This window comes from Actinokineospora spheciospongiae (genome assembly GCF_000564855.1).
Lineage (GTDB): Bacteria > Actinomycetota > Actinomycetes > Mycobacteriales > Pseudonocardiaceae > Actinokineospora > Actinokineospora spheciospongiae.
In genome coordinates this window covers 1-57,671 of sequence record NZ_AYXG01000109.1, presented here as the reverse complement: position 1 = coordinate 57,671, position 57,671 = coordinate 1, and the positions used below count along the sequence as shown (strand labels likewise).

Annotated in this window: 48 protein-coding genes (1 of these 48 running past the window's edge); 28 read left to right on the top strand and 20 right to left on the bottom strand. The window is 72.9% G+C overall.

From position 1 onward, the window contains the following. From UO65_RS15795 to UO65_RS15780, 4 genes are all read right to left on the bottom strand, one after another. Positions 1-627: the 5' portion of a MaoC/PaaZ C-terminal domain-containing protein gene (locus tag UO65_RS15795; protein ID WP_035283241.1), read on the bottom strand. It extends 231 nt beyond the left edge of the window; only the first 627 of its 858 coding nucleotides appear in the window; its start codon is at positions 625-627; the stop codon falls past the left edge of the window. A gap of 11 nt (positions 628-638) precedes the next feature. After that, on the bottom strand, positions 639-1,682 hold the full coding sequence (locus UO65_RS15790) for a ferredoxin--NADP reductase (protein WP_035283240.1): 1,044 nt from the start codon (positions 1,680-1,682) through the stop codon (positions 639-641). 138 nt (positions 1,683-1,820) lie between these two features. Then, positions 1,821-3,065 carry a hypothetical protein gene (locus tag UO65_RS36775; RefSeq protein WP_035283239.1) on the bottom strand — a complete coding sequence of 415 codons (1,245 nt, stop codon included), beginning with the start codon at positions 3,063-3,065 and terminating at the stop codon, positions 1,821-1,823. After that, a complete protein-coding gene (locus UO65_RS15780; RefSeq protein ID WP_152552108.1) occupies positions 3,062-4,228 on the bottom strand; it encodes an OmpA family protein in 1,167 nt (388 codons plus the stop codon). Before UO65_RS15780 ends, UO65_RS36775 begins: the two co-directional genes overlap by 4 nt. Positions 4,229-4,703: 475 nt before the next feature. Here UO65_RS15780 and UO65_RS15775 point away from each other — a divergent pair, with 475 nt between their 5' ends. The 5 genes from UO65_RS15775 to UO65_RS15760 all read left to right on the top strand — a co-directional run bounded on the left by UO65_RS15775 (position 4,704) and on the right by UO65_RS15760 (position 9,197). Next, on the top strand, positions 4,704-5,564 hold the full coding sequence (locus UO65_RS15775; RefSeq protein ID WP_035283237.1) for a helix-turn-helix domain-containing protein: 861 nt from the start codon (positions 4,704-4,706) through the stop codon (positions 5,562-5,564). An 8-nt stretch (positions 5,565-5,572) separates the two neighbouring features. Then, the gene (locus UO65_RS34020) at positions 5,573-5,773 is read left to right on the top strand and encodes a DUF397 domain-containing protein (protein ID WP_035283236.1); all 201 of its coding nucleotides are present in this window, start codon (positions 5,573-5,575) and stop codon (positions 5,771-5,773) included. Between the two features lie 184 nt (positions 5,774-5,957). Beyond that, positions 5,958-6,095 (top strand): hypothetical protein, encoded by a 138-nt coding sequence (locus tag UO65_RS34655; RefSeq protein ID WP_233427604.1) that lies wholly within the window; start codon positions 5,958-5,960, stop codon positions 6,093-6,095. 145 nt (positions 6,096-6,240) lie between these two features. Beyond that, on the top strand, positions 6,241-7,737 hold the full coding sequence (locus tag UO65_RS15765; protein WP_035283235.1) for a serine/threonine-protein kinase: 1,497 nt from the start codon (positions 6,241-6,243) through the stop codon (positions 7,735-7,737). A gap of 95 nt (positions 7,738-7,832) precedes the next feature. Further along, a complete protein-coding gene (locus UO65_RS15760; protein ID WP_035283234.1) occupies positions 7,833-9,197 on the top strand; it encodes a WS/DGAT/MGAT family O-acyltransferase in 1,365 nt (454 codons plus the stop codon). A 3-nt stretch (positions 9,198-9,200) separates the two neighbouring features. On the opposite strand, the gene UO65_RS35855 is transcribed toward UO65_RS15760, so the two are convergent. Then, positions 9,201-11,063 carry a hypothetical protein gene (locus UO65_RS35855; RefSeq protein ID WP_152552106.1) on the bottom strand — a complete coding sequence of 621 codons (1,863 nt, stop codon included), beginning with the start codon at positions 11,061-11,063 and terminating at the stop codon, positions 9,201-9,203. 118 nt (positions 11,064-11,181) lie between these two features. Next, positions 11,182-11,379, bottom strand: coding sequence for a DUF5302 domain-containing protein (locus UO65_RS15755; RefSeq protein ID WP_035283233.1), 198 nt, complete (start codon positions 11,377-11,379; stop codon positions 11,182-11,184). Positions 11,380-11,593: 214 nt separating this feature from the next. Here UO65_RS15755 and UO65_RS15750 point away from each other — a divergent pair, with 214 nt between their 5' ends. Further along, positions 11,594-12,106 carry a hypothetical protein gene (locus UO65_RS15750; protein WP_052021227.1) on the top strand — a complete coding sequence of 171 codons (513 nt, stop codon included), beginning with the start codon at positions 11,594-11,596 and terminating at the stop codon, positions 12,104-12,106. Between the two features lie 95 nt (positions 12,107-12,201). After that, complete coding sequence (locus UO65_RS15745; RefSeq protein ID WP_035283231.1) at positions 12,202-12,675, top strand: cupin domain-containing protein; 474 nt, start codon at positions 12,202-12,204, stop codon at positions 12,673-12,675. A 6-nt stretch (positions 12,676-12,681) separates the two neighbouring features. Here UO65_RS15745 and UO65_RS34650 read toward each other — a convergent pair whose 3' ends face one another. Continuing rightward, on the bottom strand, positions 12,682-13,089 hold the full coding sequence (locus tag UO65_RS34650) for a DUF3224 domain-containing protein (protein WP_035283229.1): 408 nt from the start codon (positions 13,087-13,089) through the stop codon (positions 12,682-12,684). Positions 13,090-13,230: 141 nt separating this feature from the next. Between UO65_RS34650 and UO65_RS15735 the strand changes: the two genes are divergently transcribed. Both UO65_RS15735 and UO65_RS15730 read left to right on the top strand, forming a co-directional pair. Beyond that, positions 13,231-14,073, top strand: a complete 843-nt coding sequence (locus UO65_RS15735) for a 4'-phosphopantetheinyl transferase family protein (RefSeq protein WP_052021226.1) — start codon at positions 13,231-13,233, stop codon at positions 14,071-14,073. Next, positions 14,066-16,078, top strand: coding sequence for an alpha/beta fold hydrolase (locus UO65_RS15730; RefSeq protein ID WP_035283227.1), 2,013 nt, complete (start codon positions 14,066-14,068; stop codon positions 16,076-16,078). The genes UO65_RS15735 and UO65_RS15730 overlap by 8 nt, the downstream gene beginning before the upstream one ends. 13 nt (positions 16,079-16,091) lie before the next feature. Here the strand turns inward: UO65_RS15730 and UO65_RS33385 are convergent, their stop codons facing one another. Then, on the bottom strand, positions 16,092-17,144 hold the full coding sequence (locus UO65_RS33385; RefSeq protein WP_052021232.1) for an alpha/beta fold hydrolase: 1,053 nt from the start codon (positions 17,142-17,144) through the stop codon (positions 16,092-16,094). An 80-nt stretch (positions 17,145-17,224) separates the two neighbouring features. On the opposite strand from UO65_RS33385, the gene UO65_RS15720 reads away from it, so the two are divergent. Then, on the top strand, positions 17,225-17,989 hold the full coding sequence (locus tag UO65_RS15720) for an SAM-dependent methyltransferase (protein ID WP_035283225.1): 765 nt from the start codon (positions 17,225-17,227) through the stop codon (positions 17,987-17,989). After that, positions 17,989-18,963 carry a GNAT family N-acetyltransferase gene (locus UO65_RS33380; protein WP_052021225.1) on the top strand — a complete coding sequence of 325 codons (975 nt, stop codon included), beginning with the start codon at positions 17,989-17,991 and terminating at the stop codon, positions 18,961-18,963. The genes UO65_RS15720 and UO65_RS33380 overlap by 1 nt, the downstream gene beginning before the upstream one ends. A gap of 324 nt (positions 18,964-19,287) precedes the next feature. Here UO65_RS33380 and UO65_RS15710 read toward each other — a convergent pair whose 3' ends face one another. Genes UO65_RS15710 through UO65_RS15700 form a run of 3 tightly spaced genes read right to left on the bottom strand, consistent with a single transcriptional unit; the run spans position 19,288 to position 24,046 of the window. Further along, positions 19,288-20,445: an acyl-CoA dehydrogenase family protein gene (locus UO65_RS15710; protein ID WP_035283224.1), complete on the bottom strand. Its 1,158-nt coding sequence runs from the start codon at positions 20,443-20,445 to the stop codon at positions 19,288-19,290. Beyond that, a complete protein-coding gene (locus UO65_RS15705; RefSeq protein ID WP_035283223.1) occupies positions 20,442-22,427 on the bottom strand; it encodes an acetyl-CoA carboxylase biotin carboxylase subunit in 1,986 nt (661 codons plus the stop codon). Before UO65_RS15705 ends, UO65_RS15710 begins: the two co-directional genes overlap by 4 nt. Positions 22,428-22,432: 5 nt before the next feature. Continuing rightward, positions 22,433-24,046 carry a carboxyl transferase domain-containing protein gene (locus UO65_RS15700; RefSeq protein ID WP_035283222.1) on the bottom strand — a complete coding sequence of 538 codons (1,614 nt, stop codon included), beginning with the start codon at positions 24,044-24,046 and terminating at the stop codon, positions 22,433-22,435. A 169-nt stretch (positions 24,047-24,215) separates the two neighbouring features. Here UO65_RS15700 and UO65_RS15695 point away from each other — a divergent pair, with 169 nt between their 5' ends. Together UO65_RS15695 and UO65_RS15690 are read left to right on the top strand one after the other, a co-directional pair. Continuing rightward, positions 24,216-25,271, top strand: coding sequence for a helix-turn-helix domain-containing protein (locus tag UO65_RS15695; protein WP_035283221.1), 1,056 nt, complete (start codon positions 24,216-24,218; stop codon positions 25,269-25,271). Then, positions 25,268-25,468, top strand: coding sequence for a hypothetical protein (locus UO65_RS15690; RefSeq protein WP_035283220.1), 201 nt, complete (start codon positions 25,268-25,270; stop codon positions 25,466-25,468). The genes UO65_RS15695 and UO65_RS15690 overlap by 4 nt, the downstream gene beginning before the upstream one ends. Before the next feature lie 51 nt (positions 25,469-25,519). Here UO65_RS15690 and UO65_RS15685 read toward each other — a convergent pair whose 3' ends face one another. Further along, positions 25,520-26,317 (bottom strand): SGNH/GDSL hydrolase family protein, encoded by a 798-nt coding sequence (locus tag UO65_RS15685; RefSeq protein WP_035283219.1) that lies wholly within the window; start codon positions 26,315-26,317, stop codon positions 25,520-25,522. A gap of 157 nt (positions 26,318-26,474) precedes the next feature. Between UO65_RS15685 and UO65_RS15680 the strand changes: the two genes are divergently transcribed. Beyond that, on the top strand, positions 26,475-27,098 hold the full coding sequence (locus tag UO65_RS15680; RefSeq protein ID WP_110079618.1) for an SACE_7040 family transcriptional regulator: 624 nt from the start codon (positions 26,475-26,477) through the stop codon (positions 27,096-27,098). A gap of 91 nt (positions 27,099-27,189) precedes the next feature. On the opposite strand, the gene UO65_RS15675 is transcribed toward UO65_RS15680, so the two are convergent. Beyond that, positions 27,190-27,591: a hypothetical protein gene (locus tag UO65_RS15675; RefSeq protein ID WP_146241186.1), complete on the bottom strand. Its 402-nt coding sequence runs from the start codon at positions 27,589-27,591 to the stop codon at positions 27,190-27,192. Between the two features lie 358 nt (positions 27,592-27,949). On the opposite strand from UO65_RS15675, the gene UO65_RS15670 reads away from it, so the two are divergent. Genes UO65_RS15670 through UO65_RS15660 form a run of 3 tightly spaced genes read left to right on the top strand, consistent with a single transcriptional unit; the run spans position 27,950 to position 31,409 of the window. Continuing rightward, positions 27,950-28,759, top strand: coding sequence for an SAM-dependent methyltransferase (locus tag UO65_RS15670; protein WP_035283215.1), 810 nt, complete (start codon positions 27,950-27,952; stop codon positions 28,757-28,759). A gap of 10 nt (positions 28,760-28,769) precedes the next feature. Then, positions 28,770-30,878, top strand: coding sequence for a diguanylate cyclase domain-containing protein (locus tag UO65_RS15665; protein ID WP_052021224.1), 2,109 nt, complete (start codon positions 28,770-28,772; stop codon positions 30,876-30,878). 30 nt (positions 30,879-30,908) lie between these two features. Then, on the top strand, positions 30,909-31,409 hold the full coding sequence (locus tag UO65_RS15660; protein WP_035283213.1) for a hypothetical protein: 501 nt from the start codon (positions 30,909-30,911) through the stop codon (positions 31,407-31,409). An 8-nt stretch (positions 31,410-31,417) separates the two neighbouring features. Here the strand turns inward: UO65_RS15660 and metX are convergent, their stop codons facing one another. Together metX and UO65_RS37415 are read right to left on the bottom strand one after the other, a co-directional pair. After that, entirely contained in the window at positions 31,418-32,500 is a 1,083-nt protein-coding gene (metX, locus tag UO65_RS37420) for a homoserine O-acetyltransferase MetX (RefSeq protein WP_035283211.1), read from the bottom strand. Then, positions 32,497-33,801: a bifunctional o-acetylhomoserine/o-acetylserine sulfhydrylase gene (locus UO65_RS37415; RefSeq protein WP_035283209.1), complete on the bottom strand. Its 1,305-nt coding sequence runs from the start codon at positions 33,799-33,801 to the stop codon at positions 32,497-32,499. Before UO65_RS37415 ends, metX begins: the two co-directional genes overlap by 4 nt. Positions 33,802-34,016: 215 nt before the next feature. On the opposite strand from UO65_RS37415, the gene UO65_RS15645 reads away from it, so the two are divergent. From UO65_RS15645 to UO65_RS15605, 10 genes are all read left to right on the top strand, one after another. Further along, positions 34,017-34,889, top strand: a complete 873-nt coding sequence (locus UO65_RS15645) for an SGNH/GDSL hydrolase family protein (RefSeq protein WP_035283207.1) — start codon at positions 34,017-34,019, stop codon at positions 34,887-34,889. 34 nt (positions 34,890-34,923) lie between these two features. Beyond that, a complete protein-coding gene (locus UO65_RS15640) occupies positions 34,924-36,399 on the top strand; it encodes a PucR family transcriptional regulator (protein ID WP_035283205.1) in 1,476 nt (491 codons plus the stop codon). A gap of 168 nt (positions 36,400-36,567) precedes the next feature. Continuing rightward, positions 36,568-37,686, top strand: coding sequence for an alanine dehydrogenase (ald, locus tag UO65_RS15635; protein ID WP_035283203.1), 1,119 nt, complete (start codon positions 36,568-36,570; stop codon positions 37,684-37,686). A gap of 598 nt (positions 37,687-38,284) precedes the next feature. Further along, positions 38,285-38,413, top strand: coding sequence for a hypothetical protein (locus tag UO65_RS38615; protein WP_255683120.1), 129 nt, complete (start codon positions 38,285-38,287; stop codon positions 38,411-38,413). Then, positions 38,410-38,895: a hypothetical protein gene (locus tag UO65_RS37410; protein WP_200873382.1), complete on the top strand. Its 486-nt coding sequence runs from the start codon at positions 38,410-38,412 to the stop codon at positions 38,893-38,895. The genes UO65_RS38615 and UO65_RS37410 overlap by 4 nt, the downstream gene beginning before the upstream one ends. 91 nt (positions 38,896-38,986) lie before the next feature. Beyond that, positions 38,987-40,276, top strand: coding sequence for an ABC transporter ATP-binding protein (locus UO65_RS15625; protein ID WP_084175645.1), 1,290 nt, complete (start codon positions 38,987-38,989; stop codon positions 40,274-40,276). Further along, positions 40,276-41,187 (top strand): ABC transporter permease subunit, encoded by a 912-nt coding sequence (locus tag UO65_RS15620; protein ID WP_035283201.1) that lies wholly within the window; start codon positions 40,276-40,278, stop codon positions 41,185-41,187. Before UO65_RS15625 ends, UO65_RS15620 begins: the two co-directional genes overlap by 1 nt. 114 nt (positions 41,188-41,301) lie before the next feature. Further along, positions 41,302-45,099, top strand: coding sequence for an ABC transporter ATP-binding protein (locus UO65_RS15615; RefSeq protein ID WP_411431362.1), 3,798 nt, complete (start codon positions 41,302-41,304; stop codon positions 45,097-45,099). A gap of 379 nt (positions 45,100-45,478) precedes the next feature. Then, positions 45,479-49,228 (top strand): multifunctional oxoglutarate decarboxylase/oxoglutarate dehydrogenase thiamine pyrophosphate-binding subunit/dihydrolipoyllysine-residue succinyltransferase subunit, encoded by a 3,750-nt coding sequence (locus UO65_RS15610; protein ID WP_035283200.1) that lies wholly within the window; start codon positions 45,479-45,481, stop codon positions 49,226-49,228. A 73-nt stretch (positions 49,229-49,301) separates the two neighbouring features. Next, positions 49,302-49,481, top strand: a complete 180-nt coding sequence (locus tag UO65_RS15605) for a DUF6104 family protein (RefSeq protein ID WP_035283198.1) — start codon at positions 49,302-49,304, stop codon at positions 49,479-49,481. A gap of 9 nt (positions 49,482-49,490) precedes the next feature. Here the strand turns inward: UO65_RS15605 and hutI are convergent, their stop codons facing one another. The 5 genes from hutI to hutH form a co-directional block, all read right to left on the bottom strand. Beyond that, positions 49,491-50,642, bottom strand: coding sequence for an imidazolonepropionase (gene hutI / locus UO65_RS15600; RefSeq protein ID WP_035283256.1), 1,152 nt, complete (start codon positions 50,640-50,642; stop codon positions 49,491-49,493). Further along, positions 50,639-52,144: a formimidoylglutamate deiminase gene (locus UO65_RS34640; RefSeq protein WP_035283197.1), complete on the bottom strand. Its 1,506-nt coding sequence runs from the start codon at positions 52,142-52,144 to the stop codon at positions 50,639-50,641. Before UO65_RS34640 ends, hutI begins: the two co-directional genes overlap by 4 nt. Beyond that, a complete protein-coding gene (locus UO65_RS15590) occupies positions 52,141-53,322 on the bottom strand; it encodes an allantoate amidohydrolase (RefSeq protein WP_035283196.1) in 1,182 nt (393 codons plus the stop codon). Before UO65_RS15590 ends, UO65_RS34640 begins: the two co-directional genes overlap by 4 nt. Before the next feature lie 142 nt (positions 53,323-53,464). Continuing rightward, complete coding sequence (gene hutU, locus UO65_RS15585) at positions 53,465-55,126, bottom strand: urocanate hydratase (RefSeq protein ID WP_035283194.1); 1,662 nt, start codon at positions 55,124-55,126, stop codon at positions 53,465-53,467. Next, positions 55,123-56,661, bottom strand: coding sequence for a histidine ammonia-lyase (gene hutH, locus UO65_RS15580; RefSeq protein ID WP_035283193.1), 1,539 nt, complete (start codon positions 56,659-56,661; stop codon positions 55,123-55,125). Before hutH ends, hutU begins: the two co-directional genes overlap by 4 nt. Positions 56,662-56,744: 83 nt before the next feature. On the opposite strand from hutH, the gene UO65_RS15575 reads away from it, so the two are divergent. Then, positions 56,745-57,524: an IclR family transcriptional regulator gene (locus UO65_RS15575; protein WP_035283192.1), complete on the top strand. Its 780-nt coding sequence runs from the start codon at positions 56,745-56,747 to the stop codon at positions 57,522-57,524. Positions 57,525-57,671 lie beyond the last annotated feature (147 nt).

Genomic DNA, 57,671 nt, shown 5'->3' with positions numbered 1-57,671 from the left:
CAGGATGGGGGCCGGGAAGCCCGCGGCCCTGGCGAAGGCGGGGTCGGCGTGCAGGGGGTTGCGGTCGCCGCACAGCCGGTAGAGCAGGGCCTGCTGCGGCAGGGTCACCGAGTCGACGGTGAGGTCCGGTGGGCCCGGTGGGGTCCACCGCTCGGCCTTCGGGCCGCGGTCGCCGCCGAAGCCGCCCAGGCCGCGCACGACCAGCGTCGATCTGCTCGTCCACAGTGGACCGGCCTGCGCGTGCGCCACCGAGTCGACCACCAGCACCGCGCTGGAACCCTTGTCCCAGAGCTGCGTCAGCGACCGCTCGACGCGCACCTCGCCCTCGGTCGGCAGCGGCAGCCGCACCGACACCGTCTGGCCGCCGTGCAGCACCCGGGACAGGTCGGCGCGCACCCCGGGCAGGGTCAGCGCGGGCGGGTCGAACATGCCCAGGCTGGGCACGAGGGCGCCGTAGGTGGGCAGCACGCGCAGGCCGTCCTCGTGGGCGTAGCGCAGCTCCCTCGGGTCGAACGGGTCGCTGCCCGCGCCCAGGGCCAGGTGGTAGCGCTGCACGTCGACCGGGGACCAGCGGTGGTCGACGTCGGGCAGCCGGGCACCGAGCGCCGCCCCGGGGTCGATCGGCATCGGTGCGGTCCTCACTCGTAGGCGATCTCGACCTTCTCGGTCAGCGGGTGCGACTGGCAGGCGAGCCGGTGGCCGTCGGCCTTCTCCTCCTCCGACAGCGGGTCGTCGGCGTCCATCCGCACGTCGCCGGAGACGAGCTTGTAGACGCAGCTCCCGCAGGAGGCGGCCTGGCAGGAGTAGGGGGCTTCGATCCCCGCGTCCAGCAGGACGTCGAGCAGGACGTCGCCCACCGGCCAGTCCACGGTGTGCGTGGCACCGTCGAGCTGCACGGTCACCACGGCGGTCTCCAGCGGCTTCGCCTCGGCCGCCGCCTTCGCCGCCGCCTTGGCCGCGGCCTGCTCCAGCCGCTCGAACGGGTTGGCCGCCAGGGACACGAACCGCTCCATGTGCCTGCGCTCGCGCGGCACCCCCAGCTCGGTCAGCGCCTCGGTCACCGCGGTCATGAACGGCTGCGGGCCGCAGGTGTAGACGTCGTGGTCGGCGTGCGGGCGGGCCAGGTCGACCAGGTCGGCCAGGGCCGGGATGCCGCGCTCGGACTCCAGCCAGTGCGCCACGGTGAGCCTGCCCGGGTGCGCCGCGGCCAGCTCGGCCAGCCGGTCGGCGAAGATCACCGACCGGGGGTCGCGGTTGGCGTAGACCAGGGCGACCTCGCGGTGGCCCTGGTCCAGCGCGGACTTGATGATCGACATGATCGGGGTGATGCCGGAGCCGCCCGCGAACAGCAGCAGGTCGTGGTCGTAGTGCTTGGGGCCGAACACGCCCGAGGGTGCCAGCACCTCGATCGTGTCACCGGGGGCGACGTTGTCGCAGACCCAGTTGGAGGCGTAGCCGTCGGCGGTGCGCTTGACGGTGACCTGCGGGCGGTCGCCGGTGTGCGGGGAACTCGACAGCGAGTAGCAGCGGGCCACCGAGCCGCACTCGTCGCTGGGCACCCGCAGCGTCAGGAACTGGCCGGGCCGGTAGTCGAGCTGCGCGTCGAAGACGATCGAGCGGGCGTCGGGCGTCTCGGCGATCACCTCCGCCACCGTCAGCAGGTGCGTCGTGAGTGCGGCCACCGCGGAACCTCCTCGTTGTCTCACCGCGCGCCGCGGGGGCGCACCGTCCGTGCTCGCACCGCATCATCCCGCTCACGCACGGTCGCGCGATACCCCTGGGCGGGGGTCGCACCGACGAAGGGTGCGACCCCGCCCGCGTCACCACTCGCGGCGGACCAGCGCCTCCTCCCGGCCGAAGCGCTCGTCGGCGGGGCCGCCGGTGCCCACCACCGCCTCCCGGATCGCCTGCGCCTGGACCAGCGCTCCCGCCGACTGCTCCAGCGCGGTGTCGAGCATCGGGCACGCTGGCGGTGCCTGCTTCCCCACCACCTGGTCGTTCCCCGCGCAGGAGCGGGCCAGCAGGACGGTGCGCCGCGCGCGCAGCAGGTGCCGTTCGACGCGCAGGTCGATCCGCGCCCGCTCGCGCCGCATCCTGGCGTCGATCGACCGCGCGTCGGCGATGGCCCGGTCGGCCCGGCGCAGGCCGCGGGCCCGCTCGACGTCCGCCCGGTGCACCACGGCGGTGAGCCCGGCCACCAGCCGGGTCGTCGGCGACCCGTCGAAGGCGTGCTGGAGCACCAGCACCCACGGCGCCGCGACCGCGCAGCCCGCGAGCACCAGCCCCACCACCGACGCCACCCCCACCTGGTCGACCGACTGCCCCTCGTACCTGATCCGCAGGAAGACCGACGCCGCCGCTCCCGCGCTGATCGACCCCAGCAGCAGGCACAGCAGCACCAGCACCGGGCCGCGCGGCGGGAACTCCTCCGCCGGGTCGTGCTCGGTGTCGGGGCGGGCGCTGGCCACCCGCCAGGCCCAGACCCGCTCCCCGACGGCGACCGCCAGCTTCGCCTGCACCCCGGCCCCGAACAGGGCGAACGCGCAGGCCGTCACAAGCTCCGGGACGCCGGGGTCGGTCCAGTCGAGGTTGAGCAGCAGGCCGAACACCACCAGCAGCGCCACCGCGTCGACCAGCAGCAGCAGGTGTGCCAGCACCGTCGCCGCCCGGCCGCGGGCGTGGTCGTGGACGGCCATGCCCCGCTCCCGGTCGGCGCGGATCGCGGCCCTGGCCGCGGCCAGCTCGCCGCGCGCCGCCCGGGCGGTGGTCGACCACCCCGACCAGGCCGTGGCCCGCTTCCCCCCGACGACCCGGTCCCGGTCCTCGGCCGCGACGACGTCCGCGCAGCGCAGCTCCGCCGCCAGCGCCGCCCGCTGCGCCCTGCCGCTCCACCGCAGGACCCGGCGCCCGCGCCGACCGAACACCCGGTTCGCCGCCGACTCGGCCAGCGACCCGTGCGCCGCCTCGGCCGGACCGCCCCCGCCACCCCGCCGGGCGAGGGAGGTCGCGGTCGAGGACCGCCACGGGTGCCGCAGCCACTCCGCGGTGCTCAGGTGCCGCCTCACGACCGCCCACCCCCCGCGGTCACCTCGACCACGACGGCGCGGTTGCGCTGCGCCGCCACGGGGTCCAGGGCGCCGTCGGGTCCCACGTCGACGGCAAGGGGCTCGTCGAACCCCACCCCGAGGACGGTCACCGCCGACCCCGGCACCCCCAGCGCCACCAGGGCGTCGCGGACCGCGGTGGCCCTGGCCAGGCTCAGCCGCCGGGCGGTGTCGGCGGGTCCGACGGAGGCGGTGTGCCCGGTCAGGGTGATGCCCGCCCCCGGCGGGAGGTTCCCGGCGAGCTGCCGCAGCACCGGCCCGGCCGATTCCAGCAGCACGGCGGAGTCGGGTCCGAACAGCACGTCGCTGGGCAGCGCGATCGGCCTGGCCTGCGGGACCGGCTCCGAGATGACCGGCGGTTCGGGGACCGGGACCGTGGGCACCGGTGTGGTCGAGACCGGCCGCCCGCCGGTCACCGGGTCGGGGTCCACCGCGCACTCCGCCGCGCCGCCCGCGCGGCAGAGCCCCGTCCAGAAGTCCACCAGCCGGTTGCGCAGTTGCGGCGGCAGCGGCCGCTGCGGTGCCTCGGTGTCCCCGATCCCGCTGAACACGACCCGCTTCCCGGTCAGGTCCGGGACGAGCCCGAGCGACCGGGCGCGTTCCACGGTCGCCCCCGCCCCGACCCGGTCCCAGCCGAGGACCGCGGTGGCCAGCGGCCCGGTGGTCTGCAGGCCGGAGCTGAGCAGCACCCCGGTGACCCGGCCCGGGGTGCGCCCGATGTGGTCGAGCAGGGCGAGCGGGTCCGACCGGGCGGCGCCGCTCCCGGTCCCGGCCAGGAGCGCGCCCACCCGCTCCACCTCCTGCCGGGTGAGCGCCGCGCGCCGCGCGCCGTCGTGCTCGACCTGCGCCCCGCGCCGCAGCCGCAACTGCCCTTCCTCGACCACCCTGGGCCGCTGGTCCCCGGCCACCACGACCCGCAGGCTCGCGTGGTCGCCCCGCAGCGCGGCGGTGATCTCCTGCCGCGCCCGCGCGGTCAGCGCGGGCGCGGGCTCGTTGGCCCCCGCCGTCATGGCGAGCACGAGGACGTCGTCGTCCCCCGCCGCCTCCCGGGCGCACCCCACGACGAGTGCGCCGAACAGCACCGTTGCTGTCAGAAGAGCTGTGACCTGCTGGTTCTCCCTCATCGAGCACCTCATTCCCTGGCCGGGGGCGGCTCCCGAGGCCGCCTCCCGTGTGGCGTACGCCACCGGTACTCAGATTGCGTGACAGAAGTGCCTAAAACAAGTTCCTCATGCAATTGCACAAGGTGGCACCACCCGTTCGGAGCAGCATCAGGACCCCGGGTGTCAGCCGAATGGCCCAACGATCGCACGAACCATCCGAAGGTGTGATCCCGCCGAAAAGCTCCCTGGTGAACACTGGATTTCAAGCCCGGCAACAAGTTGGGCGGCGCGGCGCGCGCCGCGCTCCCACTGGCGCCGACCCGGGACGCCGGTGTTAACCTCGACGGGCTCTCGCCATGCAATTGCACCACGCTGCGCGGCGACTCCGCCCGGGTCGGCCACTTCGCGACGCGTTGAGCCGTCCGGAGAGCCGCCACGACAGCCGAGGCAGCAAGATCGACACCGTCCGGGGTCACGCCGCCGAGTAGGAGGGGACATGCCCAGCCAGGGCCCGCTCATCCCCCGACGCCGCCTGGGCGCCGAACTCCGCAGGCTCCGCGAGGCCGCGGGCCTGCACCTCGAGCACGCCGCCGCCCACCTCGAGTGCAGCACCAGCAAGGTCTCGCGCCTGGAGACCGGCCAGGGCATCCCCAAGACGCGCGACATCCGCGACCTGCTCGGCCTCTACGGCCTCACCGACCAGCGGGCCCAGGACCGCCTGCTGCGCCTGGCCGGGGACGGCCGCCGCCAGGCCTGGTGGCAGGACCTCAACGACGCGCTGACGAGCAACCTCGACCAGTACATCTCACTGGAGTCCGAGGCCTCGCTGCAACGCGACTTCAGCATCTCCTACATCTACGGGCTCCTGCAGACCGAGCGGTACGCCCGCGCGCTGCTGCGGTCGATCGCCCCGCACGAGCGGGAGAGCATCGTCGAGGACCGCGTGGGCCTGCGCATGAAGCGGCAGCAGGAGTTCGGCGCCCGCACCGACCTGCCCCGGCTGGACATCATCCTGGACGAGGCGACCCTGCACCGCCGGGTCGGCGACGCGGGCGTCATGCGCGACCAGCTCGAATCCCTGTTGGCGGTGAACGAGACCACCGGCAGGCGGCTGCGGGTCTTCCCCTTCTCCGCCCAGCCCGACATGGGCGCCCAGTGCTCGTTCGTCATCTTCACCTTCGACAGCGACTACGACCGCAACGCCGTCCACATCGAACTGCCGGGAGGTGACCGCTGGTTGGAGGTGGAATCCGACATCGAGCGGTACACCTTGTTCTTCCAGGCCCTCGCCGGGAAAAGCCTCAGCGAGGATGACACCGACGCCCTGATAAAGAAAATCATGGCCAACAACCAGTAGGACAACCCGTGACAATCGATGCCGAATTCCGGCGGAGCAGCTTCTGCTCGAATGGCAACTGCGTCCAGGTCGCCATGCTCGCCGACGGCAGGGTCGCGCTGCGCGACTCGAAGAACCCCGCCGCCCCCGCCCACGTGCTCCCCGCGCGGGCGTGGACCCGGTTCAACGCCGCGATCAAGGGGGACGCGGTGGGCTGTCCGGCGGGCTGAGCCCGCTGTCCGCTTTTCGTCCCTGGTGATCACCTGTTATCGACCGCTAACCTGAAGGTGAAAGTCCTGTCACATCGCTGACTGCCGGACACGGGGATTCCTCCGCGATGTGGCTCCGGAGAGGGGTGGCGGAGTGGAACGGTTCAGGCGGAGCAGTCACTGCTCCAACGGCAGTTGTGTCGAGGTGAGCATCGCGGCGGACTCGGTGGCGGTTCGGGGAGTGGAACCGCGCACAGTCCTGCGGGTTCCCCTCGTCGGCGGCTGGCGGCGATTCCTGGGCGTGGTCAAGGCATCCGGGCCGCAGGACGACCGGGTCGCGTGAGACGGGGGTCTCATGCGGCCCGGCACCCGCCGGTTCGCGGGCGGACGAATGGCCGCCGCCGCGGTGCGGTTCGCTAGTCTCGGGTACTCAGGTCGGGGCCTGCAACCACACACGCGAGGAGTACCTGGTCATCGAACAGGGTCAGTTGGTCGCCGGTCGCTATCGGTTGCTCGAGACCATCGGCAGCGGCGCCATGGGAATCGTCTGGCGGGCCAAGGACGAACGGCTCGAGCGGGTCATCGCGATCAAGCAACTGGTGGTGCGGCCCGGCCTGTCGCAGACGCAGACCGACGAGGCGCGCAGGCGGGCGATGCGGGAGGCGCGGATCGCCGCGCGGCTGCACCACCGCAACGCCATCGCCATGCTCGACGTGGCCGAGCACGACGGCGACCCGTGCCTGATCATGGAGTTCCTGCCGTCGCGCAGCCTGTCCGCGGTCATCGCCGAGCGCGGCACGCTGCCGCCGGAGCAGGTCGCCGCGATCGGGTCGCAGGTGGCGGCGGCGCTGGCCGCGGCGCACGCGGCCGGGATCGTGCACCGCGACGTCAAGCCGGGCAACATCCTGCTCGACGACGCGGGCACGGTGAAGATCACCGACTTCGGCATCTCCCGGGCCATCGACGACGGCACGGTCACCGAGACCGGGATGCTCGCGGGCACCCCCGCCTACCTGGCCCCGGAGATCGCCCGCGGCCAGGACCCCAGCCGCGCCTCGGACGTGTTCTCCCTGGGTGCCACGCTCTACCACGCCATCGAGGGCACCCCGCCGTTCGGCCTGAACCCGAACGCGCTGGCCCTGCTGCACGCGGTGTCCTCCGGCAACATCCAGCACCCGCGCAACGCGGGCCCGCTCACCGACACGCTGATGGCGCTGCTCAGCGTGGACCCGGCGAACCGGCCGACGATGGAGCAGGCGGTGAGCGCGCTGACCGTGCCCACCGCGCCGCTGCCCGCGCAGCCGCTGCCGCAGCCGGTGCCGTTCACCGAGCAGCGCACCGTGCCCGCCCGGCCCGCCGCCGCGCCGCCGGTGCCGCCGCGGACCAGCTTCCTGCCCCCGCCCCGGCGGGAGCAGCCCGCCGCCGCCCCGGCCCCGCGCCCGCAGCCGGGTCCCAAGCGCGGTGTCCTGCTCGGCGCGGTGCTCGTGGTGGTCGCGCTGGCCGCCGCGGTGGTGACCGTGATCGCCGCCAACTCGGGCAAAACGGACGCCACCCCGCCCGGGACGGTGACCAGCTTCGTGACCGTGCCGGGGCAGGCGCCCCCGCAGCAGCAGCAACCGCCGAGCACCACCACGACGACCCCCGCGCCCGCGGCGGGCGACGGCAAGGTGTCCGACTTCAGCTCCGCGGGCAAGCTGGTGATCGCCTTCTACGGCGACGGCTCCGCCGCCGAGCACTGGGCCATGCTGGGCCCGAACGCCCGCGCCGTGTTCGGCGACGAGGCGGCGTTCGCCCGGTACTGGGAGGGTTTCCGGTCGGTCAGCTCGCGCAACGCCAACGGCGTCACGGCGAACGCGAACGGGTCGGTCAACGTGCCGGTCGACGTGACCACCACGACGGCCGCGGGGGCCGAGGAATCCCGCAAGCGGCAGGTCGTGGTGATCTCCAGCGGGGGCAGGCTGCTGATCGACTCCGACCCGCGCTGACCGGCCGGTCCACCCCGGACTGTGATTGCGGCAACCCCGATCGGGTGGCAGCGTGGGGGGTCCGGGTCCACTGCCCGGGGTCGAGGAGGACCGCCATGCCCGTGATGCCGGTGACGGATTCGGTGTTCCTGCTCGGCGAGACGCGGGAGCACCCACTGCACGTGGGCGGCCTGCAGGTGTTCCGGCTCCCGGACGGCGCGGGCCCCGACCACGTCGGCGAGCTGCACCGGGAACTGCTCACCCACACCGACATCAGCCCGCTGTTCCGGCGCAGGCCCCGCGGCCCGATGGGCACCCCCGGCCAGTGGGTGTGGTCCGACGACCACCACCTCGACCTGGAGTACCACGTCCGGCTGTCGGCGCTGCCCACCCCGGGCCGGGTGCGCGAGCTGCTGGAACTGGTGTCCCGGCTGCACGGCTCCCTGCTCGACCGCCACCGCCCGCTGTGGGAGTGCCACCTGATCGAGGGCTTGGAGGACAACCGGTACGCGGTCTACACCAAGGCCCACCACGCCCTCCTCGACGGCGTCTCCGCCCTGCGCCTGCTGGAACGCTCGCTGTCCACCGACCCGGCGGACACCGGCGTCCGCCCACCGTGGTCCCCGCGCCGGAGTGCGGTCGAGCCGCCGAAGCGGACCGCCCCGGCCCCGTTCGCGCGCCTCGCCTCGGCCGCGAGCGCCGTCCGCGACGTCGTCGGCCTCGGCCCGGCGGTGGTGAAGTACGTCAACCAGGCGTTCCGCGAGCAGTCGGCGACCTTGCCGCACGAGACGCCCAAGACGGTGTTCAACGTGCCGATCACCGGCGCCCGCCGCTTCGCCGCCCAGGGCTGGCCCCTCGCCCGCATCCGCGCGGTCGGCGCCGCCGCGGGCGCCACGGTGAACGACGTGGTGCTGGCGATGTGCGCGGGCGCGCTGCGCGAGTACCTGCTGGAACTCGGCGCCCTGCCCGACAAACCCCTGGTCGCCGCCGTCCCCATCTCCCTGCGCGAGGGCGCGGCCGTGGGCGGCAACGCCGTCGGCCTCATCCTCTGCACCCTGGCCACCGACCTCGACGACCCGGCCGCCCGCCTCACCGCCATCGCGGAGTCCATGCGCCGGGGCAAGGCCTTCTACCGGGGGATGTCCCCGCTGCAGATCACGGCCCTGAGCGCCATCCCGTTCGCCCCGCTGGCCCTGTCCCTGGTCCCCGGCGCGGTCCGGATCACCCCACCGGCGTTCAACCTGCTGATCTCCAACGTGCCCGGCCCGTCCGCCCCGCTGTACTGGAACGGCGCCAGGATGGAGGGCGTCTACCCCGTCTCGGTCCCGTACGAGGGCCAAGCCCTCAACATCACGGTGACGAGCTACGCGGGCAGCCTGGAGTTCGGCCTCACCGGGTGCAGGCGCAGCGTCCCCCGCCTGCAACGCCTGCTGACGTTCCTCGAGGACAGCCTGGCCACCCTGGAGAAAGAACTCCTCTGACAGTCACAGGCCGTAGAGCTTCAGACCAATGTGATCGACGATGAAGCGTGTGCGCCTTGAATCGAGCGCAAAGTAGATTCGACCCACCCGATCAGGAGTCGTGTGGTCATCCAGTTTGACATGAGGAATGCGACTGTAGGTCTCGTCCTCAAAAGGAAACTTTTCCAAACCCTGACGAGTCAACCCCTTGTCGCTCATGGCAACGCGCAAAGAATACCCCTCCTCAATCCAATCTTCAAGGCGCTTTCCCAGTTGCCCAGCCTTGGCGCGATACTCGACTGAAGCTTGCGCCAGGCTTATCAGCGCCTCTCGCATTGAATCAGGATAAGGGTATCGAGAATTTTCCCACGATTTGACTGAATTCTCTGTATAATTGAGTGCACCCTCGCTCGCCTCTCTCAAATATTCAAGCAATTCATCAATATCGCCACTCGAACATGACGGTGCAGAATTCCAATCGTTTTCAGTAGAGGATTTGCTTTCACTTGCAACCCTAAAGTACTCACTCTTCCAATATTCGAACTGACTTCGATAATCTTCCGTGAGCTGAAGCTTTCCCTTCAATTGTTCATTTTCAACCAATAGTTGACCGTTGAAAGTCTCCCATTCAGCCAATTCTGCTTGCTTCTGCTCCAAGGTCTCAGTCAATACCTTCATTTCTGCCAACCCGTCACCTTGAGCGCGTGCTTCGTCGAGCCTCTGTCGAACCACCTGAGCACGCCATGCACGGTCGCTGGCAAGAGCGATTTCCCACCCTTTGTCACGCCCCCGGGCGATGACAGACATCGGAGCCAGCAGACGCATGAATTGCTGAACCGTATGAGAAACTTCATGTCGTCTAAGGTCATCAGCTGAAAACTGGGGTTGCCGAAGCGAAAGGTCGGGCCAGAGCAAGCGAGCACCGCCGAAAGGCACCGAGCCGGATGGAACAAGCTGATTGAATTTCTGGGACAAGTAGGGGCGCAATGTCACTACCCGTGCCAAACCTTGCAGCTCGCGTGCTGCACGCTGAGCGAGGCCGTGCGCATGATCCCCGGATGGGCTGACGACAAGAATCGGAAGACGATTCGAATTATTGATTGCGTTGACGAGTTGCTCGAGTTGAGACGGCTCTTTGATTGAAATGTGATCGTTGTCGACAGACTGCCCGAGAACGCGGACCACAAGGGTTGAATCCTTTACCACATTAAATATCAACCGAGGGCGACGAAGAGCATCGAATGGTACAGGCGACAACCAGCCCGTGGTGATATCACGGCCCATAACGACACGGAGTTGCACTTCGTCAAAGTTTCGAGAAACCGTAACCCGCGTTTGAAACCATGTTTTCTCAGCAAGCAGAGGCTGACGGACATCAACTCTGAAAGCATGGCGGTCATCTGCACCGGTGACCTTCCAGGCAACCTTCCGAAGACTTGCCTGCTTACTTTCAAGGCCAGATTTGAAATATTCCGCCTCTCCTGACCCATTGAGATCAGCGAGCAAGGGACAATCACTCGCTCCCCACGTCAACCATGCATGGAAGTGCTCGATCAATTTTGAATACGCGAGCACTGGATCTATATTTTCGACACAAGAGATGTCGAAGTCGACCGCGTACAACATCTGCATCTCGATCTCCGTATGCCACCTGTCGAACTTCATCCAGTACCAACATGGATCGTTCGACTCCCCCGCACCGTTACAAACAGCAACGAAGGGCAGGTCGACAAAGAAGAAGTAAATTGTCGAACACTCTTGAACAACCATCGATGATTGAGATGTGTTCGGCCAGCGAGAAAGCAACCTTAGCCAGCCCGCAGAAGGGAAGAATTTCACAGATTGGTCAACACAGAGACTTGCGCGTACTCCTCCGAACACACCCATGTCCTCGTCCTCTCAGGACGACAACAGCTATTCGACCATTCCGTCAAAAGAGAGCGAGGCAGGGGTGTTCGTGCCACTTGGACAACTCACGTCGCCCGGCCGGGTGTGCCTGCAGAGATCAGCCGCTCTTGCGGCGGTGCTGGCGCTTGGCGCCCGCGCGGCCGTGGGCGTCGTGGACCTTGGAGTTGCCGGTGGCGTTGTCCTGGCCTGCCTGGGACTTCGCCTGCTTGCGCTGCAGGGCTTCGCGGAACTTGCTCTTGAGGTCCTGGGGCTCGGCCGTCTCGTCGGTGGCGGGCGGCTCGGGCTGGTCGGGCATGAAGGACCTCCAACGGGGGGCGGACGGGCAGTCAAGCCTGGCACGGGTGCTCCGGCCGGGTCGACTCGGTTTCGAGGTTACCGCGCTCCGGACCCGGCTCCGCGCCCCTCGGCCCCCGGCGCCGGGTGGCGGGCGGGGCGGGTACGCCGAACCGCATCGGCCCAGGGTGGCGGCGAAGATCGCTCCCACTACCCTCTCCGGCGGAGGAAGAACGGTGAACCTGCTGGACCACATCGCGTCCGTGGCGGCACTGGCCGGCCGCGCGGACCACGACCCGCGCGCGCTCGCGGCCGACGAGCACCTTCGCTTCGAGTGGTACCGGGCCGCCGACCCGGTGGACGAGCGGGCGTTCCTGGAACTGGTGCTGCTCGACCCCGACCGGGAGATGGCGACCGCCGCGGTGGTGGCCAGGATCGACGAGCGCGGCCGGGCCCGCGGCGACTTCCACGCCTGGGCGGCCAGGGTCGGTCCCGCGGTCGAGCACGTGGAGTTCCTGCGCTGCAGGCTCGCCGAGTGGCGGTTGCTGCGCGACGCGCTGGCGGGCAGGCCGGTGCAGGCGACGGCGGTGCTGGCGGCGAGCGACTGGGCGCAGCGGCGGCTGGCGGCCGAGGTCGACGGGGACCTGCTGGCGCTGCTGGCGGTGCACGGCCGCACCCGCCGGGTGCGGGCGCTCACCCGGGTGCCGCGCCCGGTGCGCAGGCCGCGCGAACCGGACAGCGGGTACTGAACCGGGCGCGCATGACGGTCGACACGCCCGCCGGGACTGGACCGGGCCGCCGCGGTCGCGGTCTACTCGGATTCCGCACGGGTGTAGGGAGTTCGATGTCGTACCTGGGGACCACCGGCGAGCACAGCGCGCGCTTCCGGCCGGTGGACGAGACGATCGTGTTGGACCGGCCCACCACCTCGGCGCACTTCGTGGCGCCGGGTTCGGTGACCGACGGGCAGTTCGGCCTGTTCCGCTGGGACATGGCGCCCGCTTCCGGCGGCCCGGCCCGGCACTTCCACAAGACGTTCTCGGAGTCGTTCTACGTCATCGACGGCACCGTCCGCCTCGACGACGGGGAGCGCGCCGTGGACGCGACGGCGGGTGATTTCCTGTACGTGCCGATGGGCGGCATCCACGCCTTCGCGAACGTCTCCGACGAGCCCGCGTCGATGCTGATCCTGTTCGCCCCCGGCCCGCCGCGCGAGCAGTACTTCCTGGAGCTGGCGGAGATCGCCGAGTCCGGGCGCGAACTCAGCGCCGAGGAGTGGACCGAGTTCTACGCCCGGCACGACCAGTACATGGTCTGAGCCCGCTCAGCCGGGCAGCTCGTACTCCAGCTCGAAGAAGTGCTCCTTGTCCGGGGTGATGGTGATGGTGGCGGTGCCGCGCAGGCCCGCCAGCCCACCGGTGCCCGAGCCGGGCACGACGAAGTAGCGCGAGCTGAGCTGCCCGCGGTCCTGGCTGGAGCTGTGCGAGAGCACGAAGGTGCCCTCGCGCCCGTGCACGGTGCCCTCGAAGAACTCGATGCCGACGTAGGTGGCGGACTTCTCCTCGGTCGTCTGCGCCATGATCATCTCGGTCCAGCCGCGGCCGGTGATGTCGCCGCCGTCGAACTTGCGCGAGGACTTCCCGTGCAGCAGCTTCGCGCCGTCGGTCACCCGGTACGGCTGGTCCGCCTCTTCCCAGACGTCGAGGTCGAACTGGCTCTTCGCGGTCGGCACGGCGACTCCTCCTGGCTCGGTTGGACCACACCCTAGCGCCGCACCGGCGCGGGCGGGCCGCTCAAAGTTGAGCGGCGCCACCGGGTCGCCCCGGCGCAGCATCGGCGGGTCCGAAGTGCCCGACCCCCCGGAGGGCCCGCGATGCCCGTTCCGCAGCCGCCCGCCCGGCCCGCCCGGCCGCGCCGCACCGAGGCGGCCGGGGTGGCGATCGGCGCGGACGAGGCGCACGTGTGGGTGCTCGACCCGCAGACCCTGGCCCTGTCGGACCTGGTGTCGGCCTGCCACGACCTGATCTCCGACGACGAGCGGGCCAGGGTGCGCCGCCGCCGGTTCGACCGCGACCGGCACACCGCGCTGGCCGCGCACGCGCTGGCCCGGACCGCCCTGAGCTGGTGCTCCCCCGAGGTTCACCCGGACGAGTGGCGGTTCGCCCGCACCGAGCACGACCGCCCGGAGGTGGCCGACCCGCCGTCGCCGCTGCGGTTCAACGTGTCGCACACCGACCGGCTGATCGCCTGCGTGGTGACCCGCGACATCGCCTGCGGGGTGGACGTGGAGGTCGCCGACCGGGACACCGACGTGGCGCTGCTGGTCCGCGGCACCTGCACCCCGGCCGAGTGCGCCGCGCTGCGCGGGCTGCCCGAGGGCGAGCGACCGGGCCGGTTCTTCCGGTACTGGACGCTCAAGGAGGCCTACAGCAAGGCCCGCGGCCTGGGCATGTCGGTGCCGTTCGAGCGCTACGGCTTCGACTGGGACTCCGGCCCGATCCGGGTCAGCACCCCGGGGGACGCCCCGGAGGAGGACGACCCGGCGCACTGGCAGTTTGCCCAGTGGCCGGTGACCGACCGGCACATCCTCGCGGTCGCGCTGCGCACCGGCCCGGCGCCGGACCTGCGCATCGTCCGCCACCCCACCCCGACCGGGCGCGACGGCGCGGGCGGCCCGGGGGTCTTCGCGCGTTGGAGGTTCGAGAACCATGGCTGACACCGTCCTGATCACCGGATCGGCCGTCCTGCTGGGCGCGCACCTGGCCGCGCGCAGGCTGGCCGCCTCGGACGACTACGTGATCTTCGCGCCGTGGGGCACCGACCAGCCGGGCCGCGCGGACCTGACCGCCGCCGTGCGCCGGGTGCTGCGCGCCTCGACCGGCGCCGGGCCGGGTCCGGCCGTGGACATCGGGCGGATGCGCTGCCTGCCGTACGGGGAGGGCCTGGCCCGCGCCCTGCCGGAGGGCTGGGAGACCGCCGAGGTGTGGTGCGTCACCGGGACGCCGAAGGTGTCCGGGGCGCAGTTGGCGGCGGCGGACCTGGTCGGCACCCGGCGGCTGCTGGAGGAACTGGGGCCGCTGGGGGTGCGGCGGCTGAACTACGTCGGGTCCGGGTACGCGGCGGGCCTCGACGCCGGGCACGTCCCCGAGGAGCCGTGGGCGGTCGACGACGGCCTGGGCGACCCGGTCACCGAGCGGTACACGGCGCTGGAGCGCGAGGTCGTCGGCGCCTGCGCCGCAGCCGGGGTGGAGCACCGCGCGTTCCGCACCGGGCTGGTGGTGGGCGAGGACCTGGGGTTGGCGGGGTTCGTGCGCGAAGGCGCGGTGCCGCTGTTCGCCGCGGTGCACGACCTGGTGCGGGAGGTGCGGGAGCGGCTGCCGGAGTACTTCGGGCACCAGCCGCTGCGCTGGTTCGCGCCGGGCGGCGGCTCGCTGGGGCTGATCGAGGTGGGGGCGGCGGCCGACGCCCTGCTGTGCCTGGCGCGCAACGAACCCCCCGGCGGGGTGCACAACGCGCTGGCGCCGTCGAACCTGGCCGTGGAGAAGCTCGTCGACCAGGTCGGCGAGGCCTACGACATCCCGATCACCGCCGTGGCCGACCGGGCCGACCTGACCGCGGTGGACCGGCTGTTCGAGGCGCGGCTGGGCGCGTTCGCGGAGTTCTTCACCGCCCGCACCACGTTCCGGCCCACCGCGCGCTGCGGCCCGGAGTCGGCGGTGACCCCGGAGCTGCTGCGCTCGCTGCGCCGCGCCCAGGACCTGGCGGCGCGCGCGGGCGCCCGGCACGTCGCGGAGACGCGGATGGGCGCGCGGCGGCGGACGATCGACGTGCACGGGCAGCCGCTGACCTACGAGGTGTGCGGCGGCGACGGCCCGGTGCTGGTGGTCCTCAACGCGCTCGGGCAGGGCCCCGGCTTCTGGTACCGGCTGGTGGACCGGCTCGCCGACCGCTACCGGGTCGTCCTGTGGGAGCCGCGGGGCACCGACTCGCCGGTGTCGGTGGTGCTGGGCGACCAGGTGAACGACCTGGCGGAGGTGCTGCGGCACGAGGGCGTCGAGGAGTGCGACCTGCTCGGCTGGTGCACCGGCCCGAAGGTGGCCGTCGAGTTCGCCCGCCGCCGACCGGGGGCGGTGCGGTCGATGGTGCTGCTCAACGGCTCGTTCCGGGCCACCGGGCGCGTCGGCGACCCGGACACCCCGTACGAGCGCAACCTGGAGGCGCTGTGCCGGATGGTCGGCGGGCAGCCGCAGTTGGCGCGGTCGATGCTGCGCATGTTCGGGATGCGCGAGGAGTTCGACCCGTCCGCCGACCCGCACGAGCTGGCCGCGCAGGTGCTCGCCCTGCCCAACACGACCCTCGCCGAGGAGCTGCGCCACCCGTTCCGCTCGCCGGAGGCGCTGGTCAACTACGCCCGCCAGCTCCTGGACTTCTGGGCGCACGACTCCCTGGCCGACGCCGGGTCGATCCGCACGCCGATGCTGTTCGTCGGTTCCGAGCTGGACACGGTGGCCTCACCGGAGCGGTTCGAGCAGTCCGCCGCGGCCTTCCCCAACGCCCGGCACGTGCGGATCGACGGCGCCACGCACTACGTGATGCACGACCGCCCCGACCTGGTGGCCACGATCGTCGACGGGTTCCTGCGCGGGCACGAGCGGCCGCTGGACCGCGCGGGCGGCGTGCACTGGGCGGGTTCGCCTGCGCTGGTGGGCGACCGGTCCTGAACCGCGCGACCGCTCAGTCGATCGGGTTGTGCCTGGCCAGGAAGTCGTCGACGTGCCGCCACGTGGTGGCCCGGGCGGCGCGACCGGCCAGCACGCCCAGGTGCCCGCCGGGGCAGGTGTGGAAGGTGACCTCCGGGGCCCCGCCGAGCACGTCCACCAGGTGCCGGACCGCCCGCGCGGGGGCGATGGCGTCGCTGTCCCCGGCGACCACCAGCACCGGCACCGACACCTCGCGCAGCGCGATGCGGCGGCCGCCGAGGTCCAGCTCACCGCCCGCGAGGTCGTTCGCGCGGAAGAAGCGGTGGTAGATCTGGCCGAAGGTGCGACCGGGGTAGGCGATCATGTTGTCGGTGAACCGGTCCACCGCCTCCAGTTGCGCCAGGAAGTCCGCGTCGTCGAGGTTGCGCAGGATCGCGTACGGCTTGGTGACCACCTTGTCGATGGCCGAGATCTGGAACGCCTTCTTCACCAGTGCCCGCGGCGCCCCGCCCAGCAGCCGGTAGGCCGGGGTGAGAATCCAGCCGTTGGTCAGGTCCGCCAGCGGTTTGATCGGGGCGACCAGCGGGATGGCGGTCATGTCGATCGGCGCGGCGATCGTGGTCAGCGAGGCGATCGGCAGGTCGTGCCGGTCGGCGGCGGTGAGCAGGGACAGGATGCCGCCCAGGCACCAGGCCACCAGGTGCACCGGCCGCCCGCCCGCGTCCCGGCTGACCGCCTCGATCGAGCGCGGCAGCACGTCGTCGACCCAGTGCTCCAGGCCCAGGCCGCGGTCGGCGAAGCTCACCTGCCCGTAGTCCACCAGGTACACCGAGCGCCCCCGGTCCACCAGGTGCTCGGCCAGGCTGCACCCGCGGCGCAGGTCGAAGCACAGCGCCGGGGCGGCCAGCGGCGGCACCAGCAGCACCGGGTCACCGGCCCCCGCCGGGGTGAAGCGGTGCACCGCGCGGGTGCGACCGCGGTCGACCAGGGCGCGCGGCATCGGCCGGAGGTCGGCCAGCCCGCCCCGGAACACCTTCGCCACCACGTTCGCGGTGGCCGAGGACACCCAATCCGGTGCCGCTGCCAGTCCCGACGCCACTGCCGCTCCCCACGTTCGGTTCACCCACTAGTATCCATGCGGGCGGAGGGTCACCGGGGAGGTACACATTGTCAGGACCGGCGGCGGACCCCGACCGGCCCAGCGCCGCCCGGGTGTACGACTACCTGCTCGGCGGCGCCTGCAACTTCGAAACCGACCGCCGCTTCGCCGAGCGGATCGTCGCGGCCATGCCCGAGGCCCGGTCCGCCGCCAGGGAGAACCGCGACTTCCTGCGCCGCGCGGTCCGGTACTTCCGGGCCCGGGGCATCACCCAGTTCCTCGACCTCGGGTCGGGCATCCCCACCGTGGGCAACGTGCACGAGGCGGTCCCGGACGCGCGGGTGCTGTACGTGGACCTCGACCCGATCGCGGTCGCGCACAGCGAGGTCGAACTCGCGGGCTGCCCCCGGGCCGAGGTGGTCCTCGCCGACATGCTCGACCCGGACGCCGTCCTCGGCTCAGCGGCGGCGCGCAGGCTGCTCGACCTGGAGCAGCCGATCGCGGTGCTGATGGTGTCGGTGCTGCACTTCGTCCCCGACCCGATGCCCGCCATCCGCCGCTACGTCGAGGCGATGGCCCCCGGCAGCTTCCTGGCCATCACCCACGGCACCCGCGACGCCCGCCACCCCAACAACGACAGCGCCGTCCGCCTCTACGACGAAACCGGCAGCGCCAGCGTCTCCCGCGACCGAGCCCAGGTCGAAGCCCTGATCGACGGCCTGGACCTGGTCGAACCAGGCGTGGTGTGGACCCCCCAGTGGCACCCGGACACCGCCCCCGGCGACGGCGACCCGCGCGAGTCCCTGATCTACGCGGTGGTCGGCCGCCGCTGATGAGACCCCTGCGCGACGAGTCGGAACTGACCACCCTGTGTTCGCACAGACCCGACGCGGAAGCCTGGCGCCGGATGATCACCCACGGCCTCGGCACCGGCCTCAACCGCCTGGAGTGGTGCTGGCTGGCGGAGGAGGCCGGGGAGGTCACCGCCGCCCTGGCCTGGTGGGCCCCGATCGGCGCCACCCACCCCCACATGCTCGACCTCCTCGCCACCCCCGACCCGACCGCCGCGGTGGAGCTGATCACCCACAGCCGCCGGGCCCTCGACATCCCCACCGCCGAGTGCAACGTGGTCACCCCCGACGACACCACCCCCGACCCCGTCATCCCCGACGTCCTGCACGCAGCGGGCTTCACCCCCGCGGTGGACCGGGTCCGCGTGGAATGGACCCCGACCAGCCCACTGGCGACACGATCGGGTGAACAACCGCAAAAGTTGTCCCCGATCCACCCCGCCGGCCCCTCTCCCGTATCGAAGAGGAGAACGCGGCCCCGGACCCCCCTGGAACTCCGCCAGGCCCGCCACGTGGACGAGGACACCCTGATGACCCTGTTCGCCCAGGTCGGCGACGGCACCCTGGACCACCACTCCAGCCGCGCCCGAGCCACCCGGGGCCGCACCGCCGAAGCCGCCGACCGCCTGCACAAGTGCTTCGCCTACCCCGGCGACCCCACCTGGTTCACCATCGGCTTCACCCCAGACGGCCACCCCGCAGGCTACGTCGTCCCCGCCCTCATCGACGGCGACCACCCCGTCCTCGCCGAGATCGGCGTGGCCCAACCCTTCCGCGGCCAAGGCCACGTGGACCACCTGCTGACCACCGGCACCCGAGCCCTGACCACCGCCGGAGCCACCCGCGTCCACTCCGACACCGACCAGGCCAACCACCCCATGCGCGCGGCCTTCGCCCGCGCGGGCTACCGCGAATTCGCCACCCGCCGCGACTACGCGTGGACCCGCCCGCACTGACCCGGCTCGACGGGCGCGCCTGGCCGGCCTGCGCGGCGGTGGCGCGCCGGGTGGGGTCTGGTGGCGAGGTTGGGGGAATCGTTGCGGGAGCGGTTTTTCGCATCGCCTGGGCGCAGTTTCGGGGTTTCAGGCCGAACGGCCTGTCGCGGGTGCCAGGCCGGTCAGAGTGCGGGAACGTGCGGCAGTCCGATGAGTCGCGCGGCGTGCCACTGGGCCGGGGGGACAAGCCAGCGAGCCACCCGGGCCGGGTGACGAGCCACGGGCCGGGTGGCGGATCGGCGGCTCCGCAGGCCACCGAAGTGGACCCACGGAGCTGTCACCCGGTCAGCCCGCCAACCCCAGTTCGCGGGCGATCAGCATGCGCTGCACCTCGCTCGTGCCCTCGCCGATTTCCAGGATCTTCGCGTCCCGGTAGAACCGCCCCACCGGGTACTCGTTCATGAAGCCGTAGCCGCCGAAGATCTGCGTGGCGTCGCGGGCGTTGTCCATGGCCGCGTTGGAGGCGACCAGTTTGGCGATGGCCGCTTCCTTCTTGAACGGTTGGCCGCGCAGCATCTTCGAGGCCGCGGCGTAGTAGGCGAGGCGGGCGGTGTGGGTGCGGACCTCCATGTCGGCGATCTTGAACTGGATGGCCTGGTAGGAGCCGATGTTGTGGCCGAACGCGGACCGTTCGGCGGCGTAGGTCAGTGATTCGTCGACGCAGCCTTGGGCCAGGCCGACCGAGAGGGCGGCGATCGCCACCCTGCCTTCGTCCAGTGTGGACAGGAATTGGGCGTAGCCGCGGCCTTCGGTGCCGAGGAGGTTTTCGGCGGGGACGCGGACGTCGGTGAAGGACAGGCCGCGGGTGTCGGAGGCGTTCCAGCCGACCTTGGAGTACTTGCGCGAGACCTCGAAACCGGGGGTGCCGGAGGGGATGATGATGGCCGAGATGCGCTTGCGGCCGTTGTCGTCCGTGCCGGTGACGGCGGTGGCGGTGACCAGGCTGGTGATGTCGGTGCCGGAGTTGGTGATGAACGACTTGGACCCGTTGACCACCCACGAGTCGCCGTCGCGGACGGCGCGGGTCTTGGTGGCGCCCGCGTCGGAGCCGCCGCCCGGTTCGGTGAGGCCGAACGCGCCGAGGGCGGTTCCCGCCGCCAGAGGGGGCAGCCAGCGTTCCTTCTGCTCGGCGGTGCCGAAGCGGTACAGCGGCATGGCGCCCAGCGACACGCCCGCCTCCAGGGTGATCGCCACGGACGAGTCGACGCGGGCGAGTTCTTCCAGGGCCAGGCACAGGGCGAAGTAGTCGCCGCCCATGCCGCCGTGCTCCTCGGGGATGGGGAGGCCGAACAGGCCCATCTCGCCCATCTTGGCCACGAGCGCGTACGGGAACTCCTCGCGCTCGTAGAGGTCGCCGATGACCGGGGCGACCTCCTCGCGGGCGAACTCGCGCACGGTCGCGCGCAGGGCGTCGTGCTCCTCGTCAACGCTCAGGTCGATCATCGCTCGTCCTCCGGTGGGGTGACCACGGCCAGGGTTTGGTCCAGCGCGACCTGTTGGCCGGGCCGGACGGGCAGTTCGGTGACGACGCCGTCGGTCTTGGCGGTGACGGTGTGCTCCATCTTCATGGCCTCGACGACGAGCAGGGGCTGTCCGGCCACCACGTGCTCGCCCGCCGCGACCTTCACCACGAGGACGGTGCCGGGCATGGGGCTGGTGACGGGGCCGCCCGCGGCGGTGGTCCCCCGGTCGCCGTCGAGCGCGGAGTGCTCGGTGACGGCCCAGGTGTGCCCGGCGGAGGCCAGCCACAGGGTGTTCCCGGACAGGGCGCGGGTGTGGCGGGTGACCCGGCCGCCCAGGGTGACGCGAAGCGAGTCGTCTGCGTGGGACGCCGAGGCGCGCACCGGTCCGCCGTCGCCGACGGTGACCTCGGCGGCGGTCGGGGTGCCGGTGACGCGCACGGCTTCGGTGCGGTCGCCGCAGGTCAGGCGCAGGGCAAGGGGGGCGGGGCGGCCGAGTCGCCAGCCGTTGGGGACGTCCCACGGGTCGATCGCGGCGCCGACCGGTTGCAGGGAGAGCAGCCGGTCGAGCGCCGCCGCGGCGAAAACCTCGTCCGGGGCTTCGGCGGTTCCGGTGAGCCGGTCGAGTGAGCGCTCGACGAGTTGGGTGTCGAGCCTGCCCGCGCGCACGTCCTCGTCGGCGAGGAGGGCGCGCAGGAAGGTGGTGTTGGTGCCGACGCCGAGGACCACCGTGTCCGCCAGGGCCGAGGAGAGCCGGGCCAGGGCTTCGGTGCGGTCGGCGCCGTGGGCGATGACCTTGGCGAGCATGGGGTCGTAGTCGGAGCCGACGACGGTGCCGACGCGCAGGCCGGAGTCGACCCTGGCCCACTCGGCGGTGGGTTCGCGCAGGTGCAGGACGGTGCCGCCGGTGGGGAGGAACCCGGCGGCGGGGTCTTCGGCGTAGACGCGGGCCTCGATGGCGTGGCCGTGGAGCCCGACCTCGTCCTGGGTGAGGGCCAGGGGTTGCCCGGCGGCGACGCGGAGCTGCTGTTCGACCAGGTCGAGGCCGGTGACCAGTTCGGTGACGGGGTGTTCGACCTGCAGGCGGGTGTTCATCTCCATGAAGAAGAACTCGTCGGGCCGGTCGGCGGAGACGATGAACTCGACGGTGCCCGCGCCGGTGTAGTCGACGGCCTTGGCGGCGTCGACGGCGGCCCGGCCCATGCGGGCGCGGGTTGCGGGGTCGAGCAGCGGGGAGGGCGCCTCTTCGATGATCTTCTGGTGTCGCCGCTGGAGGCTGCACTCGCGTTCGCCGAGGTGGATGGCGCCGCCGTGGGTGTCGGCGAGGACCTGGATCTCGATGTGCCGGGGGCGCTGCACGAACCGCTCCACCAGGAGCGTGTCGTCGCCGAAGGAGCCGCGGGCCTCGCGCCGGGCCGACTCGATGGCGGCGGTGAGCCCGGCGGCGGTCTCGACGAGCCGCATGCCCTTGCCGCCGCCGCCCGCGGACGGTTTGAGCAGCACCGGGTAGCCGACCTCGGTCGCGGCGGCGACCAGGTCGTCGTCGGTCATGCCGGGTTCGGTGCGGCCGGGCACGACCGGGACGCCCGCGGCGGTGACGGTGAGCTTGGCGCGGATCTTGTCGCCCATGGCCTCGATGGCGCCGGGGGGCGGGCCGATGAAGACCAGTCCGGCGTCGGCGCAGGCGCGGGCGAAGGCGGCGTTCTCGGCGAGGAAGCCGTAGCCGGGGTGGACGGCCTCGGCGCCGGTCAGCCGGGCGGCGGCGATGACCTTCTCGGTGGACAGGTAGCTGTCGCGGGCGGCGGCCGGTCCGATGTGGACGGCTTCGTCGGCTTCGCGGACGTGCCGGGCGGACGCGTCGGCGTCGCTGTGGACCGCGACCGAGCGGATGCCGAGGCGGCGGAGGGTGGCGATCACCCGGACCGCGATCTCGCCGCGGTTGGCGATGAGGACCGTGCTGAACACTGCGATCACATCCGGAAGACGCCGTAGCGGACGGGTTCGAGCGGCGCGTTGGCCGCGGCGGAGAGGGCCAGGCCGAGGACCTGGCGGGTGTCGGCGGGGTCGATCACGCCGTCGTCCCAGAGCCGGGCGGTGGAGTAGTAGGGGTTGCCCTGCTCCTCGTACTGGCGGCGGATGGGTTCGCGGAACGCCTCTTCCTCGGCCGCGGACCACTCGCCGCCGCGGGCTTCGACGCCGTCGCGGCGGACGGTGGACAGCACGGCCGCGGCCTGCTCGCCGCCCATGACGGAGATGCGCGCGTTGGGCCACATCCACAGGAAGCGGGGTGAGTATGCCCGCCCGCACATCGAGTAGTTGCCCGCGCCGAAGCTGCCGCCGATGACGACGGTGAACTTGGGCACGCGGGCGCAGGCGGTGGCGGTGACCATCTTGGCGCCGTGCTTGGCGATGCCGCCCGCCTCGTAGTCGCGGCCGACCATGAAGCCGGTGATGTTCTGCAGGTAGAGCAGGGGGATGCTGCGCTGGTCGCAGAGTTCGATGAAGTGCGCGCCCTTCATGGCGGATTCGGCGAAGAGCACGCCGTTGTTGGCCACGATGCCCACCGGGTGCCCGTGGACGCGGGCGAAGCCGGTGACGAGGGTGGCGCCGTACTCCTTCTTGAACTCGCGGAACCGGCTGCCGTCGACGACGCGGGCGATGACCTCGCGCACGTCGTAGGGGGTGCGCGAGTCGGTGGGCACGGCGCCGTAGAGGGTGGCCGGGTCGACGGCGGGTTCCTCGGTGGGCAGCACGTCCCACGGCTTGGGCGCGCGCGGGCCGAGGGTGCTGACGATGGAGCGGACGATGCGCAGGGCGTGCGCGTCGTCGTCGGCGAGGTGGTCGGTGACGCCGGAGGTGCGCGAGTGCACGTCGCCGCCGCCGAGTTCCTCCGCGGTGACGACCTCGCCGGTGGCGGCCTTCACCAGGGGCGGCCCGCCGAGGAAGATGGTGCCCTGGTTGCGGACGATCACGGCCTCGTCGCTCATGGCCGGGACGTAGGCGCCGCCCGCGGTGCAGGAGCCGAGGACGGCGGCGATCTGCGGGATGCCGCGGGCGGACATGGTGGCCTGGTTGTAGAAGATCCGCCCGAAGTGTTCCCGGTCGGGGAAGACGTCGTCCTGGGCGGGCAGGAACGCGCCGCCGGAGTCGACCAGGTAGACGCACGGCAGGTTGTTCTGGAGGGCGACCTCCTGGGCGCGCAGGTGCTTCTTGACGGTCATCGGGTAGTAGGTGCCGCCCTTGACGGTGGCGTCGTTGGCCACCACGACCACCTCGCGCCCGGACACCCGCCCCACCCCGGTGATCACCCCGGCGGCGGGCGCCTCGTCGCCGTAGAGGCCGGTGGCGGCGAGGGGTGAGAGTTCCAGGAAGGGGGAGCCGGGGTCGAGGAGCGTGTCCACCCGCTCCCGGGGCAGCAGCTTCCCCCGGGCGACGTGCTTGTCCCTGGCCCGCTCGGGGCCGCCGAGCGCCGCGGTGTCGAGGCGCCGCCGCAGGTCCTCGACCAGGGCCGAGTGCTGCTCGACGTTGTCGGCGAACCCCTCCGCGCCCTCGTCGACCCCACTGCGCAGCACAGGCGCGTCCATCGCATATCCCGCCGTTAGTCGCCGTTAACTACGGCTCCGATGTTAGCGCTGACTAACAATTCCGTCCACCCGATCGGCTCCAGCCCCACGACCCACCCGAACGGCTGAACACGGCCTGTCCGCCGCCGGTTCGCTTGGATCTGTGCGAAATTCGCACAACACTGGCGGCATGGAGTGGTCGTTCCTCGGCGAGCGCGTTCGGGAAGCCCGCCTCGCGGCCGGGTTGTCCCAGGACCGGTTGGCGCGCCTCGTGGGGTTGGAGCGCAGCAAGGTGGCGAAGATCGAATCCGGGGATCGGCGAGTGGACGCGCTGGAACTGGGAAGACTCGCCACCGCGCTCGGTGTCCCCATGAGCCATTTCCTGGAGGCACGGCCGCCGGCGATCTCGCGCCGCGCACCGCTCACCGCCGACACGGACACCGCGGGCGCCCGAGACGCCTACCGGTTGGACGCACGCCTGACGGCGTGGCTGCGAGACGTGCGCCAAGTCGTCGAACTCGGCGACTTCCGGCCCGCAGCGGCGATCACCAGCCCGGTGCCGGTCACCGACGCGGCCGGAGCCCGCCGCGCAGCGGGCTGGTTGCGGACGCACCTCGGCCTGGGTGACGAACCGATCCCCAGCCTCATGTCGATCTGCGCGCGGGCGGGGCAACTGGTGCTGGTCACCGATCTCCCCGGAGACGGTGCGTCACTGGTCGACGGGGACATCGCGGTCGCCGTGGTCGGCCTCTCCCAGGACCCCGGCAGGCGCCGGAGCACCGCGGCACACGAACTGGGCCACATGGTGCTCGGCGACGCCTACTCGACGGACCTGCGCCTGGGCGTCGACCGGGAAGACCTCGTCGACGCCTTCGCGGCCGAGCTGTTGCTGCCGGTCGACTCGGTCCGCGCGGTCGGGGACGCTGTCGGACGCCCGGCCCTGGTCGAACTCGCCGCCCGCTACCGGACCTCGTGGTCGCTCGCGGTCCGGCAGGCAGAGCAGGCGGGCGTGGCGACCAGGCAGGGAGCGGCGAAGCTGCGGTCGAGCACCCCGACCCGCGTCGAGTTCCAGGAAGCCCTGGGGTGGACGCCCCAACCCGACCTGGACGGGGTGCGCGTGCCACCGAGCTACGCGACCGCCGTGGTGAAGGCGTGGCACCGGCGGCTGATCACCTCATCCCGGGCGGTGGAGCTGATGCACGGCCAGATCACCGGGGAGGACCTTCCCGAGGCACCCGGAGCGTGAGCGCGAAGGGCGTCGCGCGCAGCCACGGCCTCGATGCGCACGGGACGCTGTGGCTGCTCGCCCGCGCCCATCGGGCGGGCAAGCTGACCGCAGGAGGCGCGGGCAACATCGTGGACGTGCCCCGCGACACGGGAATGCGGCTTCCTTGCGACGGCTCGGGTTTCGACCGCTGGGCGCGCAGGACAGGCCTGCTCTGACACCAGGAGGCCACCTCGACCGGGGTCGGGGCGGCCTCCTGGTGTCGTGGTTCAGCCCGTGACGGCGCGGAGCGCGGCATAGTAGCCGCCGTTCTGGCCCGCGCTGTTCGGGTGGTAGGACTCGGCGATCGGGAGACTGACGCTGTTGATCCAGCGGGTGCCGGAGGCGCAGATCTCGTGGCCCGCGAAGGCGTTGCGGCCGTCGACGAAGGTGAAGCCGTGCGCGGAGGCGGCCGAGGAGATGACGCCCGCGAGCACGTCGGAGGACTGGTTGATGGCGGCGCGCTTGGTCTCGCTGAGCCCGATGGCGCAGGAGCCGCCGAGCTTGTAGATGCGCGGGTAGCCCATGACGACCACCCTGGCCGAGGGGGCGCGGGTGCGGATCTGGGAGTACACGGTGTTCAGCCGCCCGGGCAGGGCGGTGCGGGCGAAGTTCTGCGCGGCGTTGTTGCCCGCGACGCAGGCGGAGTCCGACCCGAGGTTGCAGTCGGTCATGACGTTGGCGAAGCCCGCGTCGTTGCCGCCGACGGAGATGGTGACCAGGGCGGTGGTGGAGGTGAGGGCGGAGAGCTGGTTGTTGGTGACGTCCGAGGTGACGGCGCCGGAGCAGGCGACGAACGCGAACGACGACGGCGCGTGCGCGTTGGCCCACAACTGGGCGTAGGAGTTGCTGCTGCGCTTGCAGTTGCCGCTGCTGCCGTAGCTGCCCGCGCCGAGGCCGGAGGAGTAGGAGTCGCCGAGGGCGACGTACCTGCCCGCGGCGGTGGGGGCGGCGAGCGCGGGGGACGCCAGCCCGAGGATCGACAGGGCCGTGAGCAGGGCCACGGCCCAGGAACGAGTGATGCGCATCTTCTGGCCTCCGACTCTGGAGGAATTCCCGACGGTTCACATCACTACCAGCGGAAAAGCGCTCACGGTACCTCTCGGCAACGAGTTAACACTTGCCACTTTAGGGGGGTGGGCGTCCGGTTAGCGGGCGCTAACCGGACCTCCGTACGATGTGCCCGTGCCCCCCGCAGCCGATCCCGCAGGCGCCAAGCCGTCCCGCCGCGAGCAGATCCTGGCCGCCGCCGCCGAGCTGTTCGCCCGGCACGGCTTCCACGGGGTCGGGATCGACGACATCGGCTCCGCGGTGGGCATCTCCGGGCCCGCCCTGTACCGGCACTTCCGGTCCAAGGACGCGATGCTCGGCGAGATGCTCACCTCCATCAGCGAGGTGCTGCTCACCGGGGGCCAGGCCCGGGTGTCCTCGGTGGCCGATCCCGACGTCACGCTGGGGGAACTGGTCCGCTTCCACGTCGACTTCGCCCTGGACAACCCGGCGCTGATCACCGTGCAGGAGCGCAACCTGGGCAACCTCACCGACCCCGACCGCCGCAAGGTCCGCGCCCTGCAGCGGCGGTACGTGGAGACGTGGGTCGAGGTGATCGTGGCGGCCGTCCCCGAGGTCGCCGAACCCACCGCCCGCGCGGCGGCGCACGCGGTCTTCGGGTTGATCAACTCCACCCCGCACAGCAGGCACCTCGACCGCGACCAGATGGCGGACCTGCTGACCGGCATGGCCCTCTCCGCCCTGGTGCACACCCCTACCGCCCAGCCGAGTCTTCAACCGCGCTTAAGCGGCCGTTAGCGCACCGGCCTCCGGCGCAGGACCGCGGAAACGCCCACGGGACAGCTCCGGCGGAGCTGTCCCGTGGTGAGTGCGAGCCGATCCGAACCGGCTAGAGCTTGTAGACGTCGGCGACGAAGGTGTACGCGCCGGTGGCGTTGGCGATCAGCCCGACCCGGACGAGGTTGATTCCGCCGACCGGGCCCGGTTCGGTGAAGTGGAACGGCTTTCTTTCATTCGTCGCGGTCCGGGTCTGCGTGCTGTAATAGCCGTTCGCGGTGTAGAAGTCGAACACGGCGGTCGTCGATCCGGCGTTCCGGTCGTCGAACACGTTTCCCACGACCGTGGCGGAACGGTTCGAGAACGAGATGTCCGCGGTGACACAACCGCTGGTGCCGTTGCAGATCTCGGCGAACGCGGGAGTCAGCGGGTCCGCGCCTGCCACCCCTGCCGAGAGGCCGATTCCGATGAAGCTGAGAAATGCGAAAACAAGAGCCGTCAAGGAACGTCTCACTTTTGCCCTCCCCTGAAAAATGATCCACTCCCGACAATGGCACGGATGTCGGGCACCGGTACCGCCGACGGAGTGAGCCGACCCCGGTCGAACCCGATCGCGAACGGGTGAGCGCGACCCGGCGGCGGCACGGCTCTGACAGGCCCGGATCGACAAGCGGGCATCGGGGTGCGAATGGGGTGAATGGGATGCGTGCGCCCGGTTTGCGGAATCCACGGTCAAGCGGGGGTGGACGGCTCCCGGCCACTCAGGTGGTCGTCCCGGGGTGACCGTGAGTGTGAAATCGAGGTCTCGTCCAGGTGATGGCGGCGGGGAGTAACGTGTCCGTCACGCTACCGAGTCGGAAGAGGGGTTGGCCGTGGCGGAGTTGGCAGGCTGGGTGCCCGAGGGGATCGACCTGGAGCGACCGAGCGCCGCGAGGCTCTACGACTACCTGCTCGGCGGTGGGCACAACTTCCGCCACGACCGGGAGCTGGCCCACCGGTTCCTCGAGGCCCAGCCCAACGCCAGGGAGATCGCCCGGCACAACCGCGCCTTCCTGCGCCGCTCCGTGCTGCTGATGGTCGAGCAGGGGGTCCGCCAGTTCCTCGACCTCGGCTCCGGCATCCCCACCGTGGGCAACGTGCACGAGATCGCCCAGGACGCCGACCCCGGTGCGCGGGTGGTCTACGTGGACTACGAGGAGGTGGCGTACGCGCACAGCATGTTGATGCTGCGCGACAATCCGCTGGCCACGATCGTGCAGGCCGACCTGACCCGGCCGGAGCAGGTGCTCGACGCCCCGCAGACGCGGGAACTGCTCGACTTCGACCGGCCGATCGGGCTGCTGATGGCCGGGGTGTTCCACTTCGTGCCCGAGGACAAGGACCCGGCGGGGATCGTCGCCCGGTACCGGGACCCGATGGTGGCGGGCAGCCACCTGGCGTTCTCCCAGTTCACCCGCGACCTGATGCCCTCGGCGATGGACCGGGTGGTGGAGGTGATGAAGACCAGCCGCGACCCGATGTTCCCCCGGTCGCACGCGGAGATCACCGCCCTGTTCGACGGCTACGAGATCCTCGAGCCGGGCATCGTGCCGACGGCGCTGTGGCGCCCGGACGCGACCCTGGACGACGGGGACGACCCCGACCGGGCGGGCATCTACGCGGGCGTCGGCCGCAAGGCCTGAGGCCGCGCGGATGCCGACCCGACCGGTCGCCCCCGACGGGGACCAGGAGACCCTGGTCCGGTCGTGGCTGCGGGTGGTCGCCTCGACGGCGTACGTGCCCCGGTCCGCGCAGGACCTGGCGGCGCTGCTGGCCTCGATGCTGGCGACGCTGACCGCGGCGCTGGTGGCGGAGCCGTTCGACACCGGGCCGGGGTCCGAGGTGGGCGCGCGGATGGTCACCGGCGCGCTGACCGGTGAGGAGACCCTGTCCCGGTCACTGGCTGTGCTGGCGGGTGGGCTGCTCGCCGCGGGCCACCACCCCGAACGGGTGGTGGTGCTGCTGGCCGCGGTGTCCTCCGGGTACGCCGCCGCGCTGCGCGCCCGGACGCTGGAGCAGCAGGAGGACATGAAGCGGGCGATGCTCGGCGCCGCCCGGTTGGCCGAGCAGGGCCGCAAGGACACCGAGTACCGGTTCCGCGAGGTGTTCACCGCCTCCGCCATCGGCATCGCCATCACCGGGGTGGACGGCCGGTTCCTGGAGACGAACCCGGCGCTGGCGACGATCCTGGACCGCGAGCAGGAGGACCTGCGCGGGCACCTGCTCGGCGAGTACTTCCTCGACCAGGAGGCCGACCGGCCCGACCCGGCGTCGAGCGCGCCGGACCGCAGGCGGGTGGTGCGCCCCGACGGGGACACCGCGTGGGTGCTGGTGAACAACTCCGTCGTCCGCGACGACAGCGGCGAACCGGTGTACCGGGTGTCGATGGTGCAGGACCTCAGCGAGCTGGAGCTGCTCGGCACCCGGCTCACCCACCAGAGCCTGCACGACGCGCTGACCGGGCTGCCGAACCGGCTGCACTTCCAGTCCCGGCTGGAGGTGCTGCTGGGGCAGGCCCACCCGGCGGCCGGGGTCACCCTGCTGTGCCTGGACCTGGACGCGTTCGGGCTGGTCAACACCACCCACGGGCACGCGGCGGGCGACCGGCTGCTGCGCGCGGTCGCGCACCGGCTCGCCGCCATGGTCGAGGACGAGCCCGCGGCGCTGGTGGCGCGGGTCGGCGGGGACGAGTTCGCGGTGTTCGTCGTGGACGGGCCGTCGACCCCGGACATCCCCGGTCTGGTGGCGCTGGTGCGCGCGGAGCTGACCGAACCGGACTACGACGGGAAGATCGGCCTGGCCGCGACGGCGTCGATCGGGGTGGTGCGGTGCGCGGCGGCCGACGTGGACAGCGCGGAGCTGTTCCGCGCCGCCGACGCCGCGCTGCACCGGGCGAAGGCCGTGGGCCCGGACCAGTGGGCGGTGCACGACCCGCACGTCGACCGCCGGGCCCGCCGCGTCGGCGCCGCCGCCACGTCCCTGCCCTCGGCGTGGGAGCTGGGCGAGCTGGTGGTGGCCTACCGGCCGGTGGTGCGGCTGACCGACCGGGCGGTGGTGCGGGTGAGCGCGGTGCCGCACCTGCCGGGCGCCCGGGGCGCGCTGCCGCCGCCCGCGGAGCTGGCCGAGCAGACCGGCCTGTCGGTGGCGCTGGCGCCGTGGCTGCTGCGGGAGGCCGCCGGGCAGCTCCCGGTGTGGCAGGAGCTGTTCCCGGGCGCGGGCCCGGTGCTGCGGGTGACCCTGACCAGGGCGCAGACGGCGGACGCGGACCTGGTGGGCGCGGTCAGCCGGGCCCTGGCGCAGGCGGCGCTGCCCGCGCACCTGCTGGAGGTGGTGCTGGACACCGCCGCCGTCCGCGACGCCCACGGCGACGCCCGGGACAACCTGCGCACCCTGGGCGACCTGGGGGTCGGCCGCGGCCTGCACGGCTTCACCGGCGGCCCGGCCCTGGTCGAGCTGGTGGAGCGGTTCGGCGTGGGCGCGGTGCTGCTGGCCGACCCGTTCGACGGCTGGCGCCCCGACTGGTTGCCCGGGAACGCGGTGGCGGTGCGGGCCACCGCCGAGCTGATCGCCGCGGTGGGTTCGGTGGGCGCCGAGGTCGGTGTGGTCGGTGTCCGCGACCAGGCCGAGGCGGCCTGGTGGGCGGCCCGGGGCGCGAGCACGGGCGAGGGGCCCGCTTTCGGCGGTCCGGTGGGGGTGCCGGACGTGGTGCGCGCCGTGCGCGGCGGCAACCCGCCGCCAAGTGAGCGAATCGCCCCGACCTGATCTCCCCGCGCGGGCCGGCCCTGTTGCAGGATGGGGTCCGTGGACGCCGACCCCGACCGCAGGCGCCGCCTCACCGAGGCCGCCGCCCAAGCCATCGCCGCCATGCGCGCGGGTGCGGACGACGGCGCCCTCGACCAGGTCGCGGCGGCCGTGCGGGACACCCGCGACAGCCACACCGGGGCCAGGGAGCTGATGCTGATCCTGTTCCGGGAGTGCGGCACCATGGTCGCCGCCCTCGGCTCGGGTGGCACCGCCCCGGTGAAGATGCAGGTCTACGACGACGACGGCGAGGAAGTCCCGATCGACGAGGCCGACCCCCCGGTCCGCACCGCGGTCCGCACCCTGCTCGCCGAGGTGCACGGGGACACCGAGGCGGCTGAGGCCCAACTGGACATCGCGCTGCACGAGGCCGCCCCGGAGGAGATGACCACGCTGATGGTGCAGGCGCTGCGCTGGACGCTGCGCCTGTCGGAGGAGTGCGCGGCCCGCGACCTGCCCGTCCCGCCCTGGCTCGCCGACGGGACCGCGTGAGCGGGGGCCTACCCCAGGAGTTCCTTGACCAGCCCGGCCAACTGCGGGATCTCGGTGAGGAACCCGTCGTGCCCGGAGGACGAGGTGATCACCCGGAGCCCGTCCGCCCCGGCGATGCCCGCCGCCAGTTCCTCCTGCTGCGCCAGCGGGTACAGCCGGTCGCTGTCCACCCCCGCCACCACCGCCCGCGCGGTCACCGACGACAGCGCGGCCGCGACGCCGCCGCGCCCCTCGCCCACGTCGTGGTCGTTCATGGCCTCGGTCAGCACCACGTAGCTCCCGGCGTCGAAGCGCCGCGACAGCTTGTCGGCGTGGTGGTCCAGGTAGGACTCGACGGCGAACCGCCCGTCGGCGGCCCGGGCGCGCCCGAACCGCTCCTGCAACTCCGCACCGCTGCGGTAGGTGGTGTGCGCGATCCGCCGCGCGACCCCCAACCCGACGTGCGGCCCGGTCTCGGCGCCGTGGTAGTCCCCGCCGTTCCACATCGGATCGGCGCGGATCGCCGCCAGTTGCGGTGCGGCCCAGGCGATCTGGTCGGTCGAGGCCGCGGCCGGGCAGGCCAGCAGCAGCACGGCCGAGACCCGCGACGGCAGTCCCACTGCCCACTCCAGGGCCCGCATCCCGCCCATCGACCCGCCCAGGACCGCGGCCCACACCGGGATGCCCAGCGCGTCGGCCAGCAGCGCCTCGACCGCCACCTGGTCGCGGATGCCCACCCGGGGGAAGCGGCTGCCCCAGGGGGCCCCGTCCGGGGCGGGCGAGGCGGGCCCGGTGGTGCCCTGGCACCCGCCGAGCACGTTCGCGCACACCACGAACCACCGGTCGGTGTCGACGGCCCGGCCGGGTCCGATCAGGCCGTCCCACCACCCGCCGTCCGGTCCGGCGTGCGCGTCGCCGGTCAGCGCGTGCTCGACCAGGATCGCGTTGTCGCGCCCGGGGTTGAGCGCCCCCCACGTCTCGTAGGCGACGGTGACGTCGGGCAGGACCCCGCCCGCCGCCAGGTCCAGCGCGCCGAGCGCGCGGAACCGGCGGCGGCCGGGGGAATCCCCCTCCCGCCACGCGGCGGTGGCGGGAGGGGGAGCGGCACTCACAGTTCTGCCTTGGCCGCCCGGAAGCCCGCCTCCAGGTCGGCCTTGAGGTCCTCGACGTTCTCGATGCCCACCGCGAGGCGCACGAGACCGGCGGTGACGCCGCTGGTGAGCTGCTCCTCGGGGGTGAGCTGGCTGTGGGTGGTGCTGGCCGGGTGCACGATCAGGCTGCGCACGTCGCCGATGTTGACGAGCTGGCTGTGCAGCTCGGTGCCGTCGACGAACCGGCGGCCCGCCTCGACGCCGCCGCGCAGGTCGAAGGAGACGATGGCGCCCGCGCCGCGGGGCAGGTACTTCTGCGCCGCCGCGTGGTACGGCGAGGACGGCAGGCCCGCGTAGTAGACCTTCTCCACCTCGTCGCGCTGCTCCAGCCACTCGGCGAGGGCCTGGGCGTTGGCGACGTGGCGCTCCAGCCGCAGCGACAGGGTCTCGATGCCCTGCAGGATCAGGAAGGCGTTGAACGGGGAGACCGCCGCGCCGGTGTCGCGCAGGAGTTGCACGCGGGCCTTGGCGGCGAAGGCGCCGGGGCCCAGGGCCTCCCAGAACTTGAGGCCGTTGTAGCTGGGGTCCGGCTCGTTGAAGCCGGGGTAGCGGGCCGGGTCCTTGCCGAAGTCGAAGGTGCCGCCGTCGACGAGGACACCGGCGATGGTGGTGCCGTGGCCGCCGAGGTACTTGGTGGCCGAGTGCACGACGACGTCGGCGCCGTGCTCGATCGGGCGCAGCAGGTACGGGGTGGGCACGGTGTTGTCCACGACCAGCGGCACACCCGCCTCGTGCGCGACGTCGGCGACCTTGCGGATGTCGAGGACGTTGCTGCCCGGGTTGGCCAGGGTCTCGGCGAAGAACAGCTTGGTGTTCGGGCGGACCGCGGCCCGCCAGGCCTCGGCGTCGTCCTGGTCGTCGACGAAGGTGACCTCGATGCCCAGCTTGGGCAGCGTGTAGTGGAACAGGTTGTACGTGCCGCCGTAGAGCGACGGGCTGGAGACGAAGTGGTCGCCGGAGTTGGCCAGGTTGAGGATGGCGGCGGTGGTGGCCGCGCTGCCGGAGGCGAACGCCAGCGCCGCGACACCGCCCTCCAGGGCGGCGACCCGGCCCTCCAGGACCTCCTGGGTGGGGTTGTTGATGCGGGTGTAGATGTTGCCCGGCTCGGCGAGGCTGAACAGGTCCTGCCCGTGCTGGCTGTCGCGGAACACGTACGAGGTGGTCTGGTAGATCGGGGTGGCCCTGGCACCGGTGGCGGGGTCGGGGGCGGCGCCCGCGTGCACCTGCTTGGTCTCGAACGACCAGGCTGCGGATTCGGTCATGGCGGTGGTACTCCTTCGTCGCTGGGGGATGGGTTTCGCGCGGCCGGTCAGCGACAGGCGGCGCTGGTGACCCGCAGCAGGTCGACGTGGAGCCGAACGGTGAGAACGGCCATGCCCAGCACGGTAGTGGGATCGGCGGTGCCCGGTGCCGGGTTGTCCACACCCTGGGAAATCCCGAATTGACCGTTCCCTCTTCCGCGTGAAGCATCAGGCGCATGCGCCTGCGCGCCCTGCTCGCCTGCGCGGTGGCCGTCGCCGCCGCCGCACCCGCCTCCGCCACGTCGCGACCCGCCGCGGAGCCCGCCTACCAGCGCTACGTGGCGCTGGGCGACTCCTACGCGGCGGGCCCGCAAATCCCCGAACCGGTGCCGGGGTCGGTCCCCGGGTGCGGCCGGTCGACGGCGGGCTACCCGGCGCTGCTGGCCGCTTGGCTGCGGGTCCCCACGTTCGTGGACGTGACGTGCAGCGGCGCCACGACCGCGCACCTGACCGGTCCGCAGGCGGTCTCCGGTGGGGTGAACCCGGCGCAGTTCACCGCGCTGACCCCGGACACCGACCTGGTCACGCTGACCATCGGCGGCAACGACATGGGGTTCGGCCGCATCGTCGAGACCTGCGCGCGCGAGGGCCGGGCGGACCCGGGGGGCGACCCCTGCCGGGCGTACTTCACCCGATCGGGCACCGACGTCCCGGCCGCGGACGTCGCCGCGGCCGGGCGGCGGACCACCGCCCTGCTGCGCCGGGTCCACGAGCTGGCGCCGAGGGCGAAGGTGGTCGTGGTCGGCTACGCGCGCATCCTGCCCGAGGGTCCGGGGTGCTGGCCGCTGATGCCGTTCGCCGCCGGGGACACCGCCTACTTCGACTCGGTCGAGCGGCGGCTCAACGACTCCCTCGCCGCCGCGGCCGCGGCGACCGGCTCCGAGCACGTCGACCCCTACCGGTACGGGACCGGGCACGACGCGTGCGCCGCCCCGGAGCGGCGGTGGGTGGAGCCGCTGCTGCCCGCGAGCCCGGCCGCGGTGGTGCACCCGAACGCGCGCGGGATGGCGGCGGTGGCGGCCCTGGCGTGGTTGGCCGCGCGCCGCTGACCTTTACTGGGGGCGGGCGAGCGGAGGTCGGGCGATGGTCGGCGTGCGGGACGTGGTGGGCCGGGTCGGGCCGACGCTGCTGCGGCTGGTGGCCGCGGGCGGGGACGGCGCGGTGGGCGACGTGGTGATCGCCGACGGGGGCGTGGTGGCGGCCGGGGACCTGGTGCTGGGCGTGGGGGTGGGCGCGGCGGGCGCGGTGGGGCTGGTGGGCGAGTGCGGGCGGCGGGGCGCGGCGGCGGTGCTGGTGAAGCCGCCGCTGGCCGAGGACCCCGCGGTGCTGGCCGAGGCGGAGCGCGCCGCGGTGGCGGTCGTGGAGGTGCGGGCGGACACGTCGTGGGCGCAGCTGGTGTGGCTGCTGCGGTCGGTGCTCGACGCGGCGGCCGACGAGTCGGAGCCCGCGGACCCGTTCGGCGACCTGTTCGGGCTGGCGGACGCGGCGGCGGCGGTGGTGGACGCGCCGGTGACCATCGAGGACGCGAACTCGCGGGTGCTGGCGTACTCGGCGCGGCAGGACGGCACCGACCCGGCCCGGGTGTCGACGATCATGGGCAGGCGGGTGCCGCACGACGTGCTGGCCCGGTTCCGCTCGCACGGGGTGTTCCGGGAGCTGGTCAAGGGGCGCACGGTGGTGTTCGTGCCCGCGCAGCCCGACGGCACGCTGCCGCGGCTGGTCGTGCCGATCCGGATGGGCGGGGAGCTGCTGGGTTCCATGTGGGCGGTGGTGTCCGGGCCGGTGCCCGACGAGCGCGCCGCCGCCTTCGCCGACACCGCACCGGTCGTGGCGCTGCACCTGCTGCGCCGCCGGGCCAGGGAGGACGGTGCGCGGGGCCGGTCGGCGGACCTGGTGCGCGCGGCGCTGCTCGGCGAGGGCAGCGGCAGGCTGGCCGCCGCCGAGCTGGACCTGGGGCCCGGCCCGCACCGGGTGGTGGCCATCGACGCGCACGACGAGGGCGGCAGGCTCGCCCTGGCCGCCCGGCTCGGCGCGGGCATCGGGAAGCGCACGGCGATGGGCGAGCTGCACGGCGTGCTGTACGCGATCGTGCCGGACGAGGGGTGGCCGGCGCTGCGGTCCGCGCTGGGCGACCCGGCGGGCCCGCAGGCCGCCGCCGGGACCGCGGTGGGCGCCGGGGACCTGGCCAGGGGCCGGGCGGAGGCGGACGAGGCGCTGGCGCTGCTGCGCGCCGGGCTGGTCGGCGGGCGGGTCGCCGCGCACGACGACGTGTGGGTGGTGCTGGTGCTGCACCGGGCGGCGACGGCGATCGCGGGCGCGGTGGCGGGCATCGGCCCACTGGCCCGGTTGGACGGCAGCGACGACTGGTACCGCGACACCCTGCACGAGTGGCTGCGCCACCCCGGCGACCCGAGGGCGGCGGCCGCGGCGCTGCGGATACACCCGAACACCCTGCGGTACCGGATGTCCCGGGTGTCCGCGCTGCTCGCGGTCGACCTCACCGACCCGGACACCCGGGTCGCCCTGCTGTGCCAACTGGTGGCCGAGCGCTGGCACTGAGCGCCTGCGTCGAGGCAGGCACCGAGCGCTGGTGTCGGGCCGCGGGCCGTTGTCGCGGCAGCACCACCCGGTCGGCTGATTCTCGTGCCAGGCGCACGATGACAACCGGGGTCGGCGGGGAGACCGTGGTACAGGACACCCCCGAGCCACGAGCGAGAGGACCACCCGGTGAAGATCGCTGTTCCCCGTGAGATCAAGAACCACGAGTACCGCGTGGCGCTGACCCCGGCGGGCGCGCACGAGTTGACCACCCGCGGCCACGACGTGCTCGTCGAGGCCGGTGCGGGCGAGGGGTCGGCGATCACCGACGCCGAGTACACCGGCGCGGGCGCGAAGGTGCTGCCGTCGGCGGAGGAGGTGTGGGCCGAGGGCGAGCTGGTGCTCAAGGTCAAGGAGCCGATCGCCGAGGAGTACCCGAGGCTGCGCGCGGACCAGGTGCTGTTCACCTACCTGCACCTGGCCGCCGACGAGCCGCTGACGAGGGCCCTGCTGGCGGCGGGCACCACCGCCATCGCCTACGAGACCGTCCAGACCCCCACCGGCGCGCTGCCGCTGCTGGCACCGATGTCCGAGGTGGCGGGCAGGTTGGCCCCGCAGGTGGGCGCGTTCGCCCTGATGCGCCCCTCCGGCGGCCGGGGCGTGCTCCCCGGCGGCGTCCCCGGCGTGCTCCCCGCCCGGGTCGTGGTCATCGGCGGCGGCGTCGCGGGCGTCAACGCCGCGACGATCGCACTGGGCATGGGCGCGGAGGTCCAGGTGCTCGACACCAACGTCGACCGCCTCCGCCAGATCGACGCCCAGTTCAACGGCCGAGTGCGCACCCTCACCTCGAACCGCTACGCGGTGGAAGAGGCGGCGAGGGAGGCCGACCTCGTCATCGGCGCGGTCCTGGTCCCCGGCGCCAAGGCCCCCAAGCTCATCACCAACGACCTGGTGTCCCACATGCGCCCCGGCTCAGTCCTGGTCGACATCGCCATCGACCAGGGCGGCTGCTTCGAGGACTCCCACCCCACAACCCACGACAACCCCACCTACCCCGTCCACAACTCCCTCTTCTACTGCGTGGCGAACATGCCCGGCGCAGTCCCCCGAACCAGCACCTACGCCCTCACGAACGTAACCCTCCCCCACGCCCTGGCCCTGGCAGACAAGGGCTGGCGCAAGGCCCTGACCACCAACCCCACCCTCACCCCCGGCCTGAACACCCACGCAGGCCACCTGACAAACCCCCCCGTAGCCCAAGCCCACACCCTCCCCCACACCCCCCTGGAAACCCTCCTCAAAAACTAACCCCACCCCCGCCCCCACCCCTGAATTCATCCAACCACCGGACGACCCACCCCCACTTCCCTTACCCACCAACACACCACCGATGCCACCACCCCGCGCAGACCCGGCCGAACGACGCCAGCCCAGCAACCAACCACACCGCAGGAGCCCGGCCGAACCGCACGACGAAAGTCCGGCCGAACCGCACCGCGGAAAGCCCGACCAAACCACGCTGGTTCAGCAACCAACCGCACCGTGGGGGTCCGGGGGGTCGCCCCCCGGGGGGAAATGACGAGACCCCCCGGCGAAGCGCAAAGCGCGAGCAGGGGGGTCCCAGGGTCGAGGGCGGCCCGCTCAACCAGCCTGGGGGTCACTGGGAGCGGGCCGCCATGTACAGCTTAGGCATAGAACCCCGGCTGTGCCTACGCGGGGGTGCCGGTGAGTCGCGATTACTTGTTCACCGACCACCGACACTTTCGAGTGAGAAACCTGGCAATGGGGTGATGGGCGGGTCGGGGACCTGTGGGGTCGGGGGTGTGGTGCCGATGTCGGGTGGGTGATGGAGCCTCGGTGGTGTGTCGGTTGTCATGATCCATTCGGCCGGGATCGGGCGCTGACGGTGCTGGTGGAGGACGACCTGGTGCTGTTGGTGCCGCCGCCGGGCGCGTCGGCGGTCTTGTCGGCGCAGCAGACCCGGTCGTTGGGTGTGGTGTTGGCGGAGGTCGCCGAGCGGGTGGGTGCGCCGTGACCGGCTTCGGCGACCCGTCCCCGGGCGGGTCGCCGCCGATCGGCTCCGACCCGCCCGGTCCGGCTTCGGCGGGCGGCGGCCTCGACGGCGACTCCGACGGCGCGCTGCGGTCGGCGGTGCTGCGCAGGCTGGCGCTGCTGGACGAGGCCGCGGACACCGCGGACGCCTCGACCTTGCTGCCGTTGGCGCGCAGCGAGATCACCCGGCTCGCGCAGGGGTGGCGGTTGCTGCTGACGGTGCACCAGCCGGACGAGGGCGGTCGCTGCCCGGCGTGCCCGGCGGTGGCCTGGCGCGGCGGCCGGGGGCGCAGCTGGCCGTGCCCGGTGTGGCGGATGGCCCACGACCACCTGATCGGCGAGGGCATGGTGCTGCGCCGGGGCAGGCGCCGCCGGGCGGAGCTGCCGGTGGACGGCGTGGTGCGCGGCGCGGGCGGCGAGGTGGTGGCCCGGCTGTACCCGGCTCCCCGCACGCACCCGGGCTGATCCGGCACGGGTTTCCCCATGTGCCCGGCGGGCGGGCACCCGCATGGGGCAAGATGGCCGCCACGACATGCCAGGCGAGCTGGAGGGGTCCGTGCAGGACGGCAGTGGCCGCATCGTGGTGCAGAACCTGAGCAAGAACTTCGGGCCGATACCAGCGGTGCAGAACCTCAGTTTCCAGGTGGAACCCGGGTCGGTGACCGGGTTCCTCGGTCCCAACGGCGCGGGCAAGACCACCACCCTGCGGATGATCCTCGGGTTGGTGACACCGACCTCGGGGACCGCGACGATCAACGGCGAGCCGTTCGCGCGGCTGGGCAACCCGGGTCGGATCGTGGGCGCGGTGCTGGAGGCCCAGGGCTTCCACCCGGGGCGCACCGCCCTCAACCACCTCCGGGTCTACACCGCCGCCATGGGCATCGCGGATTCCCGCGCCACGGAGGTGCTGCAGCTCGTGGGCCTGGGCGCCGCCGCGAACCGCGCGGCCGGGGCGTTCTCCCTCGGCATGAAGCAGCGCCTGGCGCTGGCGACCGCGCTGCTGGGCGACCCGCAGGTGCTGGTGCTCGACGAGCCCGCGAACGGGTTGGACCCGGAGGGCATCGCCTGGTTGCGGCAGTTCCTCAAGGCGTACGCGGCGGCCGGGCGCACCGTGCTGATCTCCAGCCACCTGCTGGCGGAGGTGGAGCAGACGATCGACCAGGTGGTGATCGTCAGCCGCGGCCAGACCATGTTCTACGGGCGCCTCGACGACCTGCGCGCCTCCCAGCAGGCCCGGGTGCTGGTGACCCCGGCGGACCCGGGTGCGCTGGCGAACGCGTTGCAGGCGGCGGGGATGACGAACCTGTCGCCGCTGCCCGACGGCCGGATCGCGGTGGTGGGCGCGAGCGTGCAGCAGGTGGGCGACGCGGCGGCGAAGGCCGGGGTGGCGCTCTACGGCGTGCAGGAGGAGCGGGTCGACCTGGAGCAGTTGTTCTTCCGGTTGACCAATGGCCAGTACTCGGCTCCCGGCTTCGCCCCGCCGGGCGGGTCCTACCAGCAGCCGGGCGGGTTCGCCCAGCCCGTCTACCAGCAGCAGCCGCCGCAGTACCAGCAGCAGCCCCAGTTCCAGCAGCCGTACCAGCAGGCGCCGTACCAGCAGCCGCAGGCGCCCTCGCCCTACCAGGCCCCGTCGCCGTACCAGCCGCCGCAGCAGGTCCAGCCGGTCGTGGTGCCACCCGCGCCGACCGCGCCGGGCGCCCCCGGGGAACCGGCACCGGCACCGCCCGCGTCCGACTTCGGCGGTGACGCCGACGTGACCCAGACGGTGTCGGACCCGACCGCCGGTCCGTCGGGCGCGACGGCCGACCCGAAGCAGGACCCGAACGGCCAGGGGGGCGGCAACTGATGGTCAAGCTGATCAACGCGGAGTTCCGCAAGATCTTCACCACCAAGCTGTGGTGGGCGCTGCTGATCCCGGCGCTGGTGCTGTCGCTGCTGTGGGCGTGGGCGGCGTCCGCGCTGACCTCCGGGATCGCCGACGAGGTCAACCGGTCGACGCTGTTCCAGCAGGCCGACATCAGCTTCGAGGAGGTGTCCTGGTCGGTGATCGCGCTGGCCCGGGGCATGAACATCTCCTCGATCTTCCCGATGGTGTTCGGCGCGCTGGGGATGGCGAGCGAGCTGAGCCGCCGCACGATCACCACCACGTTCCTGACCGCGCCGTCGCGGGTGTCGGTGCTGGGCGCGAAGGCGGTCACCTACCTGGTGTGGGGTGTGGTCTTCGGTGTGGTGATCAGCGTCGGGGTGAGCCTGGGGACGCTGTTCGGCTCGGACTCCAACTACCTGCCCAACGCCGCGGACTGGATGCTGACGCTGGTCGCGGGCGTGCTGATGTGCGTGCTGTGGACGCTGGTCGGCCTCGGGTTCGGCGCCCTGGTGGGCAGCCCGGTCGGCGCGCTGGTGTCGCTGCTGGTCTACGCGCTGATCATCGGGCCGGTGCTGGAGGTGTTCCTGGCCAACTCGGGCGCGGCGGGGTTGGAGGCCCTCGCGGGCCTGATGCCCAACGGCTCGGCCAACGGCCTGACGAGTTCGACGGCGGCGGCGCTGCTGTTCGACCAGATCCAGACGCTGGTGCTGGACCAGGGCGGGGTGCCCGCCTCCGCGGACGTCAAGGAGAACTTCGACGAGGTGATGCGGCTGGCCGCGGGGGCGCCGGGCGCGTACTCGCTGTGGGTCAGCGGCCTGGTCTTCCTGGGGTGGACCGCGATCTTCTTCGGGACCGGGATGCTGCGGAACAAGAGCCGCGACATCACCTGATCCACCGCCGGTGCCCGAGTTGTCCACAGGGCGGTTCGGCACCGTTCCACCAGTTGTCCACAGGCGCGGGCAGCTCCCCACCACGGGGGGCTGTCCGCGCCTACTGTTGTTGGCGTGCCCGAGAACAACGCCCCCGGTTGGATTCGCAAGCTCTGGACCGCCTGTTGGCGGCACCGCAGGCTGGTGCTGCTGTCGATGGTCGCGTCCGTCGTCGGCGTCGGCTTCCAGGCCGCCGGTCCGCTGCTGGTGAAGTTCGTCGTCGACGACGCGGTGGCGGGTGAGACGGCGCGGCTGGCCTGGCTGGTGGCGGCGATGGTGGGGATGGAGGTGCTGTCCTTCGGCAGCGCGTTCCTGCGCCGGTACCTGGGCGGCAGGCTGGCCCTGGACGTGCAGCACGACCTGCGCCAGGCGGTGTTCGGCGCGGTGCAGCGGCTCGACGGCGGCAAGCAGGACGCGCTGCGGACCGGGCAGGTGGTGTCCCGGTCGATCACCGACCTGCAACTGGTGCAGGGGCTGTTGATGATGGTGCCGCTGTCGGTGGGCACGGTGGTGTTCGCGCTGGCGGCGCTGGGGGCGATGCTCTACCTGTCGCCGCTGCTCACGGTGGTGGCGCTGGTGGTGACGCCGGTGGTGGCCCACGTCGCGGCGCGCAGCCGCAAGACGCTGTTCCCGGCCACGTGGTCGGCGCAGCAGCGGGCGGCCGACCTGGCCCAGCACGTGGAGGAGAGCGTCACCGGGGTCCGGGTGGTCAAGGGCTTCGGGCAGGAGGCGCGGGAGGTCGCCCGGCTGGAGAAGGCGGCCAGGGTGCTGTTCGGCGAGCGGATGCGGTCGGCGCGGCTGACCTCGCGGCCCGCGGCGACCCTGGTGGCGATGCCGTCGGCCGGGCAGGTGGCGGTGCTGGCCCTCGGCGGGTACCTGGCGTTGAACGGGCAGGTCACGCTGGGCACGTTCCTGGCGTTCGCCAGCTACGTGGCGAACCTGGTCGGCCCGACCCGGTTGCTGGCCGGGCTGCTGGTCAACGCGCAGTTGGCCAGGGCCGGGGTGGAGCGGGTGTACGAGCTGATCGACTCGCAGCCGGACGTGGTGGACAAGCCGGACGCGGTCGACGTGCCGGACGGGCCGGTCGGAGTGGAGCTGGACGGGATCTCCTTCGGCTACACCCGCAGCGAACCGGTGCTCGACGGGGTGTCGCTGCGGGTGTCCCCGGGGGAGACGCTGGCGCTGGTGGGCACGGCCGGGTCGGGCAAGTCGACGGTGTCGCTGCTGCTGCCCCGGTTCTACGACGTGCAGGCGGGTGCCATCCGGGTCGGCGGGGTGGACGTGCGCGACCTGCGGCTGTCGTCGCTGCGGCACGCGGTCGGGGTGGTGTTCGAGGAGGCGTTCCTGTTCTCCGACAGCATCCGGGCCAACATCGCCTACGGCAGGCCGGACGCGACCGGCGCCGAGGTCGAGGCCGCGGCGCGGGCGGCGCAGGCGCACGACTTCGTCACCGCCCTGCCCGAGGGCTACGACACGGTCGTCGGCGAGCGCGGGCTGACCCTCTCCGGCGGGCAGCGGCAGCGGGTCGCGCTGGCGCGGGCGCTGCTGTCGGACCCCAGGGTGCTGGTGCTCGACGACGCCACCTCGGCGGTGGACACGGCCACCGAGTCCGCCATCCACGACACGCTGCGGGAGGTCACCGAGCAGCGCACGACGCTGCTGATCGCGCACCGGCGTTCCACGCTGTCGCTGGCCGACCGGATCGCGGTGCTGGACGCGGGCCGGGTGGTCGACGTGGGCACGCACGCGGAGCTGACCGCCCGCTGCGAGCTGTACCGGGCGCTGCTGGCCGGGCCGGACGACGCGATCGAGGACCCGACCCGGCGCGACCGGCGCGAGCTGGTGGCCGGGCCGGACGGGACCACCCCGTCGCTGTGGCCGGAACCGGTGGCCGACGCGGTGGGCGCGGGCAGCGCCCGCGCGGCCGCCGACGTCGGCGGGCGGATGGGCGGCATGGGCCCCGGCGGGGCCGCGCTGGGCGGAATGCCGCCGACGGAGGAGCTGCTGGCCCAGGTCGAGGCGCTGCCACCGGCCACGGAGCAGCCGGACCTGGGGGGCGAGGACCCGACCGCGCCGGACCCGGGGTTCCGGCTGCGGCGGTTGCTGCGGCCCGCGCGGGCGGCGTTGCTGGTGGTGCTGGGCCTGGTCGTCCTGGACTCGGTGACGACGATCGCCCTGCCCGCGCTGATCCGCACCGGGGTCGACTCCGGGGTGCTCACCGGGACGGCGGGCGCGCTGTGGGTGGCGACCGCGGTGGCGGCGGTGCTGGTGGTGGTGATGTGGCTGAACACGGCCGCGACCACCGTGCTCACCGCCCGGGTCGGCGAGCGGCTGCTGTACCTGCTGCGGGTGCGCAGCTTCGCCCACCTGCAACGGCTGGGGCTGGACTACTACGAGCGCGAGATGGCCGGGCGGATCATGACCCGGATGACCACCGACGTGGACGCGCTGTCGACGTTCCTGCAGACCGGGCTCACCTCGGCCGCGGCGGGCCTGCTGACGGTGGTGGCGGTGACGGGGGCGCTGCTGGTGACCGACCTGGAACTGGCCTGGGTGGCGCTGGCGGTGCTGCCGGTGGTGATCGCGGCGACGGTGGTGTTCCAGCGGCTGTCGTCGCGGGCGTACGCGGAGGCCCGCGAGCGGGTCAGCGCGGTCAACGCCGACATGCAGGAGAACGTGTCCGGGCTGCGGGTGGCGCAGGCGTTCACCCGCGAGGGCCGGTCCGCGGAGGTGTTCGCCGAGCGCAGCGACGCCTACCGGCGGAGCAGGCTGCGGGCGCAGCGCTACATCGCCACCTACTTCCCGTTCGTCACCATGCTGTCCGGGCTGGCACAGGCGGCGGTGCTGGTGGTGGGCGCGCACGCGGTGGCCGACGGGTCGCTGACCCCGGGGGTGCTGCTGGCGTTCCTGCTGTACCTGGGGCTGTTCTTCGCGCCGGTGCAGCAGCTCTCCGGGGTGTTCGACGGCTACCAGCAGGCCAGGGTCGGGTTGCGGCGGATCTCCGAGCTGCTGCGCACGCCGACGTCGGTGGCCCCGCCCGCCGACCCGGTGCCGGTGCCGGAGCGGCTGGACGGCGCGGTCGAGCTGCGCGGGGTGAGCTTCCGCTACCCGGGCACCGACACGCCCGCGGTCTCCGACATCGATCTGGTGGTCCGGCCCGGTGAGACGGTGGCGCTGGTGGGTGCGACCGGCGCGGGGAAGTCGACCGTGGTGAAGCTGATCGCCCGGTTCTACGACCCGACCGGGGGCAGCGTGCTGGTCGACGGGGTCGACCTGCGCGAGTACGACCTGTCCGGCTACCACCAGCGGCTGGGTGTGGTGCCGCAGGAGGCGCACCTGTTCACCGGCGACGTCGCGCGCAACGTCGGCTACGGCGACCCCGGGGCGCCGCCCGCGCGGGTGGAGTCGGCGGTGCGCGCGGTCGGGGCCCTGGACATGGTCGCCACGCTGCCCGCCGGGTTCCGCCAACCGGTGGGCGAGCGCGGGCAGGGCCTGTCCGCCGGGCAGCGGCAGCTGGTGGCGCTGGCCAGGGCGGAGCTGGTGCGACCGGACATCCTGCTGCTCGACGAGGCCACCGCCGCGCTCGACCCGGCCACCGAGGGGCAGGTGCTGGCGGCCAGCGAGCGGCTGGCGCGGCGGCGGACGACGTTCGTGGTGGCGCACCGGCTGGCGACTGCGGCCAGGGCAGACACCATCGTCGTGCTCGACGGCGGGCGGGTCGTGGAGCAGGGCGGGCACGCGGAGTTGCTGGCGCGGGGCGGGTACTACGCGCGGCTGTGGGAGCTGGGGACGGCCGAACCCGCGCACGGCCTGTCCGGGCAGCGCCGACCGGACGCCGAACAGATGGTGCCGCTCGTCGACGAACGGGGGTGAGCGGGGGAATGAAACGGACGAAACGGAAACTTAATCCGGGCGCCCAACCGGGCTCGACACGCCTGAACAGGGTATTGACATTGGACCGAACAGCCCACGACGACCGGTTCGGTGCGGCCCCTCCGGGAAGCGGTTCCACCCCGGGTGGCGGCCGGTCAGCCGCGTCGCAACACCGCGTCTGTCCGGGAACAACCGTCCGGCGCTCACGATCGGCCGCTCGTCGGCCGGATGGCGCACGGGATCGGTCTCTCGAACGATCCAGTGCATGAGGTGCCTCACGGCCCCCCGGTTGGCTGCCATCTCGTCAACGGGGAGGACTAGCCTGGCGAAGAGTTGTGCTCATTACCAGATCGAGAATGGATAGAGGCGAGAGCCAGCCGTGTCCAGCAGCAGTCCCGCGTCACAGTTCGGTGCCAACGAGTGGCTCGTCGAGGAGATGTACGAACAGTTCCTCGCCGACCCCCAGTCGGTAGACTCCGCGTGGCACGATTTCTTCGCGGACTACAAGCCCACCCCGCGCGCCGGTGCCGCGCAGGCCGAGGCGGGGAGTGACACGGCGAGCGCGAACAGCGCGTCCGCCACGGCCACCGCCACCCGGCCCGCCCCCACCAAGGCCGCCACGAACGGCAGCGCGCCCAAGGCCGCCGCCCCGGCCGAGCCCCCGGCCGCGAAGCCCCCGGCGGCGGTGACCCCCACCACGACCCCGGCGACCAAGCCCGCGGCGCCCGCGAAGTCGGCCACCCCGCCGCCCGCGAAGCCCCCGGCCAAGCCCGCCGGGCCCGGCGCCGAGGAGCGCAAGCCGCTGCGCGGCCCGGCCGCGGCCATCGCCAAGAACATGAACGCCTCGCTGTCGCTGCCGACCGCGACCAGCGTGCGCGCGGTTCCGGCGAAGCTGCTGGCGGACAACCGCATCGTGATCAACAACCACCTCAAGCGCAGCCGGGGCGGGAAGGTCTCCTTCACCCACCTCATCGGCTACGCCATGCTGCGCGCGCTCGCGGCGTACCCGAACATGAACCGGCACTACGCCGAGGCCGACGGCAAGGCCTTCGCGGTCACGCCGGAGCACGTGAACTTCGGCCTCGCCATCGACCTCGCGGGCAAGGACGGCGCCCGCAACCTGGTCGTCGCCTCCATCAAGGGCTGCGAGGCGATGACCTTCAGCCAGTTCTGGCAGGCCTACGAGGACGTCATCCGCAAGGCCCGCAACGGCGCGCTGACCGCCGACGACTTCGCGGGCACCACGATCTCGCTGACCAACCCCGGCGGCATCGGCACCAACCACTCGGTGCCGCGGCTGTCGGTCGGGCAGGGCACGATCCTGGGCGTCGGGGCGATGGAGTACCCCGCGCCGTTCCAGGGCGCCAGCGAGAAGACGCTGGTCGAGATGGGCATCAGCAAGATCATCACGCTGACGTCCACCTACGACCACCGGATCATCCAGGGCGCGGAGTCCGGCGAGTTCCTGCGCGAGATCCACCGCCTGCTGCTGGGCGAGGACGGGTTCTACGACGACATCTTCACCTCGCTGCGGATTCCCTACGAGCCGATCCGCTGGACCGAGGACCTCGCCACCGAGGGCGTCGACAAGACCGCCAGGGTCATCGCGCTGATCGACGCGTACCGCACCCGCGGCCACCTGATGGCCGACACCGACCCGCTGAACTACCGCCAGCGCAAGCACGACGACCTCGACGTGCTCTCGCACGGGCTGACCCTCTGGGACCTCGACCGCGAGTTCCCCGTCGGCGGCTTCGCGGGCAAGGAGCGGATGAAGCTGCGCGACGTCCTCGGCGTCCTGCGCGACTCCTACTGCCGCACCGTCGGCGTGGAGTACACCTACATCCTCGACCCCGCCGAGCGGCGCTGGATTCAGGACCGGGTGGAGGTCGCGCACGAGAAGCCCCCGACGGCCGTGCAGAAGTACGTGCTGTCGAAGCTGAACGCGGCCGAGGCGTTCGAGACGTTCCTGCAGACCAAGTACGTGGGGCAGAAGCGGTTCTCGCTCGAGGGCGGCGAGTCGGTCATCCCGCTGCTGGACACCGTGCTGGACAAGGCCGCCGAGTACGAGCTCGACGAGGTCGTCATCGGGATGCCGCACCGCGGCCGCCTGAACGTGCTGGCCAACATCGTCGGCAAGCCCATCTCGCAGATCTTCCAGGAGTTCGAGGGCAACCTCGACCCCGGTCAGGCGCACGGCTCCGGCGACGTCAAGTACCACCTGGGCGCCGAGGGCAAGTACTTCCGGATGTTCGGCGACGGCGAGACCAGGGTGTCGCTGACGGCGAACCCGTCGCACCTGGAGACCGTCGACCCGGTGCTCGAGGGCATCGTCCGGGCCAAGCAGGACCTGCTCGACAAGGGTGGCGAGGGCTTCACCGTCCTGCCCGTCGCCCTGCACGGCGACGCGGCGTTCGCCGGCCAGGGCGTGGTGGCCGAGACGCTGAACCTGTCGCTGCTGCGCGGCTACCGAACCGGCGGCACCGTGCACGTGATCATCAACAACCAGGTCGGCTTCACCACCGCGCCGGAGCACTCGCGCTCCTCGCAGTACGCGACCGACGTGGCGAAGATGATCCAGGCGCCGGTGTTCCACGTGAACGGCGACGACCCGGAGGCCTGCTACTGGGTGGCCCGGCTGGCCATGGACTACCGGCAGACGTTCAACAAGGACGTCGTCGTCGACCTGGTCTGCTACCGCCGCCGCGGGCACAACGAGGGCGACGACCCCTCGATGACCCAGCCCGGCATGTACGACATCATCGACACCAAGCGCTCGGTCCGGAAGGGCTACACCGAGGCGCTGATCGGCCGCGGCGACATCTCCGTCGAGGAGGCCGAGAAGGCGCTGCGCGACTTCTCCTCGCAGCTCGAGCACGTGTTCAACGAGGTGCGGGAGCTGGAGAAGCACCCGATCTCGCCGAGCCCGTCGGTGGAGTCCGAGCAGCAGGTCCCGGCGAAGCTGGCCACCGGCGTGGCCAGGGGGGTCCTGGAGCACATCGCCGACGCGCACGTGGCGGTGCCGGAGGGCTTCAACCCGCACCCCAGGGTCAAGCCGGTGCTGGAGCGCCGGGTGAAGATGGCCCGCGAGGGCGGCATCGACTGGGCGTTCGGCGAGCTGCTGGCGTTCGGGTCGCTGAACCTGGAGGGCCGGATGGTGCGGCTGGCGGGCCAGGACTCCCGGCGCGGCACGTTCACCCAGCGGCACGCCGCGGTGATCGACCGCAAGACCGGCAAGGAGTACCTGCCGCTGCAGAACCTGTCCGAGGACCAGGGCCGGTTCATGGTCTACGACTCGGCGCTGTCGGAGTACGCCGCGCTCGGCTTCGAGTACGGCTACTCGGTGGCCAACCCGGACGCGCTGGTGCTGTGGGAGGCGCAGTTCGGCGACTTCGTCAACGGCGCCCAGTCGGTCATCGACGAGTACATCTCCTCGTCGGAGGCCAAGTGGGGCCAGCTCTCCGACGTGGTGGTGCTGCTGCCGCACGGGCACGAGGGCCAGGGCCCCGACCACACCTCGGGCCGCATCGAGCGCTGGTTGCAGCTGTGCGCCGAGGGTTCGATGACCGTGGCCGTGCCGTCGACCCCGGCGAACTACTTCCACCTGCTGCGCCGCCACGCCCTCGACGGCGTGCAGCGGCCGATGGTGGTGTTCACCCCGAAGTCGATGCTCCGGAACAAGGCCGCCACCAGCCCGGTGGAGGACTTCCTGGAGGGCACCCGGTTCGAGTCGATCATCGACGACGCGGGGGTCGAGGACCCGGGCGCGATCACGAAGATCCTGTTCGTGTCCGGCAAGCTCTACTACGAGCTGGTGGCCGAGCGGGAGAAGCGCGGCGCCACCGACACCGCGATCGTCCGGGTGGAGCAGCTCTACCCGGTGCCGGAGAAGAAGTTCGGCGCGGTGTTCGAGCGCTACTCGGGCGCCCAGGACATCCGCTGGGTCCAGGAGGAGCCCGCGAACCAGGGTTCGTGGCCGTTCTACGGCCTGATCCTGCCGGAGCTGTTCCCGGACCGCATCACCCGCATCACCCGCGTCTCGCGGCGGCCGATGTCGGCCCCGTCGGCCGGGTCGAGCAAGGTGCACGAGCTGGAGCAGCGCGCCCTGATCGCCAAGGCGTTCGACTGAGTTGACCGCTGTTGTCGGGACCGCCGGGGAACGCACCACCCCCGGCGGTCCCGCCGTTTCGAGGAGTTTCGCTGTGTACTTCACCGATCGCGGTATCGAGGAGCTGGAGAACCGGCGCGGCGAGGACGAGGTCACCCTCGCCTGGCTGGCCGACCGGATGCGCGCCTTCGTCGACACCAACCCCGAGTTCGAGACCGCCGTCGAACGCCTCGCCACCTTCCTGGCCCGCGACGACGACGAGTTCGACGACTGACCGCCCGGCTCAGGGTGGGATGACCCGGGTCCCCCGTCGCCACACCGAGTGCGTCAGGGGGACGCCGGGGCGGTAGGCGAGGTGGGTGGCGCTGGGGGCGTCGAGGACGTGGATGTCGGCTCGCGCCCCCGCTGCCAGGTGTCCCACGTCCTGCCGGTTCAGGCTCCTGGCCGGGGTCCTGGTGGCGGCGGTGATCGCTTCGTCGACGGTCATGCGCATCTGCAGGACCGCGGTGGCCACGCAGAAGGCCATGGACGAGGTGTAGGAGCTGCCCGGGTTGCAGTTGGTGGCCAGGGCGACGGCGGCGCCCGCGTCGAGGAGGGCGCGGGCGTCGGGCAGGGGTTGGCGGGTGGACAGGTCGCAGGCCGGGAGCAGGGTGGCCACCGTCGTCGAGCCCGCCAGGGCGTCGACGTCCGCCGGGGCGAGGTGGGTGCAGTGGTCGACGCTGGCCGCGCCGAGTTCCACCGCCAGCCGCACGCCGGGGCCGCGGCCCAGTTGGTTGCCGTGGACCCGCAGTCCCAGGCCACGGGCCGCCGCGGCGGTGAGGACGGCGCGGGACCGCGACTCGTCGAAGGCACCGGTCTCGCAGAAGACGTCGGCCCAGCGCACGTGCGGGGCCACGGCGGCGAGCATGTCGCCCGCGGCCAGGGCCGCGTAGGCGCCCGCGTCGGCGCCGGGTGGGACGAGGTGGGCGCCGAGGTAGGTGACCTCGTCGACCTGCTCGGCGGCGAGGCGGGCCAGGCGGACCTCGTCGTCGACGGTCAGGCCGTAGCCGGTCTTGGTCTCCAGGCAGGTGGTGCCCTGCGCCAGGGCCTCGGCGACGTGGCGGCGGAGGTTGGCGCGGAGTTCGTCGTCGGTGGCGGCCCGGGTGGCGGCGACGGTGGTGGCAATCCCGCCCGCGGTGTAGGGCTCCCCGGCCATGCGGGCGGCGAACTCGGCCGTGCGGTCCCCCGCGAAGAGCAGGTGGGTGTGGCTGTCGACCCACCCGGGGAGCACGGCCCGCCCCCCGACGTCGACGCGGCTGTCGGCGGCGGGAGCGCGGGCGGCGGACCCGACCCAGGCGACGCGGTCGCCGTCGACGACCAAGGCGGCGCCGCGCAGGGTGGCGAGGTCGTCGTCCTGGGTGCGCAGTTCGGCGATGCCGGTGATGAGGGTGCTCACGGCCACAGCTCCGCGATCGCTTCGGCGAGGAGGGCCCCGACGTCGCCGAGGACGTGCCGCCCGCCGCGCACGACCTCCCGACCACCCACGATGACCGTGTCCACATCGGACGCGGAGGCGGCCAGGACCACCTGCTCGGGCAGGCTCCCTGCGGTCCGGACCGTGTCCAGGCGGAGGGCGACCAGGTCGGCGGGCGCACCAGCTTCGATGCGGCCACCCGCGTGCCCGAGGCTGTCGTATCCAGCGCTGGTCAGCGCGGTGACCAGCTCGTGCGGGCTGAGGCGCCCGCGCTGCCCGGTGCGGTGGCGCTCCCCGTGCTCCAGCGCCCGGGCCTCGGCGAGCGGGTCGACGACGGCGTGCTGGTCGCTGCCCAGGCAGAGGCGGGCGCCCGCGTCGAGGAGTTCGCGGGCGGGCCCGTGGCCGTCGGCGAGGTCGCCCTCGGTGGTGGGGCAGAAGCAGACGTGGGAGCCCGCGAGGAGGCGGGTGTCGTCCGGGGTGAGGTGGGTGGCGTGGACGGCGGTGGTGCGCGGACCGAGGGCACCGGCCTCGGCGAGGAGCCGGGTGGGGGTGCACCCGTGGGCGGCGAGGCAGGCCGCGTTCTCGGCGGGCTGCTCGGACAGGTGCACGTGCAGCGGCCCGTCGAACGCGGCCACCTCGGGGAGCTGGTCGCGCGGCACGGCGCGCACGGAGTGGATCGCCGCACCGACCACCACCATCGGACCCGGCCGGGCGGCGGCGCGGGCAGCCACCCCCGGAGTTGTCCACAGGCCACCCGCCACGGGTTCCGAAGTGTCGGCTGTGGACGGTAACGTTGAATTCGGGGGTCCCCCGGGGCTGATGATCTTGGTGGGGTCGGGTGCGGCGGCCTGCGGCGGCGGGGGTGCGCCCGCGCCGCGCGTGGGAGTGGGTGCCGGGGGGAAGCCGGCGTCGGTGGGGGGCGGGCGGAGGGCGGCGACCCGGTCGGCCCAGGCGGCGGCGGTGCCGTCGGAGAAGCGCCGCTGGGTCCGGGACAGGGGCTCGTCGATGCCGCCCGCGAGGTAGCAGGTGTCGAGGAGGGTGATGCGGATGCCCGCGTCGGCGGCGGCCTGGAGGAGGGCGTTGCCCATGGCGTTGGGGTCGGCGTAGCGGGTGCCGCCGGGGGCGTGGTGCAGGTAGTGGAACTCGCCGACGGCGGTGATACCCGCCAGGGCCATCTCGGCGTAGGCGGCGCGGGCGAGGCGGAGGTGGGAGTCGGGGTCCAGGCGGTCGGCGAGGGCGTACATGCGGTCGCGCCAGGTCCAGAAGGTGCCGCCGTCGCCGTGGGTGCGGCCGCGCAGGGCCCGGTGGAAGGCGTGGGAGTGGGTGTTGGCGAAGCCGGGGAAGACCATGCCGGGGAGCGGGCGGGCGTCGCCCCGGGGTTGCCCGGTGGTGACCCGGGTGATGGTGGCACCGTCGGTGTCGATGCGGACGCCGGTGGCCGGGCCGGTGGGGAGCCAGGCGTGCGCGGCCCAGTGGGCGGTCATCGGGCGAGGTGGGCGAGCACGTCGGCGAGGGCTTCGGTGCCCGCGGCGCAGTCGGCGGGCTCGGCGAACTCCTCGGGCGCGTGGCTGACGCCGGTGGGGTTGCGCACGAACAGCATCGCGGTGCGGGTGTGCGCGGCGAGGACACCGGCGTCGTGGCCCGCGCCGGTGGGCAGGGCGGGGACGCCGCCGAGGGTGGCGGCCAGGTCGTCGCGGAGGGCGGGGTCGAAGTGCACGGTGTCGCCGTAGGACTCCTCGGTGACCTCGACGGTGCACCCCTCGTCCCGCGCGGCCCGGGTGGCCGCCTCGGTGACGGTGTGCACGACCGCGCGGGTGCGGGCGGTGTCGTGGGCGCGGGCGTCGAGCCACAGGTCCACCGCCGCGGCGATGACGTTGGTGCCACCGGGTACCGGCAGCAGCCGCCCCACGGTGGCGCGCGCCCCGCCGGTGGCGGCGGTCCGGGCGGCGAGCACGGTCGCGGCGGCGGCGAGCATCGGGTCGCGCCGGTCGGCCATCGGGGTGGCGCCCGCGTGGTTGCCCTCGCCCCGGAACCGGAACCGCCACCGCCCGTGCGCCAGGATCGACGACGCCACCCCGACCGGCGCCCCCAGGTCGACCAGCCCGCGCCCCTGCTCCACGTGCAGTTCGACGAAGGTGCCGATCCGCCGCAGCGCCTCCTCGTCGCGCCCCAGCCCGCCCGGGTCGACCCCGCAGGCGCGCACGGCCTCGGCGAGCGCGTTCCCGTCGGGGTCCTTGAGCGCCAACGCCTCCTCCGGCGCGATGCTCCCGGTCAGCAACCGCGACCCCAGGCAGGCACTGCCGAACCGCCCACCCTCCTCCTCCACGAACACCACGACGGCCAGCGGCTTGGCGGGCGCGAACCCCCTGCCCCGCAGCAGGTCCACGGCGTTCAGCGCGGCGACCACCCCGAGCGGCCCGTCGAACGCACCGCCCCCGGGCACCGAGTCGAGGTGGCTGCCGGTCACGACGGCCCCCTCCCCCGGCTCACCCCACCACGCCCAGACGTTGCCGTTGCGGTCGGTCTCGACCCCGAGCCCCCGCCGCCGCGCCTCGGCGGTGAACCACGCCCGCAACTCCAGGTCGACCCCCGTGAACCCGTGCCGCGCGAACCCCCCGCGCCGGTCCACCCCCACCCCGGCCAGGTCGTCGAGCGAAGTCACCGAGCACCCCCAACCCGCCAGGCTACCGCGTTCCCCTTGCCCCGCACCGAATCCATCCACAGCCCCGGGGGACCCCCCGGATTCAACACCACCGCAGGGGTGCGACGGGAACGGGGGCGCGGGTTGGAGTTGTCCACAGTGGTCACGGGCGGGCCATCGGGACGGGGATGCCGTGGTCGGTGGCGACCCCGGTGGCGCGGTCGTAGCCCGCGTCGACGTGGCGGATGACGCCCATGGCGGGGTCGTTGGTGAGGACGCGTTCGAGCTTGGCGGCGGCGAGGGGGGTGCCGTCGGCGACGGTGACCTGGCCTGCGTGGATCGAGCGGCCGATGCCGACGCCGCCGCCGTGGTGCAGGGAGACCCAGGTGGCGCCGGAGGCGGTGTTGACCAGGGCGTTGAGCAGGGGCCAGTCGGCGATGGCGTCGGAGCCGTCGGCCATGGACTCGGTTTCGCGGTGGGGGCTGGCGACCGAGCCGCAGTCGAGGTGGTCGCGGCCGATGGCGACGGGGGCGGCCAGTTCGCCGCCTGCCACCATCTCGTTGAAGCGCAGGCCCGCCAGGTGGCGTTCGCCGTGGCCGAGCCAGCAGATGCGGGCGGGCAGGCCCTGGAAGGCGACGCGCTCGCCCGCCAGGCGAATCCAGCGGGCCAGGGACTCGTTGTCCGGGAACAGGTCCAGCATGGCCCGGTCGGTGGCGGCGATGTCGGCCGGGTCGCCGGAGAGCGCTGCCCAGCGGAACGGGCCGCGGCCCTCGCAGAACAGGGGGCGGATGTAGGCGGGGACGAAGCCGGGGAAGTCGAACGCGCGGTCGCAGCCGCCGAGCCGGGCCTCGGCGCGCAGGGAATTGCCGTAGTCGAAGACCTCGGCGCCCGCGTCCTGGAAGCCGACCATGGCCCCGACGTGCTCGGCCATGGACTCGCGGGCGCGGTCGGTGAACTCGTCCGGCTTGTCGGCGGCGTAGGCGGCCCAGTCGGCGAGGTCGACGCCGCGGGGCAGGTAGGCCAGCGGGTCGTGCGCGGAGGTCTGGTCGGTGACGACGTCGACCTCGACGCCGCGGCGCAGCAGTTCGGGCAGGACCTCGGCGGCGTTGCCGATGACCCCGACCGACAGCGGCCTGCCCGCGGCCTTGGCGGCCAGGGCGCGGGTGACGGCGTCGTCGAGGTCGTCGGCGAGTTCGTCGAGGTAGCGGGTCCGCACGCGGCGGCGGGCGCGGTCGGGGTCGACCTCGACGCACAGGGCGACGCCGTCGTTCATGGTGACCGCGAGCGGTTGCGCGCCGCCCATGCCGCCCAGGCCCGCGGTGAGGGTGAGGGTGCCGCGCAGGGTGCCGCCGAAGCGCTTGGCGGCGACGGCGGCGAAGGTCTCGTAGGTGCCCTGGAGGATGCCCTGGGTTCCGATGTAGATCCACGACCCGGCGGTCATCTGCCCGTACATGGTCAGGCCCCGGGCTTCCAGCCTGCGGAACTCCGGCCAGGTGGCCCAGTCGCCGACGAGGTTGGAGTTGGCGATGAGCACCCGCGGCGCCCACTCGTGGGTGCGCATCACCCCGACCGGTTTGCCCGACTGCACGAGCAGCGTCTCGTCCTCGTCGAGGCTGGTCAGTTCCCGGGTGATGGCCTCGAAGCTGGCCCAGTCGCGGGCGGCCTTGCCGGTGCCGCCGTAGACGACGAGGTCGTCGGGGCGCTCGGCGACCTCGGGGTCGAGGTTGTTGTGGAACATCCGCAGCGCGGCCTCGGTCTGCCAGCTCTTCGCGGTCAGCGCGGTGCCGCGGGCGGCGCGGACGGGGCGGGGTCCGGGGGTGGTCACGGGTTCCTCCTGGTGGCGGTGTGCGCGGCGGCGAGCACGGCGCCGGAGCGGACGAGCGCCTCGGCGGTGGCGATCTCGGGGGCGAGGTGCCGGTCGGGGCCGGGGCCGGGGACGTGGGCGCGCAGGGCGGCGACGGCGGCGGCCGTGGCCGGTCCCGGGGTCAGCGGCGCGCGCAGGTCGAGGGCGCGGGCGGCGGTGAGGAGTTCGACGGCGAGGACGGTGGTCAGCCCGTCGACGGCCCGGCGGAGCTTGCGGGCGGCGGACCAGCCCATCGAGACGTGGTCCTCCTGCATGGCCGAGCTGGGGATGGAGTCGACCGAGGCGGGGACGGCGAGCCGCTTGAGCTCGGCGACCACCGCGGCCTGGGTGTACTGGGCGATCATGTGCCCGGAGTCGACGCCGGGGTCGGCGGCGAGGAACGGCGGCAGGCCGTGCGAGCGGGCCGGGTCGAGCATCCGGTCGGTGCGCCGCTCGGCCATGCTCGCCACGTCGGCGACCGGGATGGCGAGGAAGTCGAGCACGTAGGCCAGGGGAGCGCCGTGGAAGTTGCCGTTCGACTCGACCCGGCCGTCGGCCAGCACCACCGGGTTGTCGATGGCGGCGGCCAGTTCCCGGTCGGCCACGGTTTCCGCGTGCGCCACCGTGTCCCGGGCGGCGCCGTGCACCTGCGGGGCGCAGCGCAGCGAGTACGCGTCCTGCACCCGGGTGCAGTCCGGCCCCCGGTGGCTGGCCACGATCGGTGACCCGGCGAGGAACGCGGCGATCCGCGCCGCCGACTCCGCCTGGCCGGGGTGCGGGCGCAGGGCTTGCAGGTCGGCGGCGAAGACGCGGTCGGTGCCCAGCAGCGCCTCGACGCTCATCGCGGCGGTGAGGTCGGCGGTGTCGAGCAGCAGCCGCAGGTCGGCGGCGGCCAGGGCCAGCATGCCGAGCATCCCGTCGGTGCCGTTGATCAGCGCGAGCCCCTCCTTCTCGGCCAGCACCACCGGTTCGAGCCCGGCCTCGGCCAGCGCGTCGGCGGCGGGCCGCAGCTCCCCCGCCGGGTCGCGCACCATCCCCTCACCCATCAGCGCCAGCGCGACCGCCGACAGCGGGGCGAGGTCACCGGAGCAGCCGAGCGAGCCGAACTCGTGCACCACCGGCACGATCCCCCGGTCGAGCAGGGCCGCGAGGGCGTTCACGGTGGACGGGTGGACGCCGGTGCGGCCGGTGGTGAGGGTGCGCAGCCGCAGCAGCATCAGCGCGCGCACCACCTCGGGTTCGACCTCGGGCCCGGCGCCCGCGGCGTGCGAGCGGATCAGCGAGCGCTGGAGGGCGGCGCGCCGGTCGAGCGGGATGTGCCGGGTGGCGAGCGCCCCGAACCCGGTGGACACCCCGTAGGTCGGCGTGGTGGCCTCGGCCAGCAGCTCGACGTGGGCCCGGGTGGCGGTGACCCCGGCCAGCGCGGGCGCGGCCACCTCGACCCCGGCGAGGCCGCGGGCGACCGCGACCACCTCGTCGCGGCTGAGCGGACCACCGTCGAGGACGACTCTCTCCATGCCCCCATTCCAGCCCCCGGCCCGGCCCGGGACGAGTGGGGATCGGGTGACACCGTCTGGTATCCCAGACGTACGCTGCGCCGATGGGAGCGAGCAGTGACGTCCCCGGGCTGCGCCGGGGGCTGGCGGTGTTGCGGTTGCTGGCCACGAAGGCCGCTCCGGTGACCGCCGCCGCGGTGGCCCGCGAGCTGGGGTTGCCCCGGTCGAGCACCTACCACCTGCTGGGCGAGCTGTGCGCGGCCGGTTTCGCCACCCACCTGCCGGAGGAGCGGCGGTACGGGCTGGGCGTGGCCGCGTTCGAGGTCGGCTCGGCGTACCTGCGGCACGACCCGCTGGAGCGGCTGGGCCGCCCCGTGCTGACCCGGCTCATCGCCCGCACCGGGCACGCCGCCCACCTGGGCGTGCTGCACGGCGGCGAGACCCTGTACCTGCTGCGCGAGCACCCCGGCGACGCGCACACCGTCACCGACGTCGGGGTGCGGTTGCCCGGGCACCTGCCCGCGTCGGGCCGGGCGGTGCTGGCGCACCTGCCCGCCGCGCAGGTGCGGGTGCTGTTCCCCGGGCGGCGCGCGTTCGTGGACCGCACCGGGCGGGGGCCGCGGCACCTGCCGGGGCTGCGGGCGCTGCTGGCGGCCGAGCGCAGGCGCGGGTGGGCGGTGGAGGACGGGTACGTGGTGGAGGGGTACGCCTCGGTGGCGGTCGCGGTGTTCGACCACGGCGGGCGGGCGGTGGCCGCGATCAGCACGACGTTCCGGCACGGTTGTTTGAGCGAGTGCGGGGCCACTTGGCCGGAGTTGGCGGAGCTGACCCGGGTGGCGGCGGACGAGTTGACCGCGCGCATCGGCGGCCACCGGGCGGGCTGACTTCACCTGGGGCGTCCTCGAAGTCCAGGGGTTCGGTGGGTGCCCGGGTGGATGTGCTCGGCGGTGGCCTTGGTTCAAAGCGCCGGTCTTTGTCGGGTGTGCCCGGCTGGGTGGATGTGTTTGGCCGGGGCCCCTATGGCGATCATG

Coding starts and splice junctions, on each gene's coding strand:
- UO65_RS37415 (WP_035283209.1), bottom strand. CDS start 33,801: ATGACCGAATCCGCAGCCTGGTCGTTCGAGACCAAGCAGGTGCACGCG.
- UO65_RS15575 (WP_035283192.1), top strand. CDS start 56,745: ATGGGAGCGAGCAGTGACGTCCCCGGGCTGCGCCGGGGGCTGGCGGTG.
- UO65_RS33380 (WP_052021225.1), top strand. CDS start 17,989: ATGAGACCCCTGCGCGACGAGTCGGAACTGACCACCCTGTGTTCGCAC.
- UO65_RS15665 (WP_052021224.1), top strand. CDS start 28,770: ATGCCGACCCGACCGGTCGCCCCCGACGGGGACCAGGAGACCCTGGTC.
- UO65_RS15745 (WP_035283231.1), top strand. CDS start 12,202: ATGTCGTACCTGGGGACCACCGGCGAGCACAGCGCGCGCTTCCGGCCG.
- UO65_RS15780 (WP_152552108.1), bottom strand. CDS start 4,228: ATGAGGGAGAACCAGCAGGTCACAGCTCTTCTGACAGCAACGGTGCTG.
- UO65_RS15760 (WP_035283234.1), top strand. CDS start 7,833: ATGCCCGTGATGCCGGTGACGGATTCGGTGTTCCTGCTCGGCGAGACG.
- UO65_RS34640 (WP_035283197.1), bottom strand. CDS start 52,144: ATGACCGCCCACTGGGCCGCGCACGCCTGGCTCCCCACCGGCCCGGCC.
- UO65_RS15735 (WP_052021226.1), top strand. CDS start 13,231: ATGCCCGTTCCGCAGCCGCCCGCCCGGCCCGCCCGGCCGCGCCGCACC.
- UO65_RS15700 (WP_035283222.1), bottom strand. CDS start 24,046: ATGGACGCGCCTGTGCTGCGCAGTGGGGTCGACGAGGGCGCGGAGGGG.
- UO65_RS15645 (WP_035283207.1), top strand. CDS start 34,017: ATGCGCCTGCGCGCCCTGCTCGCCTGCGCGGTGGCCGTCGCCGCCGCC.
- UO65_RS15685 (WP_035283219.1), bottom strand. CDS start 26,317: ATGCGCATCACTCGTTCCTGGGCCGTGGCCCTGCTCACGGCCCTGTCG.
- UO65_RS15640 (WP_035283205.1), top strand. CDS start 34,924: ATGGTCGGCGTGCGGGACGTGGTGGGCCGGGTCGGGCCGACGCTGCTG.
- UO65_RS15660 (WP_035283213.1), top strand. CDS start 30,909: ATGGGGTCCGTGGACGCCGACCCCGACCGCAGGCGCCGCCTCACCGAG.
- hutH (WP_035283193.1), bottom strand. CDS start 56,661: ATGGAGAGAGTCGTCCTCGACGGTGGTCCGCTCAGCCGCGACGAGGTG.
- UO65_RS15755 (WP_035283233.1), bottom strand. CDS start 11,379: ATGCCCGACCAGCCCGAGCCGCCCGCCACCGACGAGACGGCCGAGCCC.
- UO65_RS15695 (WP_035283221.1), top strand. CDS start 24,216: ATGGAGTGGTCGTTCCTCGGCGAGCGCGTTCGGGAAGCCCGCCTCGCG.
- UO65_RS35855 (WP_152552106.1), bottom strand. CDS start 11,063: ATGGGTGTGTTCGGAGGAGTACGCGCAAGTCTCTGTGTTGACCAATCT.
- UO65_RS15775 (WP_035283237.1), top strand. CDS start 4,704: ATGCCCAGCCAGGGCCCGCTCATCCCCCGACGCCGCCTGGGCGCCGAA.
- UO65_RS15710 (WP_035283224.1), bottom strand. CDS start 20,445: ATGATCGACCTGAGCGTTGACGAGGAGCACGACGCCCTGCGCGCGACC.
- UO65_RS15730 (WP_035283227.1), top strand. CDS start 14,066: ATGGCTGACACCGTCCTGATCACCGGATCGGCCGTCCTGCTGGGCGCG.
- UO65_RS15620 (WP_035283201.1), top strand. CDS start 40,276: ATGGTCAAGCTGATCAACGCGGAGTTCCGCAAGATCTTCACCACCAAG.